At 62.2% G+C, this 47,016-nt stretch carries 45 protein-coding genes and 1 pseudogene; 19 read left to right on the forward strand and 27 right to left on the reverse strand.

The genetic code is table 11. The features are described 5' to 3' along the window. The 8 genes from B2828_RS05980 to typA form a co-directional block, all read right to left on the reverse strand. Positions 1–1,634, reverse strand: a 1,634-nt coding sequence (locus B2828_RS05980) for a VWA domain-containing protein (RefSeq protein WP_479632788.1), incomplete at its 3' end; no start/stop codon positions are given. Next, on the reverse strand, positions 1,631–2,656 hold the full coding sequence (locus B2828_RS05985) for a vWA domain-containing protein (RefSeq protein WP_479632789.1): 1,026 nt from the start codon (positions 2,654–2,656) through the stop codon (positions 1,631–1,633). The genes B2828_RS05985 and B2828_RS05980, both read right to left, overlap by 4 nt. Beyond that, complete coding sequence (locus B2828_RS05990; RefSeq protein ID WP_479632790.1) at positions 2,653–3,300, reverse strand: DUF4381 family protein; 648 nt, start codon at positions 3,298–3,300, stop codon at positions 2,653–2,655. The genes B2828_RS05985 and B2828_RS05990 overlap by 4 nt, the downstream gene beginning before the upstream one ends. A gap of 104 nt (positions 3,301–3,404) precedes the next feature. Further along, a complete protein-coding gene (locus B2828_RS05995) occupies positions 3,405–4,286 on the reverse strand; it encodes a DUF58 domain-containing protein (protein WP_479632791.1) in 882 nt (293 codons plus the stop codon). Positions 4,287–4,333: 47 nt separating this feature from the next. After that, positions 4,334–5,323, reverse strand: a complete 990-nt coding sequence (locus B2828_RS06000) for an AAA family ATPase (protein ID WP_479632792.1) — start codon at positions 5,321–5,323, stop codon at positions 4,334–4,336. Positions 5,324–5,492: 169 nt separating this feature from the next. Continuing rightward, positions 5,493–5,711 carry a hypothetical protein gene (locus B2828_RS06005; RefSeq protein ID WP_479632793.1) on the reverse strand — a complete coding sequence of 73 codons (219 nt, stop codon included), beginning with the start codon at positions 5,709–5,711 and terminating at the stop codon, positions 5,493–5,495. An 84-nt stretch (positions 5,712–5,795) separates the two neighbouring features. After that, positions 5,796–6,569, reverse strand: coding sequence for a DUF2262 domain-containing protein (locus tag B2828_RS06010; protein WP_479632794.1), 774 nt, complete (start codon positions 6,567–6,569; stop codon positions 5,796–5,798). A gap of 304 nt (positions 6,570–6,873) precedes the next feature. Then, on the reverse strand, positions 6,874–8,685 hold the full coding sequence (gene typA, locus B2828_RS06015; protein WP_479632832.1) for a translational GTPase TypA: 1,812 nt from the start codon (positions 8,683–8,685) through the stop codon (positions 6,874–6,876). A gap of 157 nt (positions 8,686–8,842) precedes the next feature. Here typA and rpsT point away from each other — a divergent pair, with 157 nt between their 5' ends. After that, on the forward strand, positions 8,843–9,106 hold the full coding sequence (gene rpsT, locus B2828_RS06020) for a 30S ribosomal protein S20 (protein WP_479632795.1): 264 nt from the start codon (positions 8,843–8,845) through the stop codon (positions 9,104–9,106). Between the two features lie 455 nt (positions 9,107–9,561). Here rpsT and trmB read toward each other — a convergent pair whose 3' ends face one another. Then, on the reverse strand, positions 9,562–10,176 hold the full coding sequence (gene trmB, locus B2828_RS06025; protein ID WP_479632796.1) for a tRNA (guanine(46)-N(7))-methyltransferase TrmB: 615 nt from the start codon (positions 10,174–10,176) through the stop codon (positions 9,562–9,564). Positions 10,177–10,285: 109 nt separating this feature from the next. Here trmB and B2828_RS06030 point away from each other — a divergent pair, with 109 nt between their 5' ends. Further along, positions 10,286–11,578 (forward strand): argininosuccinate synthase, encoded by a 1,293-nt coding sequence (locus B2828_RS06030; protein WP_479632797.1) that lies wholly within the window; start codon positions 10,286–10,288, stop codon positions 11,576–11,578. A 100-nt stretch (positions 11,579–11,678) separates the two neighbouring features. Here the strand turns inward: B2828_RS06030 and B2828_RS06035 are convergent, their stop codons facing one another. Together B2828_RS06035 and B2828_RS06040 are read right to left on the reverse strand one after the other, a co-directional pair. Beyond that, complete coding sequence (locus tag B2828_RS06035; protein ID WP_479632798.1) at positions 11,679–12,434, reverse strand: hydroxypyruvate isomerase family protein; 756 nt, start codon at positions 12,432–12,434, stop codon at positions 11,679–11,681. An 8-nt stretch (positions 12,435–12,442) separates the two neighbouring features. Beyond that, positions 12,443–13,450, reverse strand: a complete 1,008-nt coding sequence (locus tag B2828_RS06040) for a zinc-binding dehydrogenase (RefSeq protein WP_479632799.1) — start codon at positions 13,448–13,450, stop codon at positions 12,443–12,445. 147 nt (positions 13,451–13,597) lie between these two features. Here B2828_RS06040 and B2828_RS06045 point away from each other — a divergent pair, with 147 nt between their 5' ends. After that, the gene (locus tag B2828_RS06045) at positions 13,598–14,413 is read left to right on the forward strand and encodes a helix-turn-helix transcriptional regulator (RefSeq protein WP_479632800.1); all 816 of its coding nucleotides are present in this window, start codon (positions 13,598–13,600) and stop codon (positions 14,411–14,413) included. A gap of 10 nt (positions 14,414–14,423) precedes the next feature. On the opposite strand, the gene B2828_RS06050 is transcribed toward B2828_RS06045, so the two are convergent. The 3 genes from B2828_RS06050 to B2828_RS06060 are packed head-to-tail and all read right to left on the reverse strand — an operon-like array spanning position 14,424 to position 17,005. Then, entirely contained in the window at positions 14,424–15,413 is a 990-nt protein-coding gene (locus B2828_RS06050) for an MlaD family protein (RefSeq protein WP_479632801.1), read from the reverse strand. Between the two features lie 28 nt (positions 15,414–15,441). Then, the gene (locus tag B2828_RS06055) at positions 15,442–16,236 is read right to left on the reverse strand and encodes an ABC transporter ATP-binding protein (RefSeq protein ID WP_479632802.1); all 795 of its coding nucleotides are present in this window, start codon (positions 16,234–16,236) and stop codon (positions 15,442–15,444) included. Beyond that, the gene (locus B2828_RS06060; protein WP_479632803.1) at positions 16,229–17,005 is read right to left on the reverse strand and encodes an MlaE family ABC transporter permease; all 777 of its coding nucleotides are present in this window, start codon (positions 17,003–17,005) and stop codon (positions 16,229–16,231) included. The genes B2828_RS06055 and B2828_RS06060 overlap by 8 nt, the downstream gene beginning before the upstream one ends. Before the next feature lie 115 nt (positions 17,006–17,120). On the opposite strand from B2828_RS06060, the gene B2828_RS06065 reads away from it, so the two are divergent. From B2828_RS06065 to B2828_RS06075, 3 genes are read left to right on the forward strand one after another with little or no spacing between them, the layout of a single operon-like run. Next, positions 17,121–17,378: a type II toxin-antitoxin system Phd/YefM family antitoxin gene (locus tag B2828_RS06065; RefSeq protein WP_479632804.1), complete on the forward strand. Its 258-nt coding sequence runs from the start codon at positions 17,121–17,123 to the stop codon at positions 17,376–17,378. After that, entirely contained in the window at positions 17,366–17,665 is a 300-nt protein-coding gene (locus tag B2828_RS06070; RefSeq protein WP_479632805.1) for a type II toxin-antitoxin system RelE/ParE family toxin, read from the forward strand. Before B2828_RS06065 ends, B2828_RS06070 begins: the two co-directional genes overlap by 13 nt. A gap of 50 nt (positions 17,666–17,715) precedes the next feature. Beyond that, the gene (locus B2828_RS06075) at positions 17,716–18,021 is read left to right on the forward strand and encodes a DUF3566 domain-containing protein (protein WP_479632806.1); all 306 of its coding nucleotides are present in this window, start codon (positions 17,716–17,718) and stop codon (positions 18,019–18,021) included. 46 nt (positions 18,022–18,067) lie between these two features. Here B2828_RS06075 and glgX read toward each other — a convergent pair whose 3' ends face one another. After that, entirely contained in the window at positions 18,068–20,257 is a 2,190-nt protein-coding gene (gene glgX / locus B2828_RS06080) for a glycogen debranching protein GlgX (RefSeq protein WP_479632807.1), read from the reverse strand. 31 nt (positions 20,258–20,288) lie between these two features. Further along, entirely contained in the window at positions 20,289–20,708 is a 420-nt protein-coding gene (locus B2828_RS06085; protein WP_479632808.1) for an ACT domain-containing protein, read from the reverse strand. A gap of 178 nt (positions 20,709–20,886) precedes the next feature. Here B2828_RS06085 and B2828_RS06090 point away from each other — a divergent pair, with 178 nt between their 5' ends. After that, entirely contained in the window at positions 20,887–21,306 is a 420-nt protein-coding gene (locus B2828_RS06090; protein ID WP_479632809.1) for a hypothetical protein, read from the forward strand. On the opposite strand, the gene B2828_RS06095 is transcribed toward B2828_RS06090, so the two are convergent. Beyond that, positions 21,303–22,475 (reverse strand): hypothetical protein, encoded by a 1,173-nt coding sequence (locus tag B2828_RS06095; protein WP_479632810.1) that lies wholly within the window; start codon positions 22,473–22,475, stop codon positions 21,303–21,305. The two genes, B2828_RS06090 and B2828_RS06095, sit on opposite strands and share 4 nt — an antisense overlap. A 129-nt stretch (positions 22,476–22,604) precedes the next feature. Between B2828_RS06095 and B2828_RS06100 the strand changes: the two genes are divergently transcribed. From B2828_RS06100 to B2828_RS06110, 3 genes are all read left to right on the forward strand, one after another. After that, a complete protein-coding gene (locus B2828_RS06100; protein WP_479632811.1) occupies positions 22,605–23,606 on the forward strand; it encodes an aldolase catalytic domain-containing protein in 1,002 nt (333 codons plus the stop codon). Between the two features lie 279 nt (positions 23,607–23,885). Beyond that, a complete protein-coding gene (locus B2828_RS06105; protein ID WP_479632812.1) occupies positions 23,886–25,076 on the forward strand; it encodes an aminotransferase-like domain-containing protein in 1,191 nt (396 codons plus the stop codon). 81 nt (positions 25,077–25,157) lie between these two features. Then, positions 25,158–25,664: an FKBP-type peptidyl-prolyl cis-trans isomerase gene (locus tag B2828_RS06110; protein ID WP_479632813.1), complete on the forward strand. Its 507-nt coding sequence runs from the start codon at positions 25,158–25,160 to the stop codon at positions 25,662–25,664. Positions 25,665–25,749: 85 nt separating this feature from the next. Here B2828_RS06110 and B2828_RS06115 read toward each other — a convergent pair whose 3' ends face one another. After that, positions 25,750–26,616, reverse strand: a complete 867-nt coding sequence (locus tag B2828_RS06115) for a DUF4114 domain-containing protein (protein WP_479632814.1) — start codon at positions 26,614–26,616, stop codon at positions 25,750–25,752. Positions 26,617–26,713: 97 nt separating this feature from the next. Further along, positions 26,714–27,478, reverse strand: coding sequence for a phosphodiester glycosidase family protein (locus B2828_RS06120; RefSeq protein ID WP_479632815.1), 765 nt, complete (start codon positions 27,476–27,478; stop codon positions 26,714–26,716). Between B2828_RS06120 and B2828_RS06125 the strand changes: the two genes are divergently transcribed. Beyond that, the gene (locus tag B2828_RS06125) at positions 27,477–27,986 is read left to right on the forward strand and encodes a DUF4870 domain-containing protein (protein ID WP_479632816.1); all 510 of its coding nucleotides are present in this window, start codon (positions 27,477–27,479) and stop codon (positions 27,984–27,986) included. The two genes, B2828_RS06120 and B2828_RS06125, sit on opposite strands and share 2 nt — an antisense overlap. A 366-nt stretch (positions 27,987–28,352) precedes the next feature. On the opposite strand, the gene B2828_RS06130 is transcribed toward B2828_RS06125, so the two are convergent. Beyond that, positions 28,353–29,207 (reverse strand): helix-turn-helix domain-containing protein, encoded by an 855-nt coding sequence (locus B2828_RS06130; protein ID WP_479632817.1) that lies wholly within the window; start codon positions 29,205–29,207, stop codon positions 28,353–28,355. Positions 29,208–29,296: 89 nt separating this feature from the next. Here B2828_RS06130 and B2828_RS06135 point away from each other — a divergent pair, with 89 nt between their 5' ends. The 6 genes from B2828_RS06135 (at position 29,297) to B2828_RS06160 (ending at position 36,173) form a co-directional block, all read left to right on the forward strand. Then, a complete protein-coding gene (locus B2828_RS06135; protein WP_479632818.1) occupies positions 29,297–30,313 on the forward strand; it encodes a hypothetical protein in 1,017 nt (338 codons plus the stop codon). Further along, the gene (locus tag B2828_RS06140; protein ID WP_479632819.1) at positions 30,288–31,631 is read left to right on the forward strand and encodes an ADP-ribosylglycohydrolase family protein; all 1,344 of its coding nucleotides are present in this window, start codon (positions 30,288–30,290) and stop codon (positions 31,629–31,631) included. The genes B2828_RS06135 and B2828_RS06140 overlap by 26 nt, the downstream gene beginning before the upstream one ends. A 140-nt stretch (positions 31,632–31,771) precedes the next feature. Beyond that, positions 31,772–33,304, forward strand: coding sequence for a YifB family Mg chelatase-like AAA ATPase (locus tag B2828_RS06145; protein WP_479632820.1), 1,533 nt, complete (start codon positions 31,772–31,774; stop codon positions 33,302–33,304). Between the two features lie 115 nt (positions 33,305–33,419). After that, a complete protein-coding gene (locus B2828_RS06150) occupies positions 33,420–34,103 on the forward strand; it encodes an HNH endonuclease signature motif containing protein (protein ID WP_479632821.1) in 684 nt (227 codons plus the stop codon). Next, positions 34,093–34,473 carry a hypothetical protein gene (locus B2828_RS06155; RefSeq protein WP_479632822.1) on the forward strand — a complete coding sequence of 127 codons (381 nt, stop codon included), beginning with the start codon at positions 34,093–34,095 and terminating at the stop codon, positions 34,471–34,473. The genes B2828_RS06150 and B2828_RS06155 overlap by 11 nt, the downstream gene beginning before the upstream one ends. 485 nt (positions 34,474–34,958) lie before the next feature. After that, entirely contained in the window at positions 34,959–36,173 is a 1,215-nt protein-coding gene (locus tag B2828_RS06160; RefSeq protein ID WP_479632823.1) for a C2 family cysteine protease, read from the forward strand. A 29-nt stretch (positions 36,174–36,202) separates the two neighbouring features. On the opposite strand, the gene B2828_RS06165 is transcribed toward B2828_RS06160, so the two are convergent. After that, entirely contained in the window at positions 36,203–37,366 is a 1,164-nt protein-coding gene (locus B2828_RS06165) for a KamA family radical SAM protein (RefSeq protein WP_479632824.1), read from the reverse strand. 176 nt (positions 37,367–37,542) lie between these two features. On the opposite strand from B2828_RS06165, the gene B2828_RS06170 reads away from it, so the two are divergent. Continuing rightward, positions 37,543–38,997, forward strand: coding sequence for a trypsin-like peptidase domain-containing protein (locus B2828_RS06170; RefSeq protein WP_479632825.1), 1,455 nt, complete (start codon positions 37,543–37,545; stop codon positions 38,995–38,997). A gap of 472 nt (positions 38,998–39,469) precedes the next feature. Next, entirely contained in the window at positions 39,470–41,848 is a 2,379-nt protein-coding gene (gene rnr, locus B2828_RS06175) for a ribonuclease R (protein ID WP_479632826.1), read from the forward strand. A gap of 142 nt (positions 41,849–41,990) precedes the next feature. Here rnr and B2828_RS06180 read toward each other — a convergent pair whose 3' ends face one another. From B2828_RS06180 to B2828_RS06205, 6 genes and pseudogenes are all read right to left on the reverse strand, one after another. Beyond that, entirely contained in the window at positions 41,991–42,728 is a 738-nt protein-coding gene (locus tag B2828_RS06180) for a peptidoglycan-binding domain-containing protein (protein WP_479632827.1), read from the reverse strand. 73 nt (positions 42,729–42,801) lie between these two features. Then, positions 42,802–43,587 carry an N-acetylmuramoyl-L-alanine amidase family protein gene (locus tag B2828_RS06185; RefSeq protein WP_479632828.1) on the reverse strand — a complete coding sequence of 262 codons (786 nt, stop codon included), beginning with the start codon at positions 43,585–43,587 and terminating at the stop codon, positions 42,802–42,804. Positions 43,588–43,766: 179 nt separating this feature from the next. Beyond that, positions 43,767–44,141 carry an NADH-quinone oxidoreductase subunit A gene (locus tag B2828_RS06190; protein ID WP_479632829.1) on the reverse strand — a complete coding sequence of 125 codons (375 nt, stop codon included), beginning with the start codon at positions 44,139–44,141 and terminating at the stop codon, positions 43,767–43,769. A 56-nt stretch (positions 44,142–44,197) separates the two neighbouring features. After that, complete coding sequence (locus B2828_RS06195) at positions 44,198–44,515, reverse strand: hypothetical protein (RefSeq protein ID WP_479632830.1); 318 nt, start codon at positions 44,513–44,515, stop codon at positions 44,198–44,200. 103 nt (positions 44,516–44,618) lie between these two features. Next, entirely contained in the window at positions 44,619–46,367 is a 1,749-nt protein-coding gene (locus tag B2828_RS06200; protein WP_479632831.1) for a hypothetical protein, read from the reverse strand. A 126-nt stretch (positions 46,368–46,493) separates the two neighbouring features. After that, positions 46,494–47,016: pseudogene (locus tag B2828_RS06205) on the reverse strand (hypothetical protein); the annotation flags it as partial.

A 47,016-nucleotide genomic window follows, 5' to 3' on the forward strand; every position in this document is an offset into this window, starting at 1 on the left:
GATTGCTGATCCTTGGATTGCTGATCCTTGGACTGCTGATCTTTGGACTGCTGATCTTTGGATTGCTGATCCTTCTGATCGTTTTGGTTCTGCTTGTCGTCCTTCTTTTGGTCGTCCTGTTTTTGCTGCTGGGGCGGCGGGGTCGGCTTGGGCTTGGCCAGTTCGCGCTTGGCGAGGTCGAGATTCTTCTGGGTGTCGGGGTTGGAGGCGTCGGCTTTGAGCGCTTCCTCCAGGTGCTGGATGGAGTTTTTGAGGTCGGTCTTGCGCTCGGTTTCCTGCTTTACTTCGTCGCGCCCCAGGGCCCTCTTCAGCAGCGTGGTGCCGAGGTTGTGCTCCGCTTTGCTGCGCAGCTTCGGGTCGTCGCTCGCGAGGGCTTTGCCAAAGGCCACCGAGGCTGCTTCGAGGTCGCCCTGTGCGTACTGCGTCGTGCCTTTGTCGAATTCCAGCGCTGGCAGGCCGGGGCGGCGCTTGGCCAGTTTTTCGAATTGCGCCTGGGCTTCAGCGAATTTCCCCTGTTGATACAGCTCGACCCCTTCGTCCGCTCGCACCGAGCCCGGCGCGAATGCCAGCGCGGCCAGGCAGGCGGCCACGGCTCCCGGGCCCACGCGCAGCCCTGGCGCTTTGCGACGGCGCTCGTTGATCAAGATGGAGCCGATGAAGAGCACGATGCCGAAGCCGAGCGGCCACTGGTAGCGCTCGATGGGCCGCTTGGCCAGGCGCGAGTCGATCTCCGCCTCCTTCAATTTCCCGAGCCCTGAGTCCACCAGCCGCCGCATCTCCGCGGGGCTGTTTTGCAGGTGGGTGTAGAAGCCGTCGGCACTCTGTGCGATGGCGGTGAGCGTTTTCTCGTCGAGGTGCGATTTCACGAATTGCCCGTCCGGGCCCTTCACGAATTCCGTGCCGCCGTTTTCCCCCGGCACCGGGATGAGCGAGCCGTCCGCCGAGCCGACGCCGACCGTGAAAATATGCATGCTGCCCGCCACCCGCTTAGCCTCTGCGATGGCGTCGGCCGAGAGGTCCTCGCCGTCGGTAAAGATCACCAGCACGCGGCTCTCGCTCTCGCCCTTGCCGAAGGCTTTCACCGCCGCGCGGATCGCCTCGGCGATGTCCGTGCCGCCCAGCGGGATGATCTTCGTGTCCAGCTCCTTTAGTGAATCGAGCACGGCGGTGTAGTCCACCGTCAGCGGGGCTTGCAGAAAGGAGGAACCGGCGAAGGCCAGCAGCCCCACGCGGTCGCCCTGGAGCGAGGAAATCAAGTCCTGCGCGGCCAGCTTCGCCCGTTCCAGGCGGTTGGGTTTGACGTCCGTGGAGAGCATCGAGCGGGAGGTGTCCACGGCGAGGAGCACGTCGCGGCCTTTGCGCTTGGCCTCCTCCAGCGTGAACCCGTGCCGGGGCAGGGCGAGGGCCACGATGAAGCACGCCAGCGCCGCCAGCATGAGCCCGAAGTGCAGCCGCCGCTTAATCTGGCTGACGCTGCCCGCCAGCTCGGCTTGTAACCGGGCGGCGATGAGCTTGGAGAGCGTGGCGGAGCGGCGGTGTTCGCTCCAGACAAAGAGGCCGACTGCCAGCGGTAGAAGCGCCAGCGCCCAAAGCCATTGGGGAGCCCCCCAGGTGATCCAGTGTTCCAGGTTCATGGCAGCCTCCTCCAGATCGTCTGGCCGAGCACGAGCTGTAGTAGGAGCAGCCCCGCGCCCGCGCCGATGAACCATGCGAAGAGGTCGTTGTACTCGCGGTATTGCTTCATCTCGAAGGTCGAGCGCTCCAGCCGGTCGATCTGTTTATAAATGGACTCCAGCGAGCGGGTGTCGGTGGCGCGGAAGAATTGCCCGCCGCCCTTGTCGGCGATTTCCTTAAGTCCCTCGGCATTGAGCGGCTCCACCTTGCCGTAGATCATCCGGCCAAACATGTCGCGCTGGCCCGAGGGGATCTGCGCGTCGCCGTCGCTGCCCGCGCCGATGGCGTAGAGCTTCACGCCGACGGCCTTGGCCGCCTCGGCCGCAGTGGCCGGGGAGATCTTGCCCGCGTTGTTGTCGCCGTCGGTGAGGAGGATTAGGACGCGGCTCTTGGCGTTCTTGTCGCCGCGCAGGCGGTTGCAGGCCGAGGCGATGGCGCTGCCGATGGCCGTGCCGTCCTCGACAAGCCCGATCTTCACGCGGTCCATGTTCTGGAAAAGCCAGTCGTGGTCGAGCGTCAGCGGGCTGACCAAGTAGGGCCGCCCGGCAAAGGCGATGATGCCGATGCGGTCACTGGGTCGGGCTTCGATGAAGTCCTGCGTCACTTTTTTGACCACGTCGATGCGGGCCGCCGCCTGGCTGCCGATGGTGAAGTCCTCGGCCTTCATGGAGCCGGAGACGTCCAGGACGAGCATGATATCGATGCCGCTCGCCTCGACGTGCTTGAGCGTGTGGCCTTTCTGCGGCCGGGCGAGGGCGGTGATCAGGCAGGCGAGGGCCAGGAAACGCAGCCCGGTGAGAAACCACCCTTTGCGGCTCCGGACCGGGTCGCCGAGGGTGCGCAGCGCCTCGGTGCTGGAAAAAACGACCGTGGGCGCGCCGCCGCGCTGGCCTTTCAAAAACGAGAGAAGCGGAATGAGAAGCAGCGCCAGGAGCCACCACGGGTTGGCGAAGCTGATGCCGAAGCCGTCGAAGGGGTTCATTGCGCGCGCCCTCCTTCCACGAACCGGGCTGCTTGTTCCAGGAGCCCCTCGCTGTCGGCGGAGGTGGCGGCGAGCCGGGCGAATTTGATGAGGTCGGCTTTTTCCAAAAACGCGGCCAGGAGGGCCTTATCCGCTTCGGAGAATCGGGGGCTGGCGGCGGCGGCGGCGAGGAACTCGGGCGAGGTCTGGCGCGTGGCGCGGACTCGGAATTCTTCGCTTACAAAGGAGCGCAAGGCGTCGGAAACTTCGACGCTGAACGGGTAGGGTTCGATCTGGCCGATCCGTTCGCGCAGGCTCTCCAGGACGGCGAGGGCACGCTGGCGCGGGGTGGGCGGCGGCGGGCCCGGGCGGCTCCGCAGGTAGTGCACAATGGCCCAGACGATCCCGGCCAGGAGCAGCACGGCGAGGGTCGCGGCAATGGCGACCATCCACATCGGGTAGGGAAAGACGGGCACGGGTGGGGCGATGGGGGCCAGGTCCACGGGCGTGGGCGAGGGGGCGGGTGCGGCGCTGCTGCCGGGGTTTTGTGGCAGGGTGATCTGGGCGCGGGCGGCGGCGGCGGTGAGCAGGCAGGCGGCTAGGATTCCACACGAAGGCGCGAAGACGCGAAGGCACGAAGGAAGACGAGAAGAGACAATCCGCAATGGAGTTGCGGGCGCAAGCGCGTGCCCAAATGGAGTTTGGGCACGAGGAGCAGGCGTATGGCCTTCTCGCGCGTTAGCGCGAACTGGGTCAAGCGTCACGCTTGTCATCTCCGCCTCCTTTCGCGGGTGCGGAAGAAGGTGCGCAGCGAGGGGAGGTAATCCTCGTCAGTGGCCAGGGCGATGGCGTCGATGCGTTTGCGTCGGAAGGTCTTGCGCCATTCCTCGCGCCGCCGATCCACCAGGTTCACATAGGCCGCTCGTACCGAGGCGTCCGAGGTGTTGACTTCGATCTGTTCGCCCGATTCGGCGTCCTCGAAAATAACGATCCCCGCGTCGGGCAGCGCCCCCTCGCGCGGGTCGCGCACCGGCATGGCGATCAAGTCGTGCCGCCGGGCCGTCGCGCCCAGTTCGCGGTCGAACGGGGCCGTCTGGAAATCGGAGAGCAGGAAAACGACCGATTTGCGCGTTAGCACGCGGTTCAAATACCGCAGCGCCTCCGCCGGGGCCGTCCCGCGCCCCTTCGGCTCGAAAAAGAGAATCTCCCGGATGAGCCGCAGCGTGTGGATGCGTCCCTTCTTCGGCGGGATGTAGAGCTCCACGTGATCCGAGAACAGCATGAGGCCCACTTTGTCGTTGTTGCGGATCGCGCTGAAGGCCAACACCGAGGCCACCTCGGCGGCCAGTTCGCGCTTGGAAAGCTCCACGCTGCCGAACGCCCCGGATGCGCTCACGTCCACAATGAGCATCACCGTCAGCTCCCGCTCCTCGGTGAATTTCTTCACGTAAGGGTGGCCGAGCCGTGCCGTGACGTTCCAGTCGATCGTGCGCACTTCGTCGCCCGGCTGGTACTCGCGGACCTCCTCGAAATTCATCCCGCGCCCCTTGAATACGCTTCGGTATTGCCCCGCGAAGGCCGTCTCCACAAGGCCCCGAGTCTTAAGCTCCAGGTGCTGGATTTTGGATAGAATGCGCTTGGCTTCCTGCATGGAAAATCTCCCTCGTCTCCGCGTCTCCGTTTCTCCCTAGTCTTCCCCTAAGGCACGGGCAGACCGGCGAAAATGCGCTCGATGATCTTCTCGCTCGTCACTTCCTCGGCCTCGGCCTCGTAGCTGACGATGATGCGGTGGCGCAGCACATCCTGGCCCACGCCCTTGACGTCTTGCGGCGTCACGTAGCCCCGGCCCGCGATGAATGCCCGGGCGCGGGCTGCCAGCGTCAGGGCGATCGTCGCGCGCGGTGAAGCGCCGTAGCGGATCATCCCGTCGAGCGGCAGCTTGTAATCCGCCGGGGTGCGGGTGGCGAAGACGACGTCCACGATGTAGTCCTTCACCCGGTCGTCCACGTAGATTTCGTTCACGATCGAGCGGGCCTGAATGATGTCGGAGGGATCAACCACCGGCGTCACGTCCAGCTTAGGCGCGGAGGTGGCCATGAGGTCGAGGATCTGCCGCTCCTCCGCCTTGGTCGGATAGCCGACGCGCAGTTTGAGCAGGAAACGGTCGAGCTGCGCCTCGGGGAGTTGGTAGGTGCCCTCTTGTTCCAGCGGGTTCTGGGTCGCCAGGACCAAGAACGGATCGGGAAGCTTGTAGGTGGTCTCGCCGATGGTCACCTGGCGTTCCTGCATGGCTTCCAAGAGCGCGCTCTGGACCTTCGCCGGAGCGCGGTTGATTTCGTCGGCCAGGATCAGGTTGGAAAAAAGCGGCCCGTGCTTGACGGAAAAATCGCCCGAGCGCGGGTTGTAGATCATCGTGCCGACGAGATCGGCGGGAAGGAGATCGGGGGTGAACTGGATGCGCTGGAAGCCTGTCTGGATGCCCTGGGCCAGCGTCTTGACCGTCAGCGTCTTGGCCAGGCCGGGGACGCCCTCCAGCAGCACGTGGCCGTTGGTGAGGAGCCCGGTTAAGAGCCCTTCCACAAGGTACTTCTGGCCCACGACGACGCGGGACACTTCCGCCAGCAACGGGGCGATCCATCGGCCCGCGTGCCGGACTTCAGCCGTGATTTCTTCAGTGGTTTTCGTCATGTATCGTTTTCAGACAGCGTCTGGGGGTGAAATGTTCGAATATTAAGGAGTTTAATCCAGCTCCCCTAGCGGTCAACACCCTATGCCCCAACGACAAAGGCACGAAGAACAAGGTGCTCTTCGTGCCTTTGGAAATCTCTGATTCCATCATCACACCCTTTTGCTGGCTTCACGGGTCTCTTTTCCCATCGCAGAACGAGAGGCAAAAACTGATGGCAACGAGCCATAGCCCTATCCACCAAAAAGGCATGAAATAGCCATGAAACGCATGTTCCGCATAGCGGAAGGTTTCACTTGCTTTCGGCTCCGTGGAAACAAGGCCCAACTCCAGCATCATCTTTACAAGAATACCGTCTGTGGCCGCAGTAGACGCATAAACGAGCAGCATGCAAAGAAGCCCACTCACTCCAACAATGAGGTGCAGTAGACGCCGTAAAAGCCGGACTTTATTCATGGGGAGAAAATCACCACCTTAGCCAGCGAGATCTGCACGCGTGGGACCATCTTGAAGGTTGCCTACTACGAAAATGGAGTGCCCCCAAAAAAGATTGCCGTCGTTATACCAGAACTCGAATCCTCCTTCGGCATCTAGTGAAATCGTCTCAAGCTCCAGCGCGTTGGCAAAATCTTCTCCAGCCAGTTCTTTTTCGTCTTCGCCCAACCATGCCGTGTTCTTTAATTCCAGAAGCTCTTCAAGGATATAATTAGTCATCCTTTGTTGCCACTCTGCTTGCGCTTTCCAAAGGCTATGAGCAGCGGCAAGAGCCTCTTTTCCCGGTTCCGTATTTTTCGCCGGAATGGTCAAATTGATCGAGTGGCCCATCCAATCTATGTTTGCTTCATACCAGCCATAGCGCTGATTTAGCTTCAATGACCCAAAAGTCGAATCTTTGAAAATCACAGGTTCTTGAAGCTTTCGTGCATACTCATTGAGGTCATGGGCCGGGGAATATGGCCCGACGAGTTCAACGAGCTGGGCTCCATTTTCTGTTATGCGGCCTTTAATGTGGACAACATCGTAGGGATGAAAACGTTCCTGTGTGATGCCAATGATTTCGTCCTGAACCTTTTTGGAAACCTTCAATGCCTTCTCTTGTAATGTCTGATCAGGGTATTTCCATGCGGCCAGGGTGAATTGCAGCGTCCAAAGCTCCTCCCCTCGCGTCTTTACTCCTGTTACGCCATCAGGCCCCATCACGCCGAAAATATCGACAACATCGGGAGAGTGCGACTCGGGGGATTCCATGTGTAGCTGCCTATACTACAGGGTACCTATTTTCAAGTATCAATGGGTATCCTTGATATAAATCGAAGGCTTTCCCACCCGTAACGAATCAGAGATTCGCAGACAGAAGACGTTCCCAATCCGGAGATTGGGAACGAGGAAATCGTTCGGCCATGGATTGCCGAAGCAATTCGACGGGAATTGCTTCGGCGCGTCCATCATCAAGCGCTTGCAGCCGCGCTCGAATTTCAGAATCCCAAGCCTCGGTGAAAACATCTTCCATGTCTTTTTCCTCAAGTTCCTGAGTTCCTGATAAAAATCGTTCTTACGCCTTCTGCGCCCGTTTGCGGGCGTTGGCGTCGAGGATCTTCTTGCGCAGGCGCAGGCTCTTGGGGGTCGCTTCGACGTATTCGTCCGGCCCGATGTATTCGAGCGCGCGCTCGAGGGTCATGATGACCGGGGCCGCCAGGGCGATGCCTTTGCCGTCGCCGCTGGAACGCATGTTGTTGAGCCGCTTGGCCTTGCACGGGTTCACGGGCATGTCGTCGGGACGGGCGTTTTCGCCGATGATCATCCCGGCGTAAATGTCCTCTTGCGGCCCAATAAAGAGCCGTCCGCGCTCCTGGATGGCTTCCAGGGAGTAGCTCATGGAGACGCCTTGTTCCATGGATACCAGCACGCCGTTGTAGCGGGTGGGGATGTCGCCCTTGTGCGGGGCGTATTCCTTGAAGATATGCGACATGATGCCGAGGCCCTTGGTGCAGTTGATCAGGTCCGTTTCGAAGCCGATCAAGCCGCGCGTGGGGACTTCCGCCTCCACGGTGACGGTGGTGGCCTGGTGGTTCATGCTGATGATGTTCCCCTTGCGGGTGGCCAGCGATTGCAGGATCGCGCCCAAGTCGTTGGAGGGGACGTCCACGTAGACGCTTTCAATCGGCTCCAGGAGGTTGCCCTTTTCGTCGCGGTGGAAGATGACTTCCGGGCGGGAAACCAGGAGCTCGAAGCCTTCGCGCCGCATTTGCTCCACCAGGATGGCGATCTGCATTTCGCCGCGGGCCTGGACCTCGAATTGCCCGGCGATGTCGGTGTCGCTGAAAATGATGGAGACGTTGGTACGGGTCTCGCGCACGAGCCGCTCGCGGATCTGGCGGGCCGTTAAGAGCTTGCCTTCGCGTCCGGCCAGCGGGCCGTCGTTGATGCAAATGCCCATGGTGATGGTGGGCGGGTCGATGTCTACGAAAGGCAGCGGCAGGCGCTCCTCGGTGTCGGTGATGGTTTCGCCAATGTAGACGTCTTCAAAGCCGGTCAGGCCGACGATGTCTCCGGCGGCGGCGTGTTTCAGCTCCACTTTCTGCATCCCTTTGTAGCCAAAGAGGGCGGTGACGTTGCTCCGTTCGCGGCGGCCGTCTGCGTGAATACAGACCACCGTGTCGCCCACGCTGACCCGACCGCTGACGATCCGCCCGTAGGCAACGCGCCCGAGGTAGTCGGAGTAGTCGAGGTTGGAGGCGATCATCTGGAAGTAGTTGACGTCGGACTTCGCGGGCGCCGGGATGTATTTGGCAATCGCCTCAAAGAGCGGCTCCATGTTTTCGGACTTTTCGCCGATTTCCTTCATGGCGTAGCCGTCGCGGGCGCTGGCGTAGACGACGGGGAAGTCGAGCTGCTTGTCCGTGGCGTGGAGTTCGAGGAAGAGCTCAAACACCTGGTCCAGCACCTTGTGGGGCTGGGAGTTTTCGCGGTCGATCTTATTAATGACCACGATCACCGTGGCGCCGTTGGCCAGCGCCTTCTTTAATACAAACTTGGTCTGGGCCTGCGGGCCGTCTTTGGCGTCCACCAGGAGCAGCACGCCGTCCACCATTTTCATAACGCGCTCGACCTCGCCGCCGAAGTCGGCATGGCCGGGGGTGTCGACGATGTTAACGTGATAGCCTTTCCACTCAAAGGAAGCATTCTTCGCACGGATGGTGATGCCTTTTTCGCGTTCCAGGTCCATGGAGTCCATAATGCGCACCTCCTGCGAGATGGCTTGGTTGGCGCGGAAGGTGCCCGACTGCTTGAGCAGCTGGTCCACCAGGGTAGTTTTGCCATGATCGACGTGGGCGATAATGGCTATGTTGCGGATTTTCTCCATGAGTGTAGTCGGTAAATTCTTATTCAAAAGGGTCGGGAATATGCGGTCTGTAGGGTCAGGAGTCAAACCGATTAGAGTAAATTCTTTGTGTCTGGTGTTGACAAGCGCCCCCGGGAAGTGCATTTTCCGCGTCCTTTCCTTTCGTAAAAGATAAGCCATGGCCAATACCAAATCCGCAGCCAAACGCGCTCGCCAGACCGAAGTCCGGACTGCGCAGAACCGTGCCGTTCAGAGCACCATCAAGACCTTTGCCAAATCCTTCGACACCGCCGTTAAGGCCGGGAACAAGGAAGAGTCCAAAGCCGCCTATGCCAAGCTGACCTCGGCCCTCGACAAGGCCGCCAAGGAAGGCCGGGTTCACCAGAACCTCGCCGACCGCCGCAAGGGCCGCCTCGCCAAGAAGCTGGCCGCGCTTGCTTAAGGCAAACCGCTTGTAGATTTTAAGAGCACAAGCTCCTTTAGAGGGGCTTGTGCTTTTTTTTGTGAAAAAAGGGGGAGGATTTTACACAGAGGAGACGGAGGTTTTGAGCTTTGGTGCCGGAATGCCCGAGGGGGCGGGTTCCCCCCTGGCCTGCCAGCGCCCCTTCAGGGCGCGAACCTTTTTCTTCCCGGTGGTCCCAGGGCGTTGCCCTGGGCTATAGAACCCCGTGCGCTTTCAGCGCACCCCGCAACCCTCTTCCCCCCCTCCGTGTCCTCTGACTCGAAAATAGGTGCCCTATAAAAAAGGCAGAGGGCTCACGCAAAGACGCAAAGGCGCAAAGAGTCCTGCCTTTCTTTGCGCCTTTGCGCCTTTGCGTGAGTATCAATATCCCCTCTCTTTTTTCACGCCGCGTGGTGCCCCCCCTGTGGTGCATGGGAATCTGTGGTGCAATTCCCCTACCCCCGCCGGAGCAGCGCCCGGAAGATCGGCTGGCCCTTGGCGCGGTATTGGCGCTCGAAGTCGGTTTGCGGGTATTCCTCGCCCGGGTCCCACGGTTCCTCCACAAAGCCCGGGTGAGGCTCGAAGACTGCCCGCATGTGCTTGAAGTAGTCCTCGTTATCGGTGGTCAGGCGCAGTTCGCCCCCGGGGACCAGCGCCCGGTGCACCACGTCCAGGAACTCCGTCTGAATCAAGCGGTTGCCGTGGTGGCGGCGCTTGGGCCACGGGTCCGGGTGCATGATGTGGAAGACCGTCACCGACCCGGGCGGCAGGAGGTAGCGCACAAAGTAGTGGCTCTCGATACGCAGGGCCCGGCCGTTGGGCGCGGCGATGCGGGCCAGCTTGCGGCAGATTTTCGTGAGCCGCCCGAGCAAGCGCTCCACGGCCAGAAAGTTGCGCTCCGGGTGGCGCTTGACCATCTCCAGGATGAAATCCCCGTCGCCCGCGCCGAGGTCGATCTCCAGCGGAAGGTCCGAGCGGCCCGGGAACACCGCCGCGAGATCGAGGGGAACGCAGTAATTCTCGGGAACATACTCCAGTGAGTCGGGCGGAACGAGGAAGACGGATTGCATCGGATGGCGGTAGGCTTGAGCAATCTATTGCTAATTGAGCCCCGGCGATTGGCAATCTTTTACGAATTTCTTGGCGAAGGGGCGCATTGATGCTTCAATCGGCCCCTCTATGAAAATCGTCTGTGCGTACTCCGGCGGGCTCGATACGTCCGTCCTCCTTCAGTGGTTGAAACAAACCTATAATGCCGAAGTCATCGCGTTCTGCGCCGACGTCGGCCAGGAAGAGGAGCTTGACGGCCTCGAAGCCAAGGCGCTTAACACCGGCGCTTCCAAGTGCTACATCGACGATCTCCGCGAGGAATTCGCCCGCGACTTTATTTTCCCGATGATCCAGGCCGGGGCCGTTTACGAGAGCCAGTACTTCCTGGGCACCTCCATCGCCCGCCCGCTGATCGCCAAGCGCATGGTCGAGATCGCCCGCAAGGAAGGGGCCGATGCCGTGGCCCACGGCGCCACCGGCAAGGGCAACGACCAGGTTCGCTTTGAGCTGACCGCCGCCGCCTTGGCTCCCGAGCTGGAGGTCATCGCCCCGTGGCGTCAGGACCGCTTCCGCCAGCAGTTCCCCGGCCGCGCCGAGATGATCGCCTTTGCCGAAGCCCACAACATCCCCGTCCTCGCCTCGGCCAAGAAGTCCTACTCGATGGACCGCAACCTCCTCCACATCAGCTACGAGAGCGGCATTCTGGAGGACCCGTGGTTCGACGCCAGCGCGCCGGAGTCCAAGGACATGTACAAGCTTTCCGTCAGCCCCGAGGATGCCCCGGACAAGGCCGAGTATATCGAAATCGCTTTTGAAAAAGGCATCGCCCGCGCCCTCAAGGTGGACGGCTTGGCCGAACTGCTCGCTTCCCAGGGCTACACCGGCGACACCAAGGCCGACGCGGAAGGATTCGTCATCCTGTCCCCGCTCTGGATCATGAAGGTCCTCAACACCCTCGGTGGCAAGCACGGCATTGGCCGCGTGGACCTCGTGGAAAACCGCTTCGTCGGCATGAAGAGCCGCGGCGTCTACGAGACCCCCGGCGGGGCCATCCTCCTCTTTGCCCATCGCCAGATGGAGACCCTCACGATGGACCGCGAGGTCATGCACCTGCGCGACGGCCTCATCTCGAAGTATGCCGAGCTGGTTTACAACGGCTTCTGGTTCTCGCCGGACCGCTACGCGCTCCAGGCGCTCGTCACCGAGTCGCAGAAGAACGTCACCGGCACCGTGCGCCTCAAGCTTTACAAGGGCAACCTCATCACCGCGGGCCGCAAGAGCCCCGTCAGCCTCTACAACCCGCACATCGCGACCATGGAGGCCGACCCGACCCAGGCTTACAACCAGGACGACGCGACCGGCTTCATCGCCCTCAACGCGCTGCGCCTGAAAGTCGCCGCCCGCGTTCACGGCCAGGCGTAAAACGCGCCCGCCGCGATCTTCATAGATCCTTAGAAAACGAGCCCATGGGAGTGATTTCCCATGGGCCCGTTTTTTTTACGCGCTAGTCTATTGGGCGCGCCTATTGCATCAGCACCGCCAGCTCCCGGAGGGGATCGCTCCCTTTGGGCGGGATGAACTCGTGCGTTACGTAGCCGGTATAGCCGGTTTCCATGATCGCATTGAAAATGGCTGGGTAATACAACTCCTGCGTGGAGTTGATCGGCCCCCGGCCGGGGTTGCCCGCCGTGTGGTAGTGCACGAAGCGCGGGTGATGATCCTGGATCGTCCGGATGATATCCCCCTCCATGACCTGCATGTGGTAGATGTCGTAGAGCAGGCCGAACCCGGGCGAGCCGACCCGCTCGCAGAGGCGCAGGCCCCAGGCGGAGTGGTCGGCCTGGTAATCGGGGTGGTCCACCTTGCTGTTGAGCAGCTCCATCGCGAGCGTTACCCCGACCTCGGCGGCGCGCGGGGCCACGCGGCCCAGCGTTTCGGCGCAAATCGCCAGGCCGGTCTCGTCGTCCAGGCCGTTGCGGTTACCGGAGAAGCAAATCAGCACCGGGATCTGCCACTGGGCCGCTTTGTCGATATTGGCCAGCAGCTCGTTTTCGATGCGCCGGGTGTTTTCCCTCCGGTTGAGGCCGTCCTCGATTGTCCCGTGACCGTTGACCGCCGCGATGCGCAGCCCGTGGTCGCGGGCCAGAGGCCAGAGCGCTTCGTCGATGAGGTCCACGGCGCGGTAGCCGAGCCTGGCCGCGCCTGAAAGGAGCACCTCGGGCTCTACGCCCCGGTTGGCGAAGCACCACCAGGAAAAACCAAATTGCAGCTGTTTCATTTTAGTCATTACAGGCTCCAGTTGAAGAGGATGCCCATGGTGTGGGCCCGGTCGCGGTTGGCGACGGCGTAGGCTTCCTCGCAGTCGGCTGGTTTGAAGACATGGGTATTGAGCCCGTCGAGCGCGAAGCGGCCGCTGCTCGCCAGGGTGAAGAAAAGGCGCGTGATCGAGGCTTCGTTCCACTCCGGGGTGTTGTGGCAGTCGTGAGCGCCGACGATTGTCAGCCCCCGCGTGATGACGTCCGGGGTGAGGTGCTGCTGGCCGGGCCGCCCGGTGTCGCCGAGGACCACGACGCGCCCGTACTGGGCCGCGAGCCCCTGGGCCGCCGCGAAGACTGCCGCGTTGCCCGTCGAGTCGATGACCAACCGGGGAAGCTGGCCGCCGTTGCCTGCCAGGACTTCTTCGCGGGCCGCCTCGATGGTGTTGGCGATGGTGGCCGTTGCCCCGCCCGCCTGGGCCATGCAAAGGCGGCTGGAAAGGCCGTCAGCGACGATGATAGCAGCCGCGCCCGCCGCCCGCGCCCAGCGCACGGACATCTGGCCGATGGGGCCCGCGCCGATGATGAGCACGCTGTCGCCGAGGCGGTATTCGGCGACTTTTGCCCCGTGGAAGGCGATCTTGGCCAGGGCGAACCAGACGGCTTTTTCAAAGTCGAGCCCATCGGGGATCGGGTAACAAGAGGCGGCGTTCACGTTGGCGTGGGAGGTGTGGCCGGAGCGGTAGGCCACGCGGTCGCCGGGCTTGAGCGTCGTGACGGCGGCTCCGGCGGCCTCGATGGTTCCCACGTTGCAGTAGCCGGGGTAGAAGGGGTACTTCACCCAGTTGTCCCAGTGGGTGCCGGGGTCGAAGAGGCGGTTGAAGACGATGTTCTCCGTCCCGATGCTCATCAGCGAGACGTGGGTGCGGATCCGGACTTCGTTTTCGGCGATGGGGGGGAGTTCGTGGTTTTCGAGTTGGACGGCTTGTTTGCCGGTAAAAACCAGGCGTTGGGCGGCGGTTTGGGATGCGTTTGGCATGACTTCCAAAAACCACCTTTCCCGCCGGTTTAGCGATTCGAATAAATGGCGTTTTATTGTGGATTTCGGCGGTTACTGGAGCGGTTTGATCGAGAAATGGATTAACGGTTTGTAAATTCCGGTGAACGGCGATATTCCTTTCCGTGCATGATCCCTCTTGATTCCTGGTCCCGGTTTCTCGCCCGGCAGAGCGAGTGCCCTTCGCTGGAGTATGTCCACGGAATGCGCCACCCGGTGCAGGGCGGGACCTCCTGCGGCTTGCACGATCACCCGGAGTTCGAGATCGTTTACCACCCCCGGGGGCGCGGCGTGACTGTGCTGCGGGACGGGACGGTGCTGCCCTTTAAGGAAGGCGGTGTCGTGGTGTACGCCCCGCTCGTGGGGCACAACCAGGAGATGGAGGCCAGCGGGGAGGACCTTTGCGTGCAAATCTCGGCTCCCGCCTCGGAAAAGCTGCCCGTGGGCGCTCTTTATTTGCCGCATTTTGAAAGCCGGTCGTTGCGCGAGGAGCTTCACTTGCTTTCCCTCGGCCTGCCCCGGCTGACGAAGACCGAGCAGACACTCTTTAACCTGCGGGCCACGGCGCTGCTGCTGGAGCTGATCCACCTGGCCTGCTCCCGGCGCGACCATGACGAAGCCCCGGCTGCCGAACAGCATGTTCTGCGAGCCGAGCAGTTCATCCGCGAACGCTTTGCCGAAATCCGCTCGCTCGACGAAGTGGCTGCCCACCTGGGCGTGACGCACGACCACCTGCGCCATGTTTTTAAGACGTTGCGGGGGATCTCGCTCATCCGCCACCTTAACGAAGTGCGCATCGAACGGGCCGAGACGCTCCTGCACCACTCGCGCCTGCCGCTCAAGCAGATCGCCACACTCTGCGGCTTTAAGGACGAGTACTACTTCTCGGCTGTCTTCCGGCAGTTCACCCAGTCAAGCCCGGGCGATTACCGCCGCCGAGCGTGACCGGACCCGCTTACCGCGCCGGGAGTTTCACCGGGATGCACTTCGGGGTGGGCGAGCATTGGGCCGCCTTTTCATCGCCGGGGTAGGTCTTCTTGGAGGGCCAGATGAGCCGCCACGGTTCGCGCTTGATGGTGTCGGTGAACTGCTCGGCGTTTTGCACCGTTTTCGAGATGCACGGGCGGATGCAGTTGACGCTGGTTTTGATGCCCCGGGTGGTCGAGCGCAGGTTCTCGCTGGCCCGGCGGAAGTTGTGCAGCGAGGCGCTTACGTCCGGGTTGTCGGCGAGCTGGCCGGTGAAGCGCTGGGCGTTTTGCAGGGTCATCTTGAGCGGGCCGTCGTCGCAGGTCAGCGATTTCAGGTTATCCAGCGTGCAGCGGAGCGGTCCGCTGCTGCCGGAGAGGCAGACCATGTCGCCGCTGAACTGGCGGAACTGGGCCAGGGCGTTGGCCAGGTCGGAGTTGGGCGCGGTGAGGCCTTTGACGTTGTCGCTGGTGGCCTGGATGCTCTGGATGGCGGAGCGGGCGTCGGCGATCACGGGGTCGATCTTTTCGAGCACTTTCGCGCCCGCCTCGGTGAGGCCGAGCTGGCGCTGGCCGATGTAGGCGGTGTTCGTCGGGGCGAGGCCGGAGGTTTGGTTGCCGCGGGCGAAGTCGATCACCTGCTCGGCCAGCAGGCTGTATTGCATCATCGTCACCTGCTCGTCGTAGAAGATCTGCGCGCGCGGGTCCACGGCCACCTCCACCATGGCTTCCAGCCCCGGCTTGGGCCGGTCCTCGTCGGGCACGGGCGTGACGACGCGCGCGACCTGCCCCACCTTGCGCCCCGCCAGCATGACCGGCGCGCCGACGTTGATGCCGTTGGCGTTGTCGAAGTAGACGCGGTACATGGTTCGCTGACCGGAAAGCCCGGGGGCTTGCAGGTAGATCAGTACGGCTGCCAGGATGGTGGAGGTGAAGACCACCAGGAGACCGGTTCGCAACTCGTCACGGACAACTGCCATGTGTGCCTCTCATTCCAATAAAATTGGGTTAGCTGCCATTATGGATGGGGCCCTCCGTGCGGCCTTCGATGAACTGCTCCACCACGGGGTTGTGGCTGCCGCGGAAGCCCTCGGGCAGGCTCTCCTCGATGATGCGGCCCTGGAAAAGCATGGCGATGCGCGTGGCCACGCGGAAGGCGCTCTTAAGCTCGTGGGTGACGATGATGGAGGTGGCGTGGGTTTTCTCCGTCAGGTCGATAATCAGCTCGTCGATGACCGCCGAAAGGACGGGGTCGAGCCCTGTGGTCGGCTCGTCGAAAAGGATCAGCTCGGGCTCCATGACCAGCGCCCGGGCGATGGCGACGCGTTTGCGCATGCCGCCGGAGAGCTCCTCGGGCATTAGCGCGCCGGTCTCCTCCATGCCGACCATGGAGAGCTTTTCCTCGACGGTCCGGTGGATTTGCGCGCGGCGTTTGTGCGTCAGCTCCTGGAGCGGCAGGGCGAGGTTGTCGTGCACTGTCATGGAGGAGATGAGCGCCGAGGATTGGAAAACCATGGCCATGCGCGCGCGGGCGTTGTTGAGCTGGCGGCGGGAGGCATGCTCGATGTTGCGCCCCTGGAAGTAAACGCCTCCGGCGGTCGGCCTCAGGATGCCCAGGATTAGCCGCAGCAGTGTGCTTTTGCCCGCGCCGCTCTGGCCCATGATGACCATGCGCTGCTTACGCCGGACGCTGAGGTTGAGCTGGCGCAGGACGGGCTTGTTCTCGAAGTCGAGGCACACCCCGCGCATCTCCACCATCGGCGGCTCATCCTCTTCATCCGTGCGTTGTTCCCGCTCATTCATAGATGGCGACCAGCGCGATATTTATCAGCGTGTCGGCGGCGATTACGACGGCGATGGCCGCCACGACGCTGGAGGTGGTGGCCGCGCCGACGCCCGCCGAGCCCCCCTTGACGGTTAGCCCCCGGTAGCAGGAGATCAGCCCGATGATCAGCCCGAAGGCAAAGCTTTTCATGACCCCGGCGATGATGTCGCGCACGATGAGGTTATCCAGGACGAGCTGGACGAAATAGGGGTAGGCGATGCCGAACTGCCGCTCGCACACCAGCGCCCCGCCCAGGAGCGCCGCGAGATCGGCGATGACGCTCAGGCACGGCAGCAGGAAAAACACGGCCAGGACCCTCGGGGCTACCAGGAAGCGCGCCGGGCCGATCCCCATCGCCTCGATGGCCTCCACCTCCTCGCTCGCCGTCATCGTCCCCAGCTCCGCTGTATAGGCGGCACCAATGCGGGCTGCCACCATGATGCCCGTCATCAGGGGCCCGAGTTCGCGGGTGAAGCCGATGCCCACCAAGCCGGGCACGAGGTTTTGCGTCCCGAGCTTGCGGAGTTGGTAGCCGGTCAGAAGCGCCATGGTCATCCCCATGAAGAAGGAGATCAGAGAGACCAGCGGCACCGAGCCGACCCCGGCGCGGTTGGTCTGCCAGAAAAGCAGGCTGGCGCGGAACGGGGCGAAGCCGCGCAGCGTATGGTCGAGCCCCTCGCGCACCATGTCGAGGCCCAGGTAAACCATGCCGCCGATCATCCGCACCGGCTCAGCGACCTTGTGCATGATAGCCTCCTTCATTCAAAGCAATTCCGGGAAAGCCCCTCCGGGTGGCCGGGCGGAAATTGCCGCCTGTGCCCAGGTGCTTGCAAAGCGGAAAGTGATCCTTTAGTGTCACTTTATGCGAACCGAACTGGTGACCACGCTTAAACGGAAAGCCACGAAAATGATCGCCGAGGTTCGGGAGGACCGCAGCCCCGTATTGATTACGCAACGGGGCCGCCCCGCGGCCTATCTGGTAGACGTGGAAAGCTATGAACTGCTTCAAAAGCGGCTGGCGCTCATGGAGGGGATTGCCCGGGGGGAACAGGCCATCGAAGCGGGGCGCGTTCTCACCCATGAAAAAGCACGGCAGCGGATGGCCCGATGGCTGAAATAATCTGGACCGAACCGGCTTTGGCGGATTTGGACGCTATTGCCGACTATATTGCGCTCGACAAGCCCTCTGCAGCCAAGGGTTTGGTGCAAAAAGTGTTCCGCCGGGTGGAGCAACTGGAAGAACACCCGGAGAGCGGATCGGTGCCAAAGGAATTGCGGGGAAAACGTTACCGGCAGATTGTAGAGCCGCCCTGTCGGGTGTTTTATCGTTTTGACGAAAGGCGGATTTGGATTGTGCATCTCATGCGGGGAGAGATGCTGCTGCGCCGGAAAAATCTGAAACGTTGATGAGAGAGTGACAAACGCCCCGGGCGTGGGTACAAACGGGCCGAGGTTTTATGAAAAAGAGACTTGCCCGCATCTCCCCCCTGCAACTCGGAATCGTTCTTGCCGTCCTCTACGGGCTACTCTCGTTGATCGTTTTTGTTCCGATGGGGCTCCTGTTCTCAGGGCACCACTCGGTGGGGAGCGCCACTTCGGCCACCCCGGCCTTCCCCTTTTCCGGGATATTCCTGCTGGCGATGCCGGTGCTGTACGCGATCATGGGGTTCATCAGCGGCGTGATCGGCGCGGCAGTTTACAACGTCGTCGCCAAGTTCACCGGCGGCATCGAGGTCACGGTCACCGACGCGCCCGAGGCGTAGCCCATCTCCCCCCTCGCCGGGTCTCCTCTTTTCCCCGTCTTCCCCGCTAGACCCTCTGCCGGGGGCGCTGCCAGGATTCGCTACGGGCGTGCGAGTGGGAGCCCGTGTGCAGCCGCAGCAGGCAGAGTGAGCGGTCGAGCAGCTCCAGGGCCGCCCCGGCGTGCAGGATGCAGCCCGCCTCGGCGAAACCGGTGTCGGCCTCGGTATCGAGGATCAGCTCCCAGTGGACGTCCTCCCGGCCCGGCAGCGTGAAGCTGACCGGCTCGTAGTGGGCGTTTAGGAGCAAGAGGAAGCTCTCGTCGTGGATCGCCTCGCCGTGGGCATCGCGCACGTCCATGGTGTCGCCAGAAAGGAGCATCCCCAGGCAGCGCACGTAGTCGTAGCGCCATTCCTCGTCGGTCATCTCCCGCCCCTGCGGGGTGAACCACATGATGTCCTTAATCTCCGAACCGTGGATCTTGCGGCCTTGGAAAAACTTCGGGCGGCGGAAGATCGGGTGCGCCCGGCGCAGGTGGATGAGGCGGGCCGTGAAGTCCTGGAGCCGCTTGGCATCCGCGCTGAGCTTCCACGGCAGCCAGTTGAATTCGTTGTCCTGGCAGTAGGCGTTGTTGTTGCCGTTCTGTGTGCGGCCAAATTCGTCGCCCGCGAGCAGCATCGGCACGCCCTGGCTTAGGAAAAGCGTGGCCAGGAAGTTGCGCCGCTGCCGGGCTCGGAGCGCCTTGATCGCGGGGTCGTCGGTGGGCCCCTCCGCGCCGCAGTTCCACGAGTTGTTGGTATTGTCGCCGTCGCGGTTTTCCTCGCCGTTGGCCTGGTTGTGCTTTTCGTTGTAGCTGACGAGGTCGGTGAGGGTGAAGCCGTCGTGGCTGGTGACGAAATTGATGCTCGCGTACGGGCGCTTGCCGTTGTTCTGGTATAGATCCGGGCTGCCCGCCAGGCGGTGGGCGATCTCCCGCGCATGGCCCTCGTCGCCCTTCCAGTAGCGGCGCACGGAGTCGCGGTACTTGCCGTTCCACTCTGCCCAGAGCACGGGGAAATTCCCCACCTGGTAGCCCCCTTCGCCCACGTCCCAGGGCTCGGCGATGAGCTTCACACGGGAGAGGATCGGATCCTGGTGGATAATATCGAAGAACCCCGAGAGCTTGCTCACGGCATGGCTCTCGCGGGCGAGCGTCGAGGCGAGGTCGAAGCGGAAGCCGTCCACGTGCATCTCGGTGACCCAGTAGCGCAGCGAGTCCATGATGAGCTGAAGCACGCGCGGGTGGGTGGCGTTGAGCGTGTTGCCGCAGCCGGTGTAGTCGATGTAGTAGCGCGGGTCCTCGGGCGCGAGGCGGTAGTAGGCCTGGTTGTCGATGCCGCGGAAGCCGAGCGTGGGCCCGAGCTGGTTGCCCTCGGCGGTGTGGTTGTAGACGACGTCGAGGATGACCTCGATCCCGGCGGCGTGGAGCGCCTTGATCATCGTCTTAAACTCCGCCACCTGCTGGCCCGCCACGCCGCCGGAGGCGTAGCGCGCCTCGGGGGCGAAGTAGCCGATCGTGTTGTAGCCCCAGTAGTTGGTAAGGCCCCGCTGGCAGAGCGCCTGGTCGTCGTAATGCTGGTGGACGGGCAGGAGTTCAAGGGCGGTGACGCCGAGCTTTTTGAAATATTCGATGGCCTGCGGGCTCGCGAGGCCAGCGTAGGTGCCGCGCAGCTCCTTGGGCAGCGCCTCGCAGAGCTTGGAGAAGCCCTTGACGTGGACCTCGTAGATGATCGATTCGTGGAGCGGCGTGCGCGGGTGGGTATCGCCCTCCCATTCAAAGCGCGGGTCGACCACGACGGACTTGGGCACGCACCAGGCGTCGTCCCGGTAGTCGCGCGAGAGGTCCGCCTCCTGGGAGGCCGTTTCGTAGCCGTGCATCTCCTCGTCCCAGCGGACCTCGCCCGCGACGGCCTTGGCGTACGGGTCGATCAAGAGCTTGGAGGAGTTGAACCGCGCCCCCTTGGCCGGGGCATACGGGCCGTAAACTCGGTAGCCGTAGAGCTGGCCGGGCCGGATCTCGGGCAGGAAGACGTGCCAGACCTGGTCGGTCTGCTCCGTCATGCGCACCCGGATCTGCTCGTGCGGGTCGTCGGCGTTGTCGAATAGGCAGAGATCCACTCCGGTGGCGTTTTCGGAGTAGAGGGCAAAATTCACCCCGTGGCCATTCCAAGTGGCCCCGAGCGGATACGGTTCACCAAGCCAGACCTTAAGCGGCGTCATTTTTTAGCGGAACAAGGGAAGTGAGCGGGAGTCAAAGCCCTAACTCTTGCCGCGTACCGGGAGCCGTCAAGATCTTGAGTGATTTTTTGCTGTCGTTGACGCGTAAAATGAGCAGGCCCTTTTTGGAGCCGGGGGTGGTGGCCAGGTAGGCGTAGTCGATGTTGATCTTCTTGGTGGCGAGCTTTTTGGCGATGCGGGAGAGGGCGCCGGGCTTGTTGACGTTGTTGACCATGAGCACGTCGTTCTCCACGACGAGCACGCCCCGTTCGCCGAGGATGTGGAGGGCCTTCTGGGTGTCGCTCACCACCATGCGGACGACGGCGTGGTCGACGGTGTCGGAGATCGTCAGAGCGTAGATATTGATGGACGCGCTGCCGAGTTCGTCGAGGACTTCGGCAAGGGTTCCGGGCTTGTTGGCGAGGAAAACGGAAAGTTGGGTGACGATGTCCATGGTTTTAAGGATTTAAAAGGTGGAAAAGGTAGGTGTTACCGAACGCCGGTATTCTGGTCCCGGTTTGCCCCGCGCTCAATGAGGAAGTTGGGCGGCGAGGCGCTTTTCTGCTTGTCACGGGGGCTTTTCGCTGGCTGGCTAATCGCAAAGGTTATCTGGACGGAAAGAAACGCACCTCATGAACCGCGAACAAGCCCAAAAAGCCATTAAGGGAGCCGCCGTGTGCGGCGTCATTTCCACTGTCATTACGCTGATTGCCACGCTGCTGGCCCTGACCCGAGGCAGCTACGAGATTACGGGGGTCCATATCTCGATCTTCAGCTTTGTCGATGTCGTTTTAATGGCCGGTCTGACGGTGGGACTTTTCCTGAAGAACCGCGTTTGTGCCGTGCTGATGTTCGTTTACTTCGTCATTTGCAAGTACTTGCAATGGTCCGCGCAGATCAGGGGGATCTCCCCGGTCAACGGATCGAGCTTCGTGTTCGGGCTGTTTTTCCTCTACTTCTACTTCAGAGGCATCCTGGGGACTTTTGCCTTCCAGAAGCTGAAGAACGAGGATGACGCGGCGCTCCCGCCATACCCGCCAGAGATTCGCTAACGGACCGAATAAAACGGGATGCCAAATTTCCCGATCCGGACCTGGATTTCCACCGTGTCGCCCGGTTTGGCCCGGTTGTAAACTTCCTCGGAGACGAGCACGTCGTTGATCGCCGGGCGGTCGCCCCATGGGGAGACGGTCAGGTAGTAGACGGTGATCTGGTCGTTTTTGGAATGCCGGTCCTGGACTTTGGCCGGGAAGGTCTCGGCGGGGAAGTCGGCCAGGAGCCCGTTGAGGGTGCCGGTCGCGCCAAAGGCGTAGAAGGTGAAAACGATGGCGAAAAGGGCTGCCACGATGGGGCGCCGACGCAGTTCCCGGGCGGTGACGACGCAGAAAAGCCAGCCGCCCGCCAGGATGGCCGCAAACGGTGGCCAGAATGCGCCCCATTCCAGAACGTGCCAGTCCAGCGCGGCTCGGAGTGCTAGGGCCAGCGCGGGGAACACAAATGCGCCGTCGATCCGGGGAAAGAGGCTTCTGGCCTGGGGATAGAACCGGATGACGCCCTCGTAACGGCGAAGGAGGACGAGCCCCACCATCGGGAAGGCCAGCAAGGTCGAAACAACGGAGCCGTAGGGGTGGGGGTAGAAATAAGCCCACGCGGCGAGGCCGATGGAGGCCAGGTTGATCGCCCGGCAGAGCTGCCGGAGGCGTCTTACCGTGGCGGCCTTTTCCTCCGGGCTGCCCTGGCCGAGGCTTTCCTGCCGGAAAAGTTCGTGGAGTTCCGCTTCCCGCTCCGCCCGGTCCAGGTTGGGGATTCTTTTTTCCAGATAGGTCAGAAAAAGCGGGGCTTGCTTGAAACCGAGGCCAATTCGCTGGCGTTTTCCGCCGTTCATGACCAGCTCCATGTGATTTTCGCGTCGGCTGTGAAATAGCCGGAAGCCCCGGATTTGCTCAAACGGGATGGCCGTGGAGCGAAACGCCCCCAGAAGGCGCACTTCCGATATGTCGACCTCAATGCGGCTGCTCCGCAGATGCCAGATGACGCAGCCGCCCCCCATCGTTAGCACTAGGAAAACAACCGTCCAAAGGGCGATTTCACCCGGGCTGTGCATGAAGTGGATCAGCAGCCCGTAGACGCCCAGGGCCAGCGCAGCCAGCAGGTAGATCAGCCCGGTGGAAAAACTCCCCGTTTTGAAAACCAGCACGTCTTTTTCCGTTTTTGGCGTCATAACCCTTCCGCTCATTGATGCGCCGGGCGCGGCGCGGAGTCAATCCCGCTTGTGGGGCGGGTGTGCGGCCAAAACGTTTCCCTTTTCGGATTGATCCCGAAGCCAATCCAGAATACCAAAGCGGTCGCCATGCAAAATACGACAGAAACATCCGGATTTGCCGGACGTTGGGTTTCCTACCGCGAGGATATCAAGGTGCTCGATTGCACCATCCGCGACGGCGGGCTCATGAACGACAGCCACTTTGACGACAAAACCGTCAAGTCGGTCTATAACGCCTGTGTTGAGGCGGGGATCGACTATATGGAGGTCGGCTATAAAGCGTCCAAGAAGGTTTTTGCCCGGGACCGATACGGTGCATGGCGCTTTTCCGACGAGGCCGATCTGCGCCGCGTCTTGGGCGATAACCCGTCCAATTTGAAGATTTCCGTGATGGCCGATGCCGAAAAGACCGACTATCACACTGACATCCTGCCCAAGAGCGAGAGCGTCATCGACCTCGTGCGCGTGGCCTGCTACATCCACCAGATCCCCATCGCCCTCGACATGGTCAAGGACGCCACCGACAAGGGCTACGAGACGTGTATCAACCTGATGTCGGTCTCCAACGTCCAGGAGCGCGAGCTGGATTGCGCCCTGGAGCTGGTGACGCAGTGCGACGCCAAGGCCATCTACCTCGTGGATAGCTTCGGCGCGCTCTACAGCGAGCAGATCGACTACCTAGTCAACAAGTACCTCCACTACGCCCGGGCGACCGGCAAAGAGGTCGGCCTGCACATGCACAATAACTTGCAGCTCGGCTTCGCGAACACCATCCAGGGCATCATCAGCGGGGCCAACTACCTCGACGCCACCTTCGCCGGTCTCGGCCGCGGCGCGGGCAACTGCCCCATGGAGCTGCTCCTGCGCTTCCTTCACAACCCGAAGTACAACGTCCGCCCGGTGCTCAAGAGCATCCAGGAAGCGATCGAGCCGATGCGCGAGAAGCTCGGCTGGGGCTTCAGCGTCCCGTACATGCTTACCGGGTTCTTGAACCGCCACCCGCGTTCCGCCATCAAGTGGAATGCTTCGGAGGAAAAGGACGACCTGGTGGCCTTCTACGACAAGATTATTGTCGAAGAAGAAGCGTAAGACCGCTCCGGAATCGCTGTAACCGCGTAAAAGCTGCCTCGTTCCCAATCTCCAGATTGGGAACGTCTTTGTGGGGCGAAACTCTGTTTCGCAGCGGTGAGGGGAATCGGAGATTCCAAGACAAGGGACGTTACAAATCGGGAGATTCGTAACGAGGCAGCGGTGTGCTTAGGGGGGGTGTGCGCATGGGCGTAGGCCGAGCCCGCACCGCAGTTTCGAATTGCCTATTTGAAAAATCCGACTGGCGAAAGCCGGATTTCGGATGAAAATAGGCGATTCATGCATTCTCCGTTCCCATTCAACGCCCCGGCACGGTTGGTCGATCACATGCGGCAGGCCGCCGAGCCGGGAGTCATTAACCTGGGCGCAGGGGTCCCTGGACTCGACGCCCTCCCGTTTGAGGCCTTGCGCCGCGCCGCCGAGGCAGCCTTCGAGGAGGAAGGGGCCGCCTTGTTCAGCTACCAGCACCCGTCGGGCGATCCCCGGCTGCGGGCGCTCTTGGGCGAGCGGCTTGCTACGAGGGGCGTCCGGGGGATCGGGCCCGATAATCTCGTGACCACGACCGGCTGCACCCAGGCCCTCCACGCCATCCTTTCCGTCCTCATCAAGCCGGGCGACGTCGTTGCCTGCGAGGCCCCGGCTTACTACGGGATGCTCGAAATCCTGGCCGACGCCGGGGCTCGTGCGCTGCCGCTGCCCATCCGGGGCGGGGAGGGGCTCGATCTCGACGCCGCCGAAGCCGCTTTCGCCCGCTGGAAGCCGACCTGCTTGGTCATCTGCACCTCCCTTTCCAACCCCACCGGGGCCACCCTGCCTGTGCCCGCCCGGGAGCGCCTGGTCGCCCTCTGCCGCCAGCACGGCGTGCGCATGGTGGAGGATGATATTTACTCCGAGCTGCTCGACGCCGGAGCCCCGCCCCCCTGCCGCGCTTTCGACGACGGCTCGGTCGTCTCCTACGTCACCAGTTTCTCAAAAACCGTCTCCCCCGGCCTGCGGATTGGCTTCTGTATTCCCGGCACCCCGGAGATCGAGGATGCGCTGGCCGCCCTCAAGTGTCGCCAGGACATCCACAGCCCCGTCCTTACCGAGGCCATCCTGCGCCGTTTCCTGGCCGCCGGGCTTTTCGATCCCCACCTTCAGCGGCTGCGGGAGCGCAACCGCCGTCGGCGCGCGCTGGCTCTGGAGAGCATCCGCGGCAGCTTCCCTGCGGGCTCCGAAGTCCACGCGCCCGAGGGCGGCTACATGCTCTGGGTGCGCCTGCCGGAGCAGGTGGAGATTCGCTCTGTGGTCGCCCGGGCCAAGGAGGAAAAAGTGGCCTTCGCCAGCGGTACCGGCTTTTATGCCGTGGCCGAGGGCGGCGCGCGCCCGCTGCCCCATGTGCGGCTGAACTGCGCCCGGGGCACCGAGGAGGAACTGAAGCGGGGCGTGGAGATCCTGGGCAAGGTCGTTTCCACGCTCGCCCAAGCCTGAAAGCGCCCCCATCAGTGACCTAGATTTCACCAAATACTTCTATTTAAAACGCACCGTTTGGTGCATGTTGCTTGCTTTCCCATGTCTCACAAAGTCATTTCATTCCACTACACGCTGAGCGATTGCGACGGCGTGGTCATCGAGTCGTCGAAAGACCGCGAGGCGGTTTCCTTCATGTCCGGCATGGGGATGATTGTCCCCGGCCTGGAGCGCGAAATCATCAACTACGCGGCGGGTCAGAAAGGCCGCGTGGAGGTCAAGGCCGAGGACGGCTACGGGCTCATTGATTTCAGCAAATTCATCCAGGTGCCCCGGGAGTCCCTGCCCAAGCAGGACATTAAAGAGGGGGATCTCTTCCAGTCCAACAAGAGCCCGCTGCCCTTCACGGTCAAGCAGATCACCGACACGCATGTGGTGCTCGACGGCAACCACCCGCTGGCGGGCGAGGACCTTTCCTTCGACGTCGAGGTGATCGAAGTCCGCGAAGCGAGCGAGCAGGAGCTGGCGCAGCTTCAGGAGATGATCGCCAAGGCCGAGGCGCAGGCCGCTCAGCCGCAGCAGCCCGCCGAGGAGCAGCCGCAGGCGTAAGCCCGCCCCGGATTTAGCGGTTCCGATACAACAAAGCGCCCGGTGAAGCCTCGGGCGCTCTTTTTTTGCCGCCGTCACACTGCCGTTACGCGGCGAGAGGGGCGGCCTTCCGGCGGAGCCATTGGCGCCATCCGCCCAGGCTGCTCAGGCCGCCGATGAAGAGCAGGCCTGCCCAGGCACCCGGTTCCGGGGTCTGCACGGCGGGGGTGATTTCCACCGCCAGGACCACGTCGTTGTAGTCTTTGTCGCCCCCGTTAGTGGCGTCCTCAAAGGAGAGAATCAGGTAGTTGCCGTAGACTTGGGCCACCGCGTGCTGAAGCGAGTCGCCGTTGCGCGAGGCCTCGGCTGCAAGGGGCGTCGTGCTGCCTGCCGCCCCGTTGGGGATCAGGAAAAAGTCCAGCAACGTGCCCGCGCTGACGGTCCCGAGGTTCACGAAATCGCCCGCCAGAAGGGGGGCCGTGGAGGTGCGCACCGAGTTCCCGCTCGAGTAGTAGGAGGTCGGGTCATTGCTCGAAGCGTCGGGGAAGATCAGCTCAGCCGAGCTGGTTATCTTGGCGGTGGAGGCCGTTGGCAGGGAAGAGTAGCCGGTGAGGTAGTTCACCCCGAGGCTGCTCCGGTAGGCTGCGCCCTCGCTGATGAAATAAACTCGCACGGCGGAGTCGGCCGTCAGGTAGAGCTCGGAAAATTTGACCGCCAGCGAGCTGAGCGTTGAGGAGTTCAACGCCCGGTACTCTGGCAGCGTGCTGTTGACCAGCGCCTTGATGGCGGGCAGCGAGCTTTGGAATGCGGCGGCATCGGCGTCCGAACCAGCCGTCTGGACCAGCCCGGCGAGCGGGAGCTTCAGAGGATCGGCAGTTGACTGAACCGGGGAAACCACGCTGCCCATGGCCGACGAAAACCCCCACAGAGCGCAGAGCACGCTTAAAGATGAAGCCAGTATGTGCGTTTTCATGGGGATGATAAGTCTCTCTTACCAGGGAGTACTCGCCCTTGTCACGTACGAAATTAAGCGAATGAGACGAATTACGTATACCGACCCACTCCCGAGCCTACGGTTGTGGCACCACGACCACGGCGTTGCGCACCTGCTTCCATTCCGGCCGGGAAAAAGGGGCTTCCTTCCCGGCCACCCAGAGCGCCGTGGAGCTGCCGCCGTCCAGGTTGAGCGCCCGGTCGATTTCCAGCCCCGGGAGCAGCCCCGGCGTGGCGAGGATGTGGGCCAGCCCATCCAGCGTCACCGGCCCCGTCGTCAGCAGCGCGGCGACGCCCTTGCGGTCGGCCAGGAGTACGGTGCGTTCGGCGGCCTTGGCGGCGTTAAGGCCCGCAACGGCCTTCCCGTGATCCACCAGGAAGGGGCCGGACTGGAGGGCCTCCCGGACCCCGGCGGGGCGGAACTCGGCGGAGCGGAGCACCCGAGCGGCGCCCCGTTGCGGCACGGCGAGGACGCCGGTGAGGATTTTCGAGGTCTCCCACGGGTGAATCGTGACGCCCCGGTGGATCATCAGGCCGAGCGGGGTGCGGTCGGCCAGGAAATAGCCGCCGTTGACCCCCGCCAGCGCGTGAGCCGCCGCGGCCCCGTCGGCAACGGATTGCCCCGGGGCGAGATCGATGACCTCCAGACGGCACCGGGCGCGGTCGAACTTCACCAAATGAGCCTGCAACGGGGCATCCTCCGGAGCATCGCCGCGCAGCGTCAGGGTCAGGTGGCTCACCGTGGGCGCAGCCGTCGCCTGGGCCGGGGTGGATTCGGCCTGCCAGGCCGCCTCCGCAGCCCGGAGCCCGCAACAAAGGAAAAGGATGAAAAACCAGCGCATGGAGTGGACTTTACGCGCCGGGGCGTTGGGCGCGAATCTTTTTGCGGCGGGAAAGCTGCTTGCCGCCGGAAGGGATTCGGATTACGAAACCACCGTCATGGAAACGCCACCCATCCCCCCTTCAGATGCCACCCCCGCTCCCGAAGCCCCGCTCCCCCCTCCCGTTCCGAGCAAGGAAGAGCGCACCTGGGCCATGGTTGCGCATCTCAGCGCCCTCTCGGGGCACTTCATTCCGCCGGTGGGGCAGATCCTGGGGCCGCTCGTGGTCTGGATCCTTAAGCGCGACGAATACGAGCTCGTGAACGACCAGGCCAAGGAAGCGCTCAATGCTCAGATCAGCTTTACGATCTACTTCATCATTTCTGTTCTCCTGATGCCGATCCTCATCGGGTTCGTCCTGTTTGGCATCGTCTGGCTGGTCGATCTCGTCCTGATCATCATCGCGTCTGTCGCGGCCAACGAGGGCAAGCGCTACCGGTACCCGTTTATTTTCCGCTGGGTCAAATAGCGCGGGTTCAGCGGCGGCCTAGGCCTATGGCGTGCGGTTATGCTAAGCGGCGAACCTCAGACCCGCGCTGCGCTTGCGGACGCCGTTTGCCGCGCCGCGGGGCGCACCGACATCCCGATCCATTCCGGCACTGCCCGAGTCACTCCTGGCCCCATCGCGCCAACCGCATTGGCATCATTGGCGGTAATATTAGCCCCCTATGGCAGTATTTTGGTAACAGTTTTCCTGGATCTCAAGTCGATGGAGTTTGGGTGCCAGCACGGGTTGGTGGGCTGGAGTCTACGTTCCGCAAAAGGAAAGTGCTTTGACGAAAGCCTGGCGACATTCGCGTGTTTCCCGGCAACGCGCAAAGCCCTTCCTTTCCTGCTAAGGACCGCTTAGTGACCTCCGGAATTCGCGTGGCGAACAACCGGTGAGGCGACGAAAGGCGGTGGAAAGGGCGAAGGGATCGGAATAGCCCACTTCTTCCGCAATTGCCTCCAGCGTACGGTCGGTGGTGGACAAAAGCACCGAAGTCTTCCGAATTCGGAGTCGAGCAAGCTGACTGCGGGGACTGGTGCCCAGTTGCTCCCGGCATAGCCTGCGCAGATGCCCTTCGCTAAGTCCCGCTTCCGAAGCCATGTCGGCCAGAGACCATGAGCTTGCCAGATTCCGCTGCACCTCTTGCCAAAGGCGACGCAATCGTTCGTCCTCGGGTTTCCGCGCAAGCAGGCGCGCAACCCATTGGACAATCAATTCGATCCACAAACCGATGGTCACAGCATCCCGTCCAAATACCACCTCCTGCTCCAACCCTTCAATCATCGGCAACGGGGAAGCATAACCCCCGCGGACAATCGTGGCCTCTTGGAGGTGCAGCCTGGGCTTGGGATTCCGGTTCCGGTCAAAGATAATCCACGCCAACCCCCAAGGACGCTTCGCCTTTGGGTTATACCGCGACCCATGGCTGGCCAAACGCGGGGCAAACACAATATCCCCTTGGCCAAAAGGAACCCACTCCCCGTCAATCAGCCCATCGCCTTTGCCTTCGAAGCAGTAGGTGATGTGCTCGAAATCCGGATTAAGCCGCACGATATGATAGGGGCCAGCGATTCGAGCACAACCGACCCCGAAAATTCCCCGATCGAGCAGCGCCGGGCACTCGGTTCCATAGATTCCAGACTGGATCACGCCCGCTCCGGAAATGTTCGTTTCAATGATGTTTTTGTCTGGAGAGAACATGGCGAAACAGCAAGTTTTGTGTTTGGATCCTGTGTTATATGAATCCCCCGGTATCTGTTGTTCCAAGATTCCAACTATTCGGGTTTGGAATGCGACGCAAGCTACTTTATCAAGCGGGTTTGTTGAAAGATGCTCTTTCGGGCGAAGTTTTGAACCGATGGGATGTCCGAATGGAAAAGGTTATTCCATCGGAATACCGCGTGGAATTGGAGACCGACGGTGGCCTCGTTATCATCTCAGAAGACGAAGAGGGTGTTTGGCTGGAGCAGGGGGAAGAGAGAAAAACGCTGACACGGCATCCCGTGCATTTGCCCGAGTTCGACGGCCCCCATGCCGCTTTGCTGCGGGCCTTGCACGCGGAGATGCTGGTCAATGTGATGCCATGGGGACCGGTGCCCAATCTTTGGGTGTATCCCAGGCCGTGGTATCGGGATGCGGCGATGGTAGCGCTATGCCTGGAAAAAACAGGGAACATCGATCAGATCGCTCCCTGGATCGATAACCTCTTTCAGCCGTATGATTTCAACAACAGCGGACAGGCTGAACCGGACAACCTTGGTCAGGTTCTTCTGTTGGCAAGCCTTACCATCGACAGGAAGCATCCGATTGTAGAGCGCGTGCTCAAGGAGGCGCAACGCGTGCGCCGAGGCCATTCCCTGGCAGGCCTCACTGACTTTAGCGAGCATCCCGTATACCAGACTAAGTGGCTGAAATTTGGTCTCCAGCAGCTCGGCTTGGACGATCCCTATAGGATTCCAGCCATCCCGGATCGCTACAGCTCCCTGTTTTGGATGGATTTCCGCGACAGCCACGAACAGCACCCGCGTTTCGATGCCGACACGCTAGCCAAATATCCTTACCTCAACTGGGCAGAAGCGCATTTTTATGGAGACCCGCCACCGGAAGCCGTCTCGGCGGATCAATTCCCGCTGACCCGGGAACTCGAGTCCAGCGAGGGCAATTATGGACGGATGCAGATGGTCGCCCCTCAATGGGCCCAACAACGCTGGTGCAGTCCGCACACATGGCACGCCGCAGAGATGTTTCTTTACCTTCTGTCTCAACCTCAAAATCCCCATCATGTTTCCGCATCCATCCATTCTTAAAAGCCGTCTGAAAGGCGTTATTAGTTCACTCCGGGCGCAGGGTTATGCTGTCGACGGCATGCATGATGCGCTCAATCGACTTCCATCCAGCTATGATGCGCTGGACGAATTTGCCCATCGGCTTGCCGATCTCCCGCTGCGTGATGATTGGCCCTACGTGGAACCGGAGGAATGGGAAGACATCCTCAAGGAATGCGATCCCGAGCGGCCCACGAGTGCCATCGGGGTCCTCTCGTCACAGGACGCTGCCGCGCGTGTGGAAACCGCCTTTCTGTCATCGGTTTGCGGGTGCATCCTCGGAAAACCGGTGGAAAACGGTGCGGTAAACCCCACCTTGCCAACCCTTCGCGCCGCGTTGGAAGCGCACGGCGACTGGCCGTTGAAGGACTACATCTCCGAGGCCGTCCGAGTGGCTGGCTGCGACACGCTTCACGAAGATGCGTGGCATACCTGTCGCGAAAACATTCACTATGTGGCGCCGGATGACGATCTCAACTATACCATTCTGGGCATGTTGAATCTGGAAACAAACGGCCGCGACTTCACCTGGCAACAAATGCGCGGGCTTTGGCTGAAGCATCTTTCTGCCTCGATGACCTGGGGCCCTGAACGCGGGATTCTAGCGCATTGCATCCTCGATCATCTTGGGGAAGGAACCCCGGACTATCCGTCGCCGGATCAACGGGAATGGGTGCGGATTTTCAACCCGGGGGACGAGATGTGCGGCGCCCTCATTCGGGCGGATGCCTACGGCTATGCCTGCCCTGGCGATCCCGCCCAAGCCGCCAAATTAGCGTGGCGCGACGCCAGCTTTACGCACCGCCGCACCGGCGTATATGGCACGATGTTTGCCGCCGCCGCTATTGCCACCGCCTTTGTGGAAAGAGACCCGCTCCGCGTATTTAGTACCGCCGCGCAATTCGTTCCGCGCCGCAGCCGGTTCTACCAGATTGTCTCGGACTCGTTGCATGAAATTTCCGTGGCTCGCGATTGGCAGGATGGTTACGCGCGAATCCATGGCAAATACAAACAATACACGCACTGCCATATTTACCAGGAATGCGGAACGCTAGTGAATACCCTGCGCTTTGCGGAAAGCATCGATGACGGGTTCTGCAAACAAGTGTCCCAGGGGAATGACACCGATAGCTTCGGGGCGACCTCCGGCTCCATTCTCGGCGCGTTCTTTGGTCCCGGACATCTCGGCCAACGCTGGCTTGCCCCGTTCCACGATGAGATCCGCACCGGGTTAAATCTATTCTATGAGCGTTCGTTAAGTGCTCTTGCATCACGGATGGCCTCTCTCCCATCCTTGTAATCAGTCACTGACCTTGCCGCAGTCCGTTTTCCGTTGGCCGGAACTACTGCGGTAACAGCGTTTGATCGCTGAAAGTCTTTGAGGCCTTTTGTAGCATCTTCCGCCTTTTCTTAGGCCCCGTTCTTTGTCACACTGGGCGGATGCTGGCAAAGGTCTATTCAGGGGCGGTCTATGGCGTGGATGCCTACGAAGTCGAAATCGAAGTCAACGCAAGTGCGGGAAACCCCGTGATCGTTATTGTGGGGCTTCCCGATGCCGCCGTGAAGGAGAGTCGGGACCGCGTCACCACGGCGGTTGGCAACAGCGGCTACCGCCCGCCCCGGGGCCGGACCACCATCAACCTGGCCCCCGCTGACATCAAGAAAGAGGGGCCGAGCTTCGATCTGCCGATCGCCCTGGCGATGATCGCCGCCTCCGAGCAGATCGAGTTGACCCGCTTTGAGCAGTTTTGCTTTGTGGGCGAACTGGCGCTCGACGGCACCGTGCGCGCGACCAAGGGCGTGCTCCCCATTGCGCTCGAAGCCCGGCGGCGCGGGCGGCGAGCCATCGTCGTGCCCGAGGAGAATGCGTCTGAAGCCTCCGTCGTCGAGGGCATCGCCACCTACGGCGTGCGCACCCTGCGCCAGGCGTGCGAATTCCTGCGCGGCAACGAGATGCTCATCCCGGCGCAGCCCATCGCCGTGGCCGATGCCTTGCCCGATTACGCGGTCGATTTTGCCGACGTGCGCGGGCAGCATTCCGCCAAGCGGGCCATCGAAGTCGCCGTCGCGGGCGGGCATAACTTGATCATGGTCGGGCCTCCCGGGTCGGGTAAATCGATGCTCGCCAAGCGCATCCCCACCATCATGCCGCCGATGACCTTCGAGGAGGCCATCGAGACGACCAAGATCCACAGCATCTGCGGCTTCCTCGCCCCCAAACGCTCGCTGCTGCTTCAGCGGCCCTTCCGGTCACCGCATCATACCATATCAGATGCCGGATTACTGGGTGGCGGGACGAATCCCTCGCCCGGCGAAGTCACCCTGGCCCATCACGGCGTGCTGTTTCTGGACGAACTTCCCGAATTCAAGCGCTCCGTGCTGGAAGTGCTCCGTCAGCCGCTGGAGGACGGCAAGGTAACGATTTCGCGCGCGGCGGGCACGGTGACGTACCCCTCGGAGTTCATCATGGTCGGCGCGCTCAACCCATGCCCGTGCGGTTTCTTTGGCGATCTGAAACGCGAATGCCGCTGCACCGGAATGCAGGTGCAGCGTTACCGTCAGCGCATCTCCGGGCCGCTCCTGGACCGCATCGACATCCACGTTGAGGTCCCGGCGGTGCCGTTTAGGGACCTCACCGGCAACGGCGCTTCCGAGCCCTCGGAGGCCATTCGCGAACGGGTCATGGCGGCCCGGGCCATCCAGCAAAAGCGTCTCGCGGGTGGTAATGGACGGGGCGCATGCAATGCGCGGATGCTGCCGCGTCAGCTGCGGAATTTCTGCGCGCTCGACGAGGAATGCCGCGAACTGCTGCGGGCCGCGATGAGCGAGCTGAACCTGAGCGCCCGGGCGCACGACCGCATCCTGAAAGTAGCCCGTACCATCGCCGATCTGGAGGGAGCGCCGGTGATCACCGCCACCCACTTGAGCGAGGCGATCCAGTACCGCACGCTGGACCGGAATCTGTGGATCTGATAATTGCAACAGTTTGCCTGTTCCAGCGCCTCGTCGTTGGGTTCGACGGTCAAACGAATTTGTTTGTTCTTGACCATATTTGGAAATACGTGCAGGGGTGTGGAGGTTATATCAAATGAATATCTCCGAGGTCGATCTTAAGAAGCTCTGGGCGAAGGCGGCAGGGCGCTGTTCCTATCCTGGTTGTACGACCAACTGCATTGAAATTTTCGAAAAGGCCGGAACCACAGTCATAGGAGAAATGGCCCACATAATACCTCAAGGAGAAACAGGGCCGAGGGCAACCGGGGCTAAAGGTGCTGATACTTACGAGAATTTGATTCTACTTTGTCCTACACATCACACCACAGTCGATAAGGCACCAATAGACTTCCCTGCTGTACTCCTGCGAGGGTGGAAAACAACTCATGAGGAGAACGTTGGTAAAGCCTTAACCAGCCCTGTCTTTGCCGACGTCGGTGCGATCTGTAGCTTTGTGGCGAAAATACTCGTTGAGAACTATGCAATTTTCTTAAAATTTGGGCCCGAGTCACCTACTGCTCAAGCTAATCCCATTAGTGAAGGATCTCTCCTGTGGGATTTGCGTAAGTGCGATCAAATCATTCCAAACAACACAAAGATCGTTGATGCATTTATGAGAAATAAAGACCTTTTTGATCTAAAGGAATGGAAGGTTTTTGCGGAATTTAGAGAACACGCCGCAGCCTTTGAAAGAAATACATACCAAAGGATGGATTGCGATATGGTGCCCCGTTTTCCGCAATCTTTTCAACAAATGATTGAAAATTATGCCAAATAATTCAGGAATCCCGAGGACCGAAAGTGTCTCTTATTTTGAGGCTACAATAGCCGGACATTCAGCCGTGAGTAGATTGGACCGTCGCGGTGAAAACGTGTATGTTGTGCAGCGCCGGAAATACAGCCCGGTGGTAGTTTTCCTGACAGATATTTATACCATTGGAATTGCTGATGTTGTCGATGCTCGCACAAAAATTTGTGACATTAATTATATTGTGACTATTTCGAACTGGAATGGATATACATCCGCCGCAAAAGAGCATGCGAATTCCGCTAAAATCGGCATTGGACTAATGAGCGAGTTCATGGGTGCATTGAATCTAGAAGAGCCTTGGAAATACGTGAAGCGTAATGATAAGAACAAAGGATAGTTTTGGTGGCCAGTTGTTTTTATTCGGTTCTTGTCTGACCACCGATGCTCCACGCGATCTAGATCTAGCTTTTATCTATGACGAAGAGATATGCCCTATAGAATGTGCGTTGGCGATAAGGGCAGCATTTAGGAAATTCAGCCCGGAATGGATTTTATTGGATGCCCACGTGGTCCTTTTGACCTCGGTAGAGGCCCGTGAATGTGATTTTGTGCAATCTGTTGACGCTATCAGTTTCAAGAAATGGATATTCGATAAGTCTTATACAAAGCACTTAATGCTTTTAAATACAGTGGAACGCGCATGTGAATGCCGCTTTGCGTAAACGGTCGTGATTATTCATCAGTTGCAAACTTTCTGTACGTTAGACCGGATCTGCGGATTGACGGAATATTGAGCTGCTGGATTTTTAGGAAATCTGACCGGTATCTGCCCCCCACGCTGTGAGCTATCCTTTTTCCCAAAATGCGGTAAAGTTGGCCTCCATGCTGAGCTATCGGACGAGACTGATTGCGTGGAGCGGCGCGTTGCTTTTGGCCTCTCTGCCGGTGGCCTTGGCCGCTCCCGAGCCGCCTCCTTTTCTGGGGGAGGCGCTGGCGGGTTTTTCCGCGTGGGATGCCAATGGAGACGGCCATCTGACGTTGGAGGAGCTGCAAAAGGCCGTGGCCTCGCCGGAGGTCAAGGGTGCGCAAGCCGCCGCTGCGGTGGCGCTTCGCCGGGCCGCGACCCGCAAGACCCACGCGCTCCCACTCCCGCTGACCCGCGAGGCGCTCACGGCGGCGGCTCAGCATTCCCCGGTGGGTGCGGAGGTCGCTGAGGAACCGGATGGCGGGGAAAAGCCTGGCGCGCCTTCGCTGGTCGCTTCCTATGCGAAGGCTTATGCGACGATCATGGATTCGCCCCGGGATTTATTCGTCAACGGCGTGCCGCATGTGGAGGGTTTCCGGCAGGCAAAGCTGGGGACCTGCTTTAGCCTGGCTCCCCTGGCGGCCTGCATTGTGCGGGACCCGGCGGCCGTGGCGGCGCGCTTTGCGGTGACGCCGACGGGCTACACGGTGCGCTTCGGCCAGGACCGCGTGGTGGCGGTTCCAGCGCTGACGGACGGCGAGATTGCAATGACCTCGACGACGGGTGGCGACGGGCTCTGGGCCTCGGTCTACGAAAAGGCGGTGGGCCTTTACCGGATTACCTACGATGGCAAGACGGGGCTGCCGCTGGATGTGGCCTCCAAGGGCGGATCGGCGGGGACGATGTTAAGCGTGCTGACCGGGCGGGCCATAAAGCGCTTCTCCTGCGCGCCGTGGCACAGCGGCCAGGAGTCGCCGGAAGCCCTGAATGCCAAATTAAAGGAATTGCGCGCGATGCTGGCCGAGAATGTGGCCGCGCATCGCCTCGCGACGGTGGGCGCGGGCAACAAGGGCCTCAAAGTCCCCTCCCTGGCCCGGATGCATGCCTACGCGGTGCTGGGCTACGATGTGGCGACGGATCTGGTTACCATTCGCGATCCGCACGGGCAGACCTTCGCCCCGAAAGGCTCGCCGGGGCTGACCAACGGCTACGCGGTCTCCCGGGGTGTCTTCCAGGCTCCGCTGGGGGAGGTCGTGCAGTTCATGAGCGGCTTTGCCTTTACCCAGGACACGCCCGCGACGGCCTCCGAGCCCAAACCGGCCTCGACCGATCCGGGCGCTTCCACGGATTAGCTCCCCAAATAACCTCGCCGGGCCCGCGCCTACTGGCGGCAACAGCCGCACTTGGCCTGGTCGTTTTCCTTCTCCGGGTACTCGAAGGTGCGGCCCTCGTAGTTGCGCAGCACGGTTTTTTCCGCATCGCTATAGAGCACGTAATCCGGGTTGATCGGCACTTTGCCGCCGCCGCCCGGGGCGTCGATGACGTATTGCGGCACCGCGTAGCCCGACGTGTGCCCGCGCAGACCTTCGATGATCTCGATGCCCTTGCTGACCGGCACTTGCAGGTGCGAGGAGCCGAGGATCAAGTCGAGCTGGTAGAGGTAGTAGGGCCGCACCCGGCACATGATGAGCTTGTGCACGAGCGCCTTCATTGTCTCCAGGTTGTCGTTGACGCCGTTGAGGAGCACGCTCTGGTTGCCGAGCGGGATGCCCGCGTCGGAGAGCCGTCCAAGGGCTTCGCGCGTTTCCTGCGTCAGCTCGCGCGGGTGGTTCACATGCACGCTCATCCAAAGCGGGTGATATTTCTTGAGCATCGCGCAGAGCTCCGGCGTCACGCGCTGCGGCAGGAAGATGGGGACGCGCGAGCCGATCCGGACGAGTTCGATGTGCTCGATGGATCGAAGCCGCGAGAGGATCCCCTCCAGGCGATCATCGGAGAGGAGCAGCGGGTCGCCGCCGGAAATCAGCACGTCGCGAACCTCCGTGTGGGCCTCCAGGTAGCGGAAGGCGGCTTCAAAATCAATGTGCAGCTCCTGTTCGCCCGCTCCGCTGACGACCCGGCTCCGCGTGCAGTAGCGGCAGTAGGAGGCACAGCGGTCGGTGACGAGCAGCAGCACGCGGTCCGGGTAGCGGTGCACCAGGCCCGGGGCCACCATATCGCCGTCCTCGCCGCACGGATCGGCCATTTCCTGGGGCGAAATGTGCGTTTCCTCCAGGCGCGGGATGACCTGGCGGCGGATCGGGCAGGCTGGATCGTTGCGGTCGATCAGGTTAAAGAAATGGGGCGTGATGGCCAGCGCCAGTTTGCTGCCGGAGAGAAGAGTTCCGGCTCGCTCCTGGGGCGTCAGCTCCATCAGGTCTTCGAGTTGCTTCAGGGAATGGATCCGATTCTTGAGCTGCCACCTCCAGTCATTCCACTGGGCGGCATCCACATCGGGCCAGCAGCCAGGCGTATGAGACTCAAACGCCTTTAGGTTCGTGTGCATGGTTTTCGGGCAGGTTACCCCCGGACGCGGGTTTGTCAACCACGGGCGCGGGAAAACATCTTATTGTCTATCGGGAATGTGGTGTATTGAGGTATTTTTTTACTGGCCATAGCGAAATCGGTAGATTCGGGTTGAACGGATGCCGCGGGAGTCTGTCATAAAAGGCAGTGTCGCTTATGATCGCATCCTTCCGAAAAGCCATTTACTCCCTGGGTTATGCCGGTGGCCTGGCAGGCCTGGCGCTGGCCGCCCTACCTCAGCCCTCCACCGCAGCCGAAGCCCCCCGGGATCTTCTCCACCAGCTCGACGAGGGCTTTGTCCAGGTCTTCGATAAAACCGCGCCCAGCGTCGTCGTTATCGATGTTTCGAAAAAAGGGGCCCCCGCGGATGAGGAAAGCGGGAGCGGGTTCGACTTTTTCTTCCGCGCGCCCGACGCGGGCCTGCGCAATCCGCTCCGGATGCAGGAGCCGCCTGCCCGCAGCGAGGGCTCGGGCATCATTGTCCGCTCGGAGGGCTATATTGTTACCAATGCCCACGTGATCAACGGGGCGGAAAAACTTTCCGTCAAGTTGCGCGACGGCCGCGTGCTCCCGGGCAAGGTCGTCGGCGTGGATGACTTTACCGATATCGCCGTCATCAAGATCGACGCCACCGGCCTGCCCGTGGCCGCCTGGGCCGACAGCGACAAGGTGCGCATCGGCCAGCTCGTCTGCGCCATCGGCGTCCCCTACGCGCTGGAGTATTCCTTCACCATCGGCTGCGTCAGCGGCAAAGGGCGCTCGGGCCTGACCCCCGAAGTCACCCCCTACGAGGATTACCTGCAAACCTCCGCCCTCATCAATCCGGGCAACTCCGGCGGCCCGCTCATCGACGTGGACGGCAAGGTCGTCGGCATGAACACGCTCGTCAACGGCCTCAACCGGGGCCTCGCCTTCGCCATCCCGGCCAACCTGATCAAGGACATCAGCGGGCAGCTGATCGAGAAAGGGAGCGTCTCCCACCCGGCCCTTGGCATCCGGATCGAGACCCTCGGGGCCGACTCCAGCTTGCGCGAGCAGATCAGCGGCGTCGAGAAAGGGGCCGTCATTACCACCATCGAACCCGATACCCCGGCCTATAAGAGCGACCTGCGCCCGGCGGACGTCATCACCGCCATCGACGGCGTGCCCGTCGCCAGCGCCCAGGAGCTGCGCCGCCAAGTGCTCTCCAAGAAGCTTGGCCAGCCCGTGGCGCTGAGCGTCTGGCGCGGTGGCAAAGAGCTGAAAATCTCCGTCACCACGGGCGAACTGCCCAAAACCGCCGCCACCGGCACCCGCTCCCCGCTCTCCGAGAAGCCCGCCAGCTCGGGCGACATCGAGGGGAAAATGGGCCTGCGCCTGGGCGAGCTCCCCCAAAGCGACAGCAAGCTGACCGGCCACGGAGTGCGCGTCACCGAAGTCACCCCCAACAGCCCCGCCGCCATCGCGGGCATCCAGCAAGAGGACGTGATCACCGAAATCGACTCCAAACCGATCGCCGACCTCGCCGCCGCGCACACGGTCCTGGGGGCCCAGGCTGGAAAAAAAGCCGTACTTTTGTTCCTCGAACGCAAAGGACAGAAGACCTACGGGGTGGTGAAAATCGAAAATTAATTGTTCCTTGGTTGGGCGGACGGTGCCGGAGGGTATACCGGCACCGTCCGTTTCCTTTTGTACGGGATGTAGACGATTTCTACAGCCCAAGGCCAAGAAGCTAAAAAAGTCTCGTTACGAATCTCCAGATTCCCCCACGCCTGCGAATCAGAGATTCGCCCCCAATTGCATTCCCAATCTAGAGATTGGGAACGAGGATCAGGTTCACCACCCAGTCTCGTTCCCAAACTCCATTAGGGAACGAGAAAGGAGCAAAAAAAATGCAAGTTGCTCTTAGTAAGAGCTTCGCTGCCATTTTTGTGTGTTAAGAAACACACCGTCGTAGGAAGCCCGCCTCCAACGCGGCCCGGACGCGGAGGATCATTGATTCTCCGCGTCTTTTTTATTCTGTGCCTCTGTGGTAAATTCTTTGATAATGCTGGGCCAAACCCCAGAGAGGGCGTAAGTTCCCTTCTTAGGAATATTCTGCCGTATGAGCACACCCGATCTCGCTGAGCGCCTTCTTGCGTTCATGCGCTCCCCCCGTTACCAACCCCTCGATAAAATCGCCCTTTCCAAAAAACTCGGCCTGCCCGCCGATGACGGAGGCGAACTGCGCGACCTTCTCCGTAGCCTGGAGGAGCGGGGCGAAATCGCCCGCATCCGCAAGGACCGCTACGTGCTCCCCGAGGAGGCCGAGCTCGTCACCGGCATCCTGCAAGTCCACGGCAGCGGCAATGCCCACCTGCTGAGCGAACGCAAAGGCCAGGCCGATCTCTACATCGCCGCCGAGAACTGCTGGACCGCCTTCAACGGCGACCGCGTCGTGGCCCGGATCCTCCACGAGGGGATCGAGGGCGTCGAGAGCTTCCGCCGCCGCAGGCCCGCGCCGGGCGAACGCCGCGAGGGGCGCATCATCCGCATCCTCAAGCGCGCCAGCGAGACGCTCGTGGGCACCCTCCAGCGCTCGCAGAAGTTTCACTACGTCATCCCGGATGACCCGCGCATCGGCCATAACATCTACGTCCACCCCGGCTCCGCGCCGCTGCCGAAGCCGCCCGTCGTGGGGGATAAAGTCGTCGTCAAGCTCGACGAATGGACCTCCCGCCACATCAACCCCGAGGGGGAGATCATCGAAGTCCTCGGCGCCGCCTCCACCCCGGGCGTCGACATGCTTTCCATCATCCGCAAGTACAACCTGCCCACCGTCTTTGCAGAGGAAGTACTCAGCGAAGCCCACTCCATCCCCGAGATCGTCCCGCCCGAGGAAGCGGCCCGGCGCGAGGACCTGCGCGACTCGCTCATCTACACCATCGACCCCGACGACGCGCGCGACTTCGACGACGCCATCGGAGTCGAGAAACTCAAGAACGGCTGGCGCGTGGGCGTCCACATCGCCGACGTCGGCCACTACGTCAGCCCCGGCACCGCGCTCGACAAAGAGGCCTACGAACGGGGCAACAGCGTCTACTTGGCCGACCGCGTCATCCCGATGCTGCCGGAGCGCTTGAGCAACGGCATCTGCTCGCTCAAGCCGAACGTCGACCGACTCACCCGCTCGGCCATCATGGAGTTCACCCGCAACGGCCGCCTGAAAGCCGCCCGCTTCTCCAAGAGCGTCATTCGCAGCAAAGCGCGCCTCACCTACAAGCAGGCCTACGCCATCCTCTCCGGCAACACCCCCGAACCGCTCCCCCTCACCGTGCCCGACCGCACCGAGGAGATCCCCCAGGCCGTCGTGGAGAATATCCGCGTCGCCTGGGAATTCGCCGCCATCCTGCGCAAAAACCGCTTTGCCGCCGGATCGCTCGACCTCGATTTCCCGGAGGTCAAAGTCTGGCTCGACGCCAAGGGCACCCCGGTCAAGCTGGAGAAGCTCGACAACGACATCTCCCACCAGCTCGTTGAGGAGTTCATGCTCGCCGCCAACGAAGCCGTGGCCCGCGAGACCAAGGTGAAGAATTTCCCCTCCATCTACCGCGTCCACGAAAGCCCCGACGCCGAGAAGCTCGACGAATTCCGCGACCTCGTGCGCCTCTACGATTATCGCGTGGGCGACCTGACCGTGCGCTCGGAAGTCCAGCGGCTACTGGAGGCCATCAAAGGCAAGCCGGAGGAGTACGCGCTTAAGATCGCCTTTTTAAAGAGCCTCAAGCGCGCCGTCTACGAGACCCGGGCCCTGGGCCACTACGGCCTGGCCAAGGTGAACTACACCCACTTTACCAGCCCGATCCGGCGCTATGCCGACCTCGTCGTCCACCGCGTCCTGGGGCACATCGGCGACGGGCGCCAGCAGCTCGCCGCCGCGGCCCTGCCCGTGGTCGCCGAGCACATTTCCCAGACGGAACGGACCGCCGACGGGGCCGAGCGCGACTCGGTGAAACTCAAGAAGATCGAGTTCTTCGCCCTCGCCGCCCAGCGCCTCGACCGGTTCAAAGCGGTCATCCTCGACGTGCGCAACTACGGGCTCGTCGTCGAACTGCCGGAGTACCTCATCACGGGCCTTATCCACGTCTCGACACTCTCGGATGACTTCTACGTCTACGACCCCGCCCGGATGCGCTTCATGGGCCGCAAGAACCGCCGCGTTTTCGCCGCCGGGGAGCACATCGAGGTCTCCGTGGCCAAGGTCGATCTCTACAAGCAGCAGATCGACTTCCAGCCTGCGCCCATTGAGGAGAAATCCAAAGGACGCGGCGGCAAGCCCGCCAAGCCCGAGGCAACCCCCAAGGCGAAACAGCCGCAGCAGCAGCCTGGGCGCGCCAAGAAAGGAGCGCCTCAGCAGTCGCAGGCCCCCCAGGAGGCACAGGGTTCCCGGCGAAGGGGCCGCCATGGCCGCCGCTCCGAAGGGGGCAAACGGCGGGGGAAATAAACCATCCCTGCCGCAAACACCGAGGTATTTACCCGGAGGGAATCAAAATATTTCACGCAAAGCCGCAAAGCCGCAAAGCCGCAAAGAAGAGACGCATCTGCCTCCTTTGCGCCTTTGCGGCTTTGCGTGAGCCTAGTTGGTATTAATCCAGCGGCACGCCGCGCACGGCCCCGGCGGGCGTTTGCGGGATGTACGGCTGGGGCTCCACGCGCGGGCGCTTGATCTTCGCAATCGGCAGGAGCCGGAGCGCGGCAAGCGTGTCGATGTCCAGGCGTCCGGTCTTCGGCAGCCCGGCCTTGGCCTGGTAGCGGTAGAGCGCGGCCTCTAGTTCCTGGCTTGGCCGCCCGTTCACCCGACCCAGGTAGAGCCGTTTTTCAGAAAGCAGCACCTGGGCTTTGCGGATCGTCTCGGACTGCACCTCCACCGGGGTATTTTCAAACGGCGAATGAGCAAAGAGCGCGGCGTAACGCGGGTCAACGGCGTCCGGCGGCGGGGGCAAGGGAGCGCTCGGTGCGGCGGGCGGCAGCACCGTCACGGGAGCCGCGGGGGCGGCGGGAGCCGCAGGAGCAACCGGGGCGGGAGTAGCCGGGGCGGGAGTAGCGGGGGCGACGGCAGCGGCCGAGCCCACTGGGATACCGGTCTCGCGCTGGAGGGCCGCTTCGGTCTCGGGCGTCAGGTTGCCCGAGGGTTCGAGCTGGGCGCGAATCTGGAACCGGCGCAGAGCTCCGCGCGTGTCGTCGTTGAGTTCGCCCGAGAGCTCGCCGCCGTAATAACCGGCGCTTTGGAGCGCTTTCTGAGCCGCGCGAACTTCTTCATCGGCCCCCGCGTAGTGGGCGGTGAGCGCCAGGGCCAGGGTGGAGACAAGGAAAAGCTTTTTCATACAGAGTGATCCGAGAACTAGCATCACCCTATAGCACCAAACGGGCCTCTGCTCCAAAAAAACACGATCTGCCCTAGCGTTTTTGCGCCAGCTTCGGCTGCGGCTGCGGGTGGCGAGCGCGCCACCAAGCCTCGATGCCGTCGGCGATCCCCTCGGCCAGGCGCTCCGCGTAGTTGTCCTGCTTGAGGAGGTCCGACTCCATGCGGTTGGTAATAAACCCCCCCTCCACGAGCACCGCCGGGAGGCGGGTGTGGCGAGTCACGTAGAGATGGCGCGCCCGGATGCCCCGGTCTTTCGCGCCGGTTTGCAGCACCACCGCCGTCTGCACCCGCGCGGCCAGGTCCTCGCCGGTCTCCACGGGGTCGGCCCGGGTGAAAAAGCCCATCCAGCTCCAGTCGCTCGGGATGGGTACCTTCGAGTCGGCATAAAACGTCTCGATGCCCGCCTGGTCGTTCCCGCTTCCCTGGTTGAAGTGGATGCTTACGAAAAGCGCCGGGCCGCGCACGCGGTTGGCGATGGTGGCGCGGTCGGAGAGGGAAATGTAGTTATCGTCCGTGCGGGTCTGCACCGTTGGGAACCCTCTGGCGTTGAGGATTTTCTCCAGCCGCAGCGCGGTATCCAGGGTCAGGTCCTTTTCGGCCACGCCCTTGTACTTGGCGCCGGAGTCGACGCCGCCGTGGCCCGCGTCGATAATGACGGCCGGGAGCGTGGTCTGAGGGAAGGTGCGGTCATCCTCCTCCTCGGGGTCGGGCGCGATGACGACCGTGAGGCAGCCCGCCAGCACCACCAGCCCCACGCAGGCGATGGACGTTCTCCACTCCCAGATCCCCAGCCATTTCCACATCAGCACGCTCATCATGCCCATCAAAATGGATTCGGACCGGGGGGCAGGATTGCACCCCCTAGGGGGGCCGAAGTGGGAGTTTTTTTCAGCGGGGCCGGGGATCAGGGGCCGTGGGCGGAAAAAAAAGAACTCAGAAGCGCCAGGCTCCTGAGTTCTTTAAAAACGTTGGGATCGTTTCGGGGTGGCTGGCGCGGCTAGCGCTGCCAGTTGAGCACACCCTTCTTGATCGCGTAGATGTACCCCACGGTCACCACACCGATAAAGCTGACCATGCTCCAGAGGATGGTCAGATCCTGGTGTTTGATGAACTCCCGGAAGGAAACGGCCCAGGGGTACATGAAGACGATCTCCAGATCGAACAGGATGAAGAGCATCGCCGCCACGTAGAACTTGACCGAGAACCGGGGCTGCTGGCTGCCAATGGGCAACATGCCGCACTCATACGGGCTGTCCTTTACCGGGTTGCGCCTGCCGCTTTTGCCGAGCAGCACGCTGAAACTCAAAGCGATCACGACGAACGCGATGGCAAACACGATTTGAACCAGGACGGGTATGTAGGAGGTAAGCATGGTTTTTCGTTGGGCGCAGCCTTAACCACCGGCTGCCGGGGAATGGAGGAGGGAGCCTAGGCTGCGACGGCCGGGGCGGGGATGGGGGCTGCGGCCGCCGGTTGCATCGTGGAGAGACCCGCAAGACCGCGGTATTTCTTGCCGGTCTTCTTTACCATGCCGCGGGCGACGAGATTTTGCAGTTTCTCGTAGGCTCGCAGCCGGAGCATTTCCTCTCCGCCGCTGGCCGCGTTGCGGGCCCGCAGGTTTTCATGGACGATGTCGAAGAGTTGCTTAAATTCCAAAGAACTTTTCCGCGAAAGGACGCTGACGAGTTCCTCAGTCACGAGGTCGGGCAGGCGACGGGAAAACGCAGTTTTCTTCTGAATAGGCATAGACCAACAATTTACCACCTATTTCCAGAAAAACTAATGGAAAAATTCAGGCGGGCCCCAAATTTAACCTGCCTGCCATGTTCCATCCGGGGATCCCCTAGGCTCAGGGGTCTGAGGGGTCGGCGGGGGCGCTGAGTGCCTTGGGCGGCGCGGGCGGCAGGATCGACTGGGGGTTGGGATTCGGGGGCCGCAGCGCGGGAGCGGCGGCGTAAAAGGCTCCCAGGCCCAGCCCGGCGGCCAGCTCCACAAAGGAGACCGGTCCGGCGGTGTCGATGACGATCCCCTCCTCGGCCTGATGGGCGCTGAGCGTGATCGGCGAGAGGTGGCGGCTCACGGCCTGGGGCGAGGGGAGGCGGTCGAAGTCGGCATACGCGCTCAGCCACGGGATGCCCGGGCCCCAGATGGCGGCGGCGGGCCTCAGCGCGGTGTAGATGCGCTCAAAGACCGTGGCGGCGTCGAGGTAGGCCAGGGCCGTCTCGGGCCGGGCCAGCAGCGCGACCGAGCTGCGGAAGACCGGCGAGCGCTCCAGCGTCTCCCCTTTCCCCTCGGGCTGGTGAACGGCGTGCATGGCGAAGGGGCGCAGCCGCTCGGAGCTAAGCCCGGCTACCATGTGGCCGCCCGCCAGAGCTACCGCCGGGTGGAAAAGGGCTGGCTGGGCCAGCGAAAAGGTCCAGATCGGCACGCCACCGGCATCCTCGCGGTCCCAGCGCTGCAGAAGCGCCTCGGTGAAGCGGCGGGCCTGGGCCGGGTCACGGATTTCGGAGGCCAGGAAGAGGTCCGGCTGCGGACTCGGGCGCGGCCAGTCGAGCAGCAGGGCGTGCTCCGGCCCGAAGGCGGCCTGGAAGCGGGCGAGGTCCGGCTTGCCCGGGGGGGTGATGGCCGCCAGCAGCGTCGGGATCAGCCGGTTCGTGCCCGGCGCGTTGGATCCGAGCCAGCTTTCCAACTGCGGAGCCATGGCGCCGTAAAAGAGGGTGTCAGACGTGGTCAGGGCCAGGGTGCGGCCGTTCAAGGCGGGTACTCGGGTGGGGGTGCCCCGCAGGCGAATGACCAGCGTGTCATGGATGAGCGCCCCCTCGATGCGGGAGGCGAGGGCGGCGGAGGCGAACTTGGGCGCCGGGGTGGTGGGCTTATCGGCGCTAAAGCGGGCGAGCAAGCGGTTCGCCGGGGCCGGGGACTGGACGAAGAGGCGGAAATCGGCCCTGGGCGGCAGCGCCAGCTGGCTGACCCGGTAGGCCGCGGTTTTCGCCAGGACGGGGTGGCCGCTGCCCGAGAGCCGGTCGAGGGTCGCCTTGAGCAGGTCCACGTCGTTGGCCACGAAGTACCAGTTTTTGGCAAAACACCCGGCCAGGGTGACGCCCCGGTCGTTAAAGGTCAGCAGACGGTAGCCCCGGTAGTGGAGCCGCCGGATGCCCCCCTGGGGTGAGGCGTTCTGGGCCCGGATGAGCGCTTGAGAGATGAGCGGCTCGAGTTCGCGGCGGTCTCCGGTGAACTCCAGGCCCGCCACGGCGCGGGGCCGGTTCTCCTCCAGGCTGGCGACCGCCAGAAAGGCCTGGCGGGGCCGGAGGCGCTTCAGGCGTTCCATGGCGTCGGGCAAATCGGCCCCCGGGGCCATTCCCGCCACGGGCTTGGAGAGAAAGGCGCGAAGCTCGGGCTCGGCAAAGATCTGGGAAAGCGCCGTCCCCTTCCAGCGCATGGCCGTTGAGGGGAGGTTCGGGAACTCGGCTACCAGGAGCGCCTCGGCGGGTGCCAGCTGGGCCGCGCTGACTTGCCGTGCGCGTTCCAGATTCCAGATCACCCCCGCACCCACTGCACCCCAAAGAAGGAGCGCCCCCGCCAGAAGCGTCTTTTTCATATTCCGGAATGTCGTCCGTTAAAGCGTTCTCGCCCAAGGAAAAACGCGGCGGAAACCCCTGAACGAAGCCTCGCGGATCAGATGAAGGGGCCCCTCCCTCGCCCCGCTAGGGCTCTCGGGGTGTGCTCAGGGTGCGGGCGTGGAGGCGGGCTCTCCCGGGAGGGGGGTAAGCGCTTTGGATGCCTCTGCGGGGACCTCTTTTTGCAGCCTCAGGTTGCAGCAGTTGACAAGTTCCAGCGCCTTGGTGTCGTCGGGATCGATCTCCAGCACCCGGGTCAGCAGCGCCAGCGCGCGGGCCCAGTGGCGCTCATTCATCTCCAGAATGGCCAGGTTATTGAGGGTCGTGGGCATCCGCGTGTTAACCCTCAGCGCCCAGTTGTAGTAGCTGCGAGCTTTCTCGGGGTTGTGCATTTCCAGCCAGTAGGTTCCCAGGGCGGTGAGGATGTCGGCGTTGCCGGGCGCGGCTTCGGCGGCGCGTTCCAGCTTCACTCGGGCGGTGAAGAGATCGCCATGTTCCAGCGCCAGGCGGCCGCTGTTAAAGTCGTCCAGGCTCCGCGCCTCAAGGGCTCCGGTTTGGGGCGGGCGGGTGATGAAAAACGCCGCCAGCGCCACCGCCGCCCATCCCCCCGCCGTCAGCCAGCGGCGGCCC

This window comes from Spartobacteria bacterium UBA695 (assembly GCA_002298145.1).
Taxonomy (GTDB): Bacteria; Verrucomicrobiota; Verrucomicrobiia; order Chthoniobacterales; family Chthoniobacteraceae; genus UBA695.

Excerpts from the sequence above, each read along its gene's own strand:
- B2828_RS05985 (WP_479632789.1), bottom strand. The coding sequence starts at position 2,656 with ATGAACCCCTTCGACGGCTTCGGCATCAGCTTCGCCAACCCGTGGTGG.
- B2828_RS05995 (WP_479632791.1), bottom strand. The coding sequence starts at position 4,286 with ATGCAGGAAGCCAAGCGCATTCTATCCAAAATCCAGCACCTGGAGCTT.
- B2828_RS06000 (WP_479632792.1), bottom strand. The coding sequence starts at position 5,323 with ATGACGAAAACCACTGAAGAAATCACGGCTGAAGTCCGGCACGCGGGC.
- B2828_RS06005 (WP_479632793.1), bottom strand. The coding sequence starts at position 5,711 with ATGCTGCTCGTTTATGCGTCTACTGCGGCCACAGACGGTATTCTTGTA.
- B2828_RS06010 (WP_479632794.1), bottom strand. The coding sequence starts at position 6,569 with ATGGAATCCCCCGAGTCGCACTCTCCCGATGTTGTCGATATTTTCGGC.
- typA (WP_479632832.1), bottom strand. The coding sequence starts at position 8,685 with ATGGAGAAAATCCGCAACATAGCCATTATCGCCCACGTCGATCATGGC.
- rpsT (WP_479632795.1), top strand. The coding sequence starts at position 8,843 with ATGGCCAATACCAAATCCGCAGCCAAACGCGCTCGCCAGACCGAAGTC.
- trmB (WP_479632796.1), bottom strand. The coding sequence starts at position 10,176 with ATGCAATCCGTCTTCCTCGTTCCGCCCGACTCACTGGAGTATGTTCCC.
- B2828_RS06030 (WP_479632797.1), top strand. The coding sequence starts at position 10,286 with ATGAAAATCGTCTGTGCGTACTCCGGCGGGCTCGATACGTCCGTCCTC.
- B2828_RS06035 (WP_479632798.1), bottom strand. The coding sequence starts at position 12,434 with ATGAAACAGCTGCAATTTGGTTTTTCCTGGTGGTGCTTCGCCAACCGG.
- B2828_RS06040 (WP_479632799.1), bottom strand. The coding sequence starts at position 13,450 with ATGCCAAACGCATCCCAAACCGCCGCCCAACGCCTGGTTTTTACCGGC.
- B2828_RS06045 (WP_479632800.1), top strand. The coding sequence starts at position 13,598 with ATGATCCCTCTTGATTCCTGGTCCCGGTTTCTCGCCCGGCAGAGCGAG.
- B2828_RS06050 (WP_479632801.1), bottom strand. The coding sequence starts at position 15,413 with ATGGCAGTTGTCCGTGACGAGTTGCGAACCGGTCTCCTGGTGGTCTTC.
- B2828_RS06055 (WP_479632802.1), bottom strand. The coding sequence starts at position 16,236 with ATGAATGAGCGGGAACAACGCACGGATGAAGAGGATGAGCCGCCGATG.
- B2828_RS06060 (WP_479632803.1), bottom strand. The coding sequence starts at position 17,005 with ATGCACAAGGTCGCTGAGCCGGTGCGGATGATCGGCGGCATGGTTTAC.
- B2828_RS06065 (WP_479632804.1), top strand. The coding sequence starts at position 17,121 with ATGCGAACCGAACTGGTGACCACGCTTAAACGGAAAGCCACGAAAATG.
- B2828_RS06070 (WP_479632805.1), top strand. The coding sequence starts at position 17,366 with ATGGCTGAAATAATCTGGACCGAACCGGCTTTGGCGGATTTGGACGCT.
- B2828_RS06075 (WP_479632806.1), top strand. The coding sequence starts at position 17,716 with ATGAAAAAGAGACTTGCCCGCATCTCCCCCCTGCAACTCGGAATCGTT.
- glgX (WP_479632807.1), bottom strand. The coding sequence starts at position 20,257 with ATGACGCCGCTTAAGGTCTGGCTTGGTGAACCGTATCCGCTCGGGGCC.
- B2828_RS06085 (WP_479632808.1), bottom strand. The coding sequence starts at position 20,708 with ATGGACATCGTCACCCAACTTTCCGTTTTCCTCGCCAACAAGCCCGGA.
- B2828_RS06090 (WP_479632809.1), top strand. The coding sequence starts at position 20,887 with ATGAACCGCGAACAAGCCCAAAAAGCCATTAAGGGAGCCGCCGTGTGC.
- B2828_RS06095 (WP_479632810.1), bottom strand. The coding sequence starts at position 22,475 with ATGACGCCAAAAACGGAAAAAGACGTGCTGGTTTTCAAAACGGGGAGT.
- B2828_RS06100 (WP_479632811.1), top strand. The coding sequence starts at position 22,605 with ATGCAAAATACGACAGAAACATCCGGATTTGCCGGACGTTGGGTTTCC.
- B2828_RS06105 (WP_479632812.1), top strand. The coding sequence starts at position 23,886 with ATGCATTCTCCGTTCCCATTCAACGCCCCGGCACGGTTGGTCGATCAC.
- B2828_RS06110 (WP_479632813.1), top strand. The coding sequence starts at position 25,158 with ATGTCTCACAAAGTCATTTCATTCCACTACACGCTGAGCGATTGCGAC.
- B2828_RS06115 (WP_479632814.1), bottom strand. The coding sequence starts at position 26,616 with ATGAAAACGCACATACTGGCTTCATCTTTAAGCGTGCTCTGCGCTCTG.
- B2828_RS06125 (WP_479632816.1), top strand. The coding sequence starts at position 27,477 with ATGGAGTGGACTTTACGCGCCGGGGCGTTGGGCGCGAATCTTTTTGCG.
- B2828_RS06120 (WP_479632815.1), bottom strand. The coding sequence starts at position 27,478 with ATGCGCTGGTTTTTCATCCTTTTCCTTTGTTGCGGGCTCCGGGCTGCG.
- B2828_RS06130 (WP_479632817.1), bottom strand. The coding sequence starts at position 29,207 with ATGTTCTCTCCAGACAAAAACATCATTGAAACGAACATTTCCGGAGCG.
- B2828_RS06135 (WP_479632818.1), top strand. The coding sequence starts at position 29,297 with ATGCGACGCAAGCTACTTTATCAAGCGGGTTTGTTGAAAGATGCTCTT.
- B2828_RS06140 (WP_479632819.1), top strand. The coding sequence starts at position 30,288 with ATGTTTCCGCATCCATCCATTCTTAAAAGCCGTCTGAAAGGCGTTATT.
- B2828_RS06145 (WP_479632820.1), top strand. The coding sequence starts at position 31,772 with ATGCTGGCAAAGGTCTATTCAGGGGCGGTCTATGGCGTGGATGCCTAC.
- B2828_RS06150 (WP_479632821.1), top strand. The coding sequence starts at position 33,420 with ATGAATATCTCCGAGGTCGATCTTAAGAAGCTCTGGGCGAAGGCGGCA.
- B2828_RS06155 (WP_479632822.1), top strand. The coding sequence starts at position 34,093 with ATGCCAAATAATTCAGGAATCCCGAGGACCGAAAGTGTCTCTTATTTT.
- B2828_RS06160 (WP_479632823.1), top strand. The coding sequence starts at position 34,959 with ATGCTGAGCTATCGGACGAGACTGATTGCGTGGAGCGGCGCGTTGCTT.
- B2828_RS06165 (WP_479632824.1), bottom strand. The coding sequence starts at position 37,366 with ATGCACACGAACCTAAAGGCGTTTGAGTCTCATACGCCTGGCTGCTGG.
- B2828_RS06170 (WP_479632825.1), top strand. The coding sequence starts at position 37,543 with ATGATCGCATCCTTCCGAAAAGCCATTTACTCCCTGGGTTATGCCGGT.
- rnr (WP_479632826.1), top strand. The coding sequence starts at position 39,470 with ATGAGCACACCCGATCTCGCTGAGCGCCTTCTTGCGTTCATGCGCTCC.
- B2828_RS06180 (WP_479632827.1), bottom strand. The coding sequence starts at position 42,728 with ATGAAAAAGCTTTTCCTTGTCTCCACCCTGGCCCTGGCGCTCACCGCC.
- B2828_RS06185 (WP_479632828.1), bottom strand. The coding sequence starts at position 43,587 with ATGATGAGCGTGCTGATGTGGAAATGGCTGGGGATCTGGGAGTGGAGA.
- B2828_RS06190 (WP_479632829.1), bottom strand. The coding sequence starts at position 44,141 with ATGCTTACCTCCTACATACCCGTCCTGGTTCAAATCGTGTTTGCCATC.
- B2828_RS06195 (WP_479632830.1), bottom strand. The coding sequence starts at position 44,515 with ATGCCTATTCAGAAGAAAACTGCGTTTTCCCGTCGCCTGCCCGACCTC.
- B2828_RS06200 (WP_479632831.1), bottom strand. The coding sequence starts at position 46,367 with ATGAAAAAGACGCTTCTGGCGGGGGCGCTCCTTCTTTGGGGTGCAGTG.